Below are 54,739 nucleotides of genomic sequence, written 5' to 3' on the forward strand. Positions count from 1 at the left end.
CGCGCAGCACCGTTGCCGCCTCGCCGTCGAGCATGTCGAGCCCGACGATGGCGATGGGGCGCTCGGACTCCGACAGCCACGCCCGCGCCCATGCGAGGTCGGCCCCGGCGGGGGCCACCGGGCTGGCGGCGGCGCGGCGGCGCGGGGCGCGCGCGTGCGGAATGGCGTCGGCGACGCCGATGGGCACGTCGATATGCACGGGCCCCGGGCGCGGATCGGTGGCGGTGGTCACGGCGCGGTCGGCGATGATGTCGGCCGAGGCGGCGGTGAGGCGATAGCTGGCCTTGGTGATCGGTGCGAAGACCGCCTGATGGTCCATCACCTGATGGGTGTAGGTCTGCGCCTCGTCCGCATCGACGCAGCCGGTCAGCACGATCATCGGCACCCTGTCCTGCAGCGCGTTGGCAACCACGTTCACCCCGTTCATCGCCCCCGGCCCCAGCGTGGCGACGAGGATGGCCGGCGCGCCGTCGCGGTGATGCACCCCCTCGGCCATGAAGCCCGCCGCGTTCTCGTGCTTGGCGAGGATGAAGCGAATGCCGGCCCGTTCGAGCGCATCCACGAGGGTCAGGACCTCTCCCCCCGGCATGCCGAAGGCGAAACGGCAGCCAGCCTCGTAGAGGCGTCGAGCCAGAAGATCGGCGGCGCGCATCGGTTCCTGCATGGGAGGTGTCCTTCGTTCAGGTGCGAAAAAGCCAACTCCCTCGCGCCCTTCCGCGCAAGCCCGAACACGGGCTTGTGACCTTTCGGCTCCCGGCAGCCCGCGCGGGGCGAAGCCTTACTTCACCGCCTCGGAAGCGATGGTGGCAAAGGCGCTGTCGAGTTCGGCGGCGAGTTCCACCAGTTCGATCCCGCCTTCCTTGCGGTAGGGGAAGAACACGGTGGTGGGGGTCTTGTAGGCGAGCGTCGCGGAGCCATCGGTGTTCTCGGTCACGTAGAACCGGATCGGCGCCTCGATCATGGCGGCGGTGGACAGCTCGAGCATCTTCACCGCGTAGTCGTTGTTGAAGACGCCGACCACGCGGTTGCCCGGGATGGTGACGCCGCGCGCGGCGGCGGTTTCGGTCGGACCGGCCTCGGTCACCACGCCCATGCCGTTATCGGTCACGGCCTGCTTCAGGTCGGCGAGCAGCGTGTCATAGCTCTTGTCGGTCGGGAAAACCTCCCAGCCCTCGCGGGGTTTCAGGTCTTCGGCCTGCGCGAGGCCGACAAAAAAGGTCGATAGAACAAGGATGAAATAGAAAGGGGCACGTTTCATGGCGTTGCTCCGGTAGATGAAAAGTGTCCTGACTCAACCCTGTCACCCGCCCCCGGTTCCACTCACCTCTGCGTGAGCGGCCCCAGGTCGAGCCCCTTGACGATCCAGCCGCGCGTTTCTGCCGGGTCGATCACCGCGTCGATTTCCTGAAGGGCGGCGACGTTCAGCGCGCCGCCCTCCTCGTAGGACTGGGCGACGAGCCGGTCGAAGAGCTGCTTGCGCGACGCCTCGTCCGGGGCGGCGTCGAGTTCGCGCTTGAAGCCGAGAGTCACCGCGCCTTCGAGCCCCATCGGCCCGAACTCGCCCGTTGGCCATGAGACGTTGAAGTCGGGGGTGACAAAGCTCCCGCCCGCCATCGCCTGCGCCCCGATGCCATAGCCCTTGCGCAGGCAGAGGAAGAACAGCGGCGCGGTCATCTCTGCCCCGGCGGACAGGAAATCGGCCGCGGCTTGCACCCCGCCCTGCCGCTCGCTTTCGGGGCCGACCATGAAGCCGGGCGTGTCGCAGAGCGACAGCACCGGCAGGCGGAAGCGCGAGAACAGGCGCAGCATCCGCGCCGCCTTGGCCGAGGCAGGCGCGTCGAGCGCGCCGCCGAGGTGGTGCGGATTGTTGGCGATCAGCCCCATCGGGCGGCCCTCGATCCGGATCAGCCCGGCGACGAGCCCGGGCGCATGGGCGGCCCCGAGCTCGAGGAAGCTGCCGGTATCGACCAGCGCGGCGATCACCACGCGGATGTCATAGGCGCGCAGCCGGTTCTCCGGGATCACGTGACGCAGCAGGCGCGGATCCCCGGCCTGCCAGTCGGCAAGGTCGCCCTGGAAATAGCTCATCGCGCGCCGGGCGGCCTCGGCGGCCCCGGCTTCGTCATCGGCAAGGATGTCGACCAGCCCGATCTCTGCTTGCATCGGCGCCGGTCCGATCTCTCTCGGGTCGAAGCTGCCCAGTCCGCCCGCCTCGATCATCGCGGGCCCGCCTAGGCCGATCCACGAGGCCCGTGTGGCGATGCGGATATCCCCCGCCCCGAAGACCGCCGCGTTGCCGGCAAAGCAATAGCCTGAGTTCACCGTGATCTTGGGGCCGCGCCCGCGGTGCCGGGCGAAGACGTGAAAGGTGGTGACGTCAAGCGCCGAGCGCTTGATGTCGTTGAAGTCGACATCGCCCGGACGCCCCCCGCCGCCCTCGGTGAAGAAGATCATCGGCAGGGCATGACGCTCGGCTACCTCGAACAGGCGGTCCGTCTTGAGGTGGCCGAAATAGCCCTGCGTCCCGGCCATGACCGACCCATCGTAGGCGAGGATGGCGACCTGCGCCCTCTCCTTGGCCACGAGCCCAGCGTTGACCTCGCCGAAGCCGGTGATGATACCATCCGCCGGGGTGTCGCGCATCAGGTCCTCGCGCTCGCGCCGCCGCCGCTGGGCGGCGTAGACCAGTTGCCCGAATTCGTGGAAGGTGCCGCCCCGGGTCAGGTCCGCGACGTTTTCGCGCGCGGTGCGCTGGCCCCGTCCGCGCCGCCGTTCCACCGCCGCGGGCCGGTTCTCGTCCAGCGTCATCGCCAGCCGGTCCTGCAGGGCCTGCAGGTCGGGACGCACGTGATCGGGATCGGGCGCGGCCTCGACCGCCAGCAGGGCCTCGGCCGCGTCGGCCGGTCGGTAGGTGACCAGCGGCGCGCCCAGGTTGACCACCTCGCCGGGCGTGCAGAGCACCGAGACCACGGTGCCGGGCCCGGTTGCCGCCACCACGTGCTGCATCTTCATCGCCTCGAGCACGACGATCTCCTGCCCGGCGGCAAAGGCCTCGCCCGGGGCCAGCGTCACGCTGTGCACCAGCCCCTGCATCGGCGCGCGCAGTGCCTCGCCGTCCAGCGGGGTCGCGGCGGCCAGCATGGGCGCGGGCTCGGGCACCACCGCGGGACCTGTTAGCGGGGGTGGCGTGTCGTGGATCAGCTGGTCGACCAGCCCGCGATCGACCGCGCCCACGTCGATGTCCCAGTCGCGCAGTTCCCCCCGCGCCAGAAGGGCGCGCAGGAAGGGAATGTTGGTTCCGGCCCCGGTGACCTGAAACTCGGAGAGGGCGCGCCCGGCGCGGCCCAGCAGCCGGTCGAGCTCGCCCGAGGGTTCGTGGACCACGACCTTGGCCAGCAGGCTGTCGAAGTTGGGGTTGGTCTCGTACCCGGCATAGCCGTGGGTATCGACCCGCACTCCCGGCCCCAGCGGCGGCTGGAAGGTCTCGAGCCGCCCGCCCGCCGGAGTCACCATGCCATCGGGCCTGATCACCTCGGTATTGACGCGCGCCTGCATCGCGATGCCGACCGGCCAGCGCGGCCCGTCAGACAGCCCGAGGTCGGAAAGCCGTGCCCCGTCGGCCAGTTCGAGCTGGAGCGCGACGAGGTCGAGGCCGGTCACCTCTTCGGTCACCGTGTGCTCGACCTGAAGGCGCGGGTTGGCCTCGATGAAGTGGTACTCGCCCTCGCCGCCGGTCTCGACAAGGAACTCGACGGTGCCGAGGCCCCGGTAGTGGGCGGCCCGGCCCATCGCCACGGCCGCGTCCAACAGGGCCGCGCGCAGGTCATCGTCCAGCAGCGGCGCGGGGCTGATCTCGACGATCTTCTGGTGACGTCGCTGGAGGGTGCAGTCGCGTTCCCAGAGGTGGGTCACCTCGCGCCCGTCGCCGATGATCTGGACCTCGATATGCCGCACCGGGCGCAGGTAGCGTTCGGCGTAGAGGTCGCTGACGCCGAAGGCCGCGCCCGCCTCGGCAGCCGCCCGGGCGAACGCCGCCTCCACCTCCTCGGGCCGCTCGATCACGCGCATCCCGCGCCCGCCGCCGCCGCCCACCGCCTTCAGCAGGACCGGCGCACCGCCCTGCGCGGCAAGGAACGCGCGCGCCTCGGCGGCGGTGGCAAGGGGTCCGGACCCCGCCGCCACCGGCACACCCGCCCGCACGGCCAGCGCGCGGGCCGAGACCTTGTCGCCCAGCAGGGCCAGCGTCTCGGGGTCGGGCCCGACAAAGATCAGCCCGGCCTCGCGGCAGGCTTCGGCAAAGGCCGCGCTCTCGCTTAGAAAGCCGTAGCCGGGATGCACCGCATCGCAGCCCTCGTCGCGCGCCACCGCGATCAGCGCCTCGATGTCGAGATAGGCCGCCGCCCCCTGCCCCGGCAGCGCGATCGCCTGATCGGCGTGGCGCAGGTGGAGGGATCCGGCATCGTCCGCCGAGTGGACCGCGACCGTTCGGACACCCATCGCCGCTGCGGTTCGCGCGACCCGGATGGCAATTTCACCTCGGTTGGCGATCAGCAGTGTCGGAATCATGGTCGTCCCTTGAATTGCAGCCCCGGTATCCGCTCCGGGTTGGGGCCGAGTAAACAGCATGACCCGGCATCGGACCAAACTGTTTCTGTGCGGCGCGGAGTCCGGCGATATGCTTGAACCCCCGCGCATTTTACCCCAGCATCCGGCGGGCGGGGCGCGCGGGACGCCCGGCGTGACATCGACCTTCCGGAAAGCGCGCTCGGACATCATGAACGGCCCTGCCCTGCCCCTGACCGACGATGTCGTCCTGATCGGCGGCGGGCACAGCCACGCCCTGGTCCTGCGCATGTGGGGCATGCGGCCCTTGCCCGGTGCGAGGCTGACGCTGATCAACCCCGGCCCCTCGGCGGCTTACTCTGGAATGCTGCCGGGCCATGTCGCCGGGCACTACCCGCGCGAGGCGCTGGACATCGACCTCGTGCGTCTGGCTCGCTTTGCCGGAGCGCGGCTGATCCTTGGCGCGGCCGAGGGCATCGACCTTGCCGCGCGTGAGGTGCATGTCGCCGGGCGGCCTCCGGTCGGGTTCGACCTCTGCTCGGTGAACGTGGGCGTAACCTCGGAGATGCCGATGCTGCCCGGCTTTGCCGAGCATGGGGTGCCCGCCAAGCCGCTCGGCCCCTTTGCCGCGCGGTGGGAGCGTTTCCTTGCCGCCGGTGGACCGGCGCGCGTTGTGGTCATCGGCGCAGGGATCGCCGGTGTGGAACTGGCGCTGGCCATGGCCCATGCGCTGCGCGACCGCGATGGGGGTGTGACGCTGGTCGACAGCGCCCGCGCGCTCGCCGCGACGGCGCCGCGCGGGCGGCAGCGCCTGCTGGAGGAACTGGAGCGCGCGGGTGTCGACCTGATCGAACAAACCGATGTTGCCGAGGTGACGGCGAATGGGCTGCGGCTTGCCGATGGCGCAGTGCTGGGTGCCGATTTCGTCACCGGGGCCGCAGGCGCCCGGGCGCCCGCGTGGCTGAAGGGAACGGGGCTCACGACCGAGGCGGGCTACCTGACGGTCGACGCCGCGTTGCGCACCAGCGATCCCGCGATCTTCGCGGCCGGGGATTGCGCCAATTTCGCGCCCGACCCGCGCCCCAAGGCCGGGGTCTTTGCTGTGCGCGAGGCGCCGGTCCTGTTCCACAACCTCCGCGCCGCCCTCACCGGCGGGCGGGCCCGGCGCTACAAACCCCAGCAGGATTACCTCAAGCTGGTCTCGCTGGGGCGCAAATCCGCCCTTGCCGACCGATCCGGGCTGGCGCTGGCCGGACCCGCGATGTGGCGCTGGAAGGATCATATCGACCGTACCTTCATGCGCCGGTTTCAGGACCTCGCGCCGATGGCGCCGCCGCCGCTGCCACGGGACCACACGCTCGGCATGGCCGAAGCGCTGGGTGAGAAGCCGATGTGCGGGGGCTGCGGGGCCAAGGTGGGGCGCGAGACGCTGCGGGCCGCCCTCGGCGCCCCTGCGCTGCGCCGTGACGACATCACCCCGCTGCCGGGCGACGATGCCGCACTGATGACGACCGGCGGCGTGCAGCAGGTGATGACCTCGGACCACCTGCGCGCGCTGGTGGACGACCCGGTGACGATGACCCGCATCGCGGCGCATCACGCGCTGGGGGACATCTGGGCCATGGCCGCGCTGCCGCAGGCGGCCACCGCCACGCTGATCCTGCCCCGCCAGTCCGAGGCGTTGCAGGCGCGCCTGCTGCGCGAGATCATGACGACCGCCCGGCAGGTGATGGGCGAGGCCGGGGCCGAGATCGTTGGCGGGCATACTTCCATCGGCGACGAGCTGACCATCGGCTTCACGCTCACCGGGCTCTGCCCGCACCCGCCGGTGACGCTGGCCGGAGCGCGGCCCGGGGACGTTCTGGTGCTGACCAAGCCGGTCGGCAGCGGAACCGTGATGGCCGCCGAGATGCAGCTGAAGGCAAGGGGCGCGTGGGTCGCGGAGGCCCTGCGCCAGATGGATGTCTCGCAGAAGGCGGCCTCGGCCATCCTAGGCGGTGCGCGGGCGATGACAGATGTCACCGGCTTCGGGCTGGCGGGGCACCTGCTGAACATCTGCGAGATGTCGGGTTGCGGCGCGGCGCTGGACCTGTCGGCGGTGCCGCTGATGGAAGGCGCGCTCGCCCTCGCGGCGGAGGGGGTCAGATCGACGCTCTACCCGCAGAACCGCGCGCAGGCGCCCTACCTGCCGGGGCTGGCCGCCCCGGACGACGCCGCGCGGGTCGACCTGATGTTCGATCCTCAGACGGCTGGGGGCCTTCTGGCGGCGGTCGCCCCGGAGGACGCTGGGGCAGTGCTGGCCGCCCTGGTCGACGCGGGCTACCCCGCCGCGCGGATCGGCAGCCTCGTGGACGGACCGGTTGCGATCCGGCTGGCCTGAGCGGCGGCTACCCCGCCGCGCCCTGCATCCCCTCGCCCGGCAGTGCCGCGAACCGGCCCTCGAGCAGCGCCGCGACCTTTCCCGCCGCCGCGTCCAGTTGCGCGGGCATCAGGTCGGGCAGCACGATCCGCTCGGCCGGGTCCCCGCCATGCAGGCGGCGCGACTTGTCGTAGGAGGGGTCGTAATGCTGCTCCATCAGCGCCCGGGTCAGGCCGGGCTTGTCGCCCGCTGCGATCAGGGCGTTCCAGCCGTCGACCACCGCGTGCCCGCGATGGGCGCGCAGGAAGGACAGCTTGTGCTCCATCTGCGCCCCGTCTGACAGGATATCGTCGTAGGCCCGCACGAGGTAGGCCGTGCGCGCCGCGACCGGCGCCTCCACCGCGATGCGCGGCGCGGCCTTCAGCGCCTCCCACACGGCGGGGGGCAGGATGCGTTCGCCGATCTTGCTGCTCTCTGCCTCCACCAGCACCGGCCGGGACGGATCGAGCCCGCAGAGCACCCCGGCGACCCGGGATTCAAAGGCCTTCTGGCTGGGCTGCTGCTCTCCCATCGCGCCCAGCAGAGAGCCTCGGTGCTCGGCGCAGCCTTCGAGGTCGAGCACCTGGACACCGCGCGTTGCCGCCAGTTTGAGGATCTCGGTCTTGGCGGTGCCGGTGTAGCCGTCGAGCGCCACGAAGCGATGCGGCAGCGTCCCGTCGTAGAGCATCGCGTTCACCAGCCTGCGGTAAGTGCGATAGCCACCCTCGATGGCCTCCGAGCGCCAGCCGATCTGCCCCAGCATCCACGCGAAGGACCCGGACCGCTGGCCGCCGCGCCAGCAGTAGACCAGCGGGCGCCAGCCGCCTTCGTGGTGGCTGAGCGACTTTTCGACGTGGTTCGCGGCGTTGCGGAATACCAGCGCCGCACCCAGCTTGCGGGCGAGGAACGGGCTCTGCTGCTTGTAGATGGTACCGACCCGCGCGCGCTCTTCGTTGTCGAGCACGGGGAGGTTGATGGCGCCGGGAATGCGATCCTCGGCGAACTCGGCCGGGCTGCGGACGTCGATGACGGTATCGAAGCCGTGGTCGAGAAGTTGGGACAGGGAGGTGAAAGACAATGCCATACCCTTGTGTAGACGGGGACCGCGCCCGGGAAAAGCGGGTTTGGAGCCGGAGGGCCGCGCGCCGATATCATAAGCATACTTGTCAATTTCCAGCTGCTCGCTCAGGATAAGCGGCATGGAAATCTACACCATGCCCGGCCACCTGATCCGCCGGCTGAACCAGATCTCGACCGGCCTGTTCATGGAACGGATGGCCGACGCCGGGCTTGCCCTGACGCCGGTGCAATTCGCCGCGCTGAACGCGCTGGTGGAGCACAGCGAGATCGACCAGGCGACGCTGGCCGGGCTTGTCGCCTATGACCGCGCGACGCTGGGCAAGGTGGTGGACAAGCTCGAGGCCCGTGGACTGGTGCGCCGCGCCCCCGCGCCCAACGACCGCAGGGCCAAGCAGCTGACCCTGACCGAGGCCGGGCGCGCGCTGTTCGACACCGCCCTGCCCCACGTCCGCGCGATCCAGCCCGAGATGCTGGCGGGCCTCAGCGAGGCGGAGCGCAGGACCTTCCTCGACCTGCTGGACAAGGCGACCCTTGCCGCCAACGACCGCAGCCGCGCCCCGCTCAAGCCAAGAACGGGCTGAGCTATTCCATCTCTCCCAGCGCCTGCAGCAGTGCCGCCCCGGTGCGGATGCCGCCGTGGAAGCAGTCGAGCGTCATGTTCTCGTCCGGCGCGTGGTTCGCGGAATCCGCGTTGGCGTAGGGGGTGACGAAGTTCGGGATGCCGAGGACATCGGTAAAGACGTAACCGGGCAGCGAGCCGAAGCTGATGGGATAGAGCAGCGGCGCCTCGCCAAAACCCCTGGTCAGCGCCTCGCGGATCGGCGCGGCGAAGGGCGAACTCATCGGCGTCCGCGACGGCTTCATCCCCATCTTCTCGCCGACCAGCTCCACCTCGGGGGCGTGACGCGCGACATGGGCGGCGACCTTGGCCATCACGTCATCGGGCTCCTGCCCGGGCACGAGGCGGATGTCGCACTTGGCAAAGGCCTCGCAGGGCAGCACCGTCTTGCTGCCGGGGCCGCCATAGCCGCCGTGCAGCCCGTTGATCGTGAGGGTCGGGCGGAAGCTCAGGCGGTCGAAGAAGGGAATGTCCTGCGGCGCGTCGAGACGGGTCAGCCCGAGGTCGCGCATGTAGGCGTCACGGTCCAGCGGCAGCGCGGCGACCGCGGCCCGTTCTTCCGCAGTTGGCGGAACGATCCCGTCATGCAGCCCCTCGATGGTGATCTCGCCCGCGGCGTTCTTCATGGTGCCGAGCAGATGCACCAGCGTCCAGAGCGGGTTCGGCACCACCCCACCGTAGTTGCCCGAGTGCACGTCGCGCCGCGCATGGCGCACGCGCAGTTCGAACGAGACCACCCCGCGCGAGCCGAAGACCAGCGTCGGCTTGCCCGAGGGATGCAGCGGACCATCGGCGGTGACGGCAAGATCGGCCCGCAGGAGGTCGCGGTTCTCGGCCACGAAGCCTGCGAGGTTGGGGCTGCCGATCTCCTCCTCGCCCTCCAGCAGGAACACGAGGTTGCAGGGCAGTTCGCCGCGCACCTTTAGATGCGCCTCCACCGCGAGGATCTGGGCAATGTGCTGGCCCTTGTTGTCGGCGACGCCCCGCGCGTAGAGGCGCCCGTCGCGGACCTCCGGCGTGAAGGGAGGCGAGGTCCAGAGGTCGACCGGATCGGCGGGCTGGACGTCGTAATGCCCGTAGAGCAGCACCGTCGGCTTGCCCGGCGCGGCGTCGTGGCGGGCGACGATCATCGGATGCCCCGCGGTGGGGAGGACCGAGGTCTCGAGGCCCAGGTCCCGCAGCATGTCGGCCAGCAGCCCGGCCACCTCGGCGATCCCGACATTCTCGGCGCTGATGCTCGGATGGCTCAGGTAATCGGAGAGGCGGGCGACGTAATCGTCGCGCTGTGCGTCGATATGGGCGAGAACGGCGGAGAGATCGGAAGGCATGGGCAGGTGTCCGGGACAGCGGGGGGTTCGGCGCACCCTAACCTCTCGCGATCCGGGGGAAAACCGGCGATCGGTGGCGCGGTCAGGCCTCGAAGGGCTCGATCAGCTCCTCGCCCTCGGCCCGGTTGGAGTTGACCTTCGGATCGACGCGGTACCAGTCCAGCACCCCTTCGGCGCCGGGCTCCATCAGCCGCGCCGCGCCCTTGCCCTCCTCACCGAGCCAGAGCGCCCAGTCGTCGGGTTCGAGGATCAGCGGCATCCGGTGGTGGATAGCCGACATGGCCGTATTGGCCGCGGTGGTGACGATGGCGCAGGTTTCCTGCGGATCGTCCTTGCCCCAGCTCTGCCAGATACCGGCGAATGCGATGGGCGCGCTGTCCTCGCGAAAGATGTACCACGGCAGCCGGTTGCCCGCGGTGTCCTTGGTCCATTCGTAAAAGCCCGTCGCCGGGATCAGGCAGCGCCGTTCGCGGCAGGCCGCGCGAAAGGCGGGTTTCTCGGCCAGCGTCTCGGCGCGGGCATTGATCAGCAGCGGCCCCGAGGTCTCTTCCTTGTACCAATGCGGCAGGAACCCCCAGCGCATCGAGACGAGGTTGCGCCCGCTCTCGCCGCTCCGGATGACATGCACCTGCGTGGTCGGGCAGACGTTGAAGTTGGGAACCGCCGGCAGCGCGTTCGCGGGGCGCGCGGCAAAGAGCTGCGCCATCGCATCGGGTGGCAGGGTGATGGCATAGCGTCCGCACATGGCGGCGATGCTAGCGCAACGTCGCCGCGTTGCAAGCGCGCGTCAGATTGCCGGACGCACGGCCTCCTGCGCCACGAGGGCCGAGATGCTCGCCACCAGCTGCTCGCTGACGAAAGGCTTTGGCAGGCAGATGGTGCGCGAGGTGACGCCGAGGCCCGGCGCACGATTGAGATCGTCCGCCAGCACCACCGAGGGCACCCCGAAGCGGCAGAGCTCGCCCACCAGCGCGGTCACCAGCCCCTCCCCGAGATCGGGGTCGAGCACGGCAAGCGTGATCTGGGAGGGATCGAGGAACAGGCCCTCGGGCGCAATGCCCTCTTCATACACGCTTACGACGTATCCAAGCTCGCTCAGGGCCGCTTCCACGTCCAGAGCGACGACCGCATCACTGATCGCTGATATGGCCACCGGCGCACCGGTAGGTCTGTGTATCATCATGGTAATCTGCGATGTCCCTGAAACCGCCGAAGCCCTGGGAACGGCCGGCGGCCGTCGTGCTTCTGAACCGCTCAAGTATCATCAGGCTTCAACATCTTAGGCAAGCCGTAATCGTCGGGCCACCGCAAATAAGTCGTTGAAACGCCGAAATGTCGGGAATGCGGGCGGAGAACCGCCCGCATCCTGCCAAACGCACCGGAACCCGGTGAAATGGGGGCCTCACTTCTTGGTGATGCGCCCGTCGGTATAGGGTTTGTAGGGCGCGTTCGCGGCCAGGTACTCGGCGGTGACATCGGCGAGATCGGGCCCGAAATCATAGGCTTTCTCGGCGCCCGAGAACATCTTGTAGCCGTCGCCGCCGGTGCGGACGTAGTTGTTGGTGACCACGAGATAGGTCTTGGCCGGGTCGATCGGCACCCAGCTGTCGCCTTCCATCACCATCACGTCCGACACCCGCTTGCCGGGCTCGGCGGCGCCGTCGAAGGTGTACTTGAGGCCCGCGACCTGGGCAAAGCGCCCGGCGGTGTCCTCGAGCTGGCTCACTCCGTTTTCCAGCGCCTCGACGATGGTCGAGCCCGGGGTTTCGAAGGTCGAGAGCGTGTTCTGGAACGGCAGCACCGTCAGCACCTCGCCCATCGTCACCTCGCCCGCGTCGATCGAGGCGCGCAGCCCGCCGCCGTTGGCGATGGCGATGGTCACGCCCTGGTCCTTGACGCGGTCGAGCATGGCGTCGGCGACGAGGTTGCCCATGGCGCATTCGCCGGTCCGGCAGGCGTTCTTGTCGCCGTCGATGGCTTCGGCGGACTCGGCCACCACCTTGTTGCGGATTTCCTCCAGCGGCTTGGCCGCCTCGGCGATGCGCGCCTTGACCGCCTCGTCCTCGGACACCGCCGCATCCATGATGATCGGCTCGCCCTCGGCCTTGGTGACGTTGCCGTCATCGTCGAAGGTCACGTTCAGCTCGCCCAGGAACTTGCCGTAGGCATAGGCCGAGACGATGGCGGTGCTGCCCACCATGGTCGGATAGGGGCCTTCGGCCTTGTCCGAGGTGTTGGAGAGGAAGGTGTTGGTGTGCCCGCCCACGATCACGTCGACACCAGTGGTGTTCTCGGCGACGCGCTGGTCGACCTTGTAGCCCGAGTGGGACAGCACGATGATCTTGTTCACGCCCTCGGCGGTCAGCTTGTCGACCTCGCCCTGCACGGCATCCACCGGGTCGGTGAAGATGATGTTGGGCCCGGGGCTCGCCAGTTCGTCGGTGTCCTGCGGGGTCAGGCCGATCAGGCCGATCTTCTCGCCGTTCTTCTCGATCACGGTGGACTTCATCAGCGCGTCCGACAGCAGCTTCTCGCCGCTGACGTCGGCGTTCGACATCAGGACCGGGAAATCGACCGCATCCATGAAGCCGCGCAGAACCTCGGGGCCGTCGTCGAATTCGTGGTTGCCCACGGTCATCGCGTCGTAGCCCATCTTGTTCATCATCTCGGCGGCGAGCTTGCCCTTGTAGTAGGTGTAGAACAGCGTGCCCTGGAACTGGTCACCCCCGTCCACCAGCAGCGAATTCCCGGACCGCGCCCGCGCGTCCTCGATGGCGGTCATCAGGCGGGCGGAGCCGCCGAAACACTTGCCCTCGGCATTGTCCTCTGCCCCGCAGCCGCTGTCGTACTTGCTGATCGGCTCGAAGCGCGCGTGGAAGTCGTTGGTGTGCAGGATGGTCAGCGAGTAGTCGGCGGCGGCAGTCCCGGCGGTGAGGCCCAACGCGGCAACGGTGGACAGGAATCGGTAAATCATGGCAACTCTCCCGGTTGTGTTATCCGGCTCATGGGAGCCGTTTTTCCCTCACGAGTCAAAGCATACCGCGGGGAAGCGCCGGGCGCGCGCACCCTACCCGCTTCTTTGGGTTGCAAGTATCCCGGGGAGTGTGAGGGGCTGGCCGCTCACTCCGACTGTGCCGCCTCCAGCGCGGGCAGGATGGTCTCCCGCAGCACCCGCTCGGTGATCGGTCCGGCAAAGCGCAGCCGCACGGTGCCGTCGCCGTCGATCACGTAGGTCTCGGGCACGCCGTAGACCCCCCAGTCGAGCGCGGTGCGCCCGCTGCTGTCTGCGCCGAGCGCGGTGAAGGGGTCGCCCAGTTCCTCGAGGAACCCGAGCGCCTTCTCCGGATCGTCCTTGTAGTTGATCCCGTAGATCTTCACCCCGTCCTCCGACAGGGCCTCGAGGTTCGGATGCTCGGCCCGGCAGGGCGCGCACCAACTGGCCCAGTAGTTCACCAGCTTCACCTCGCCGTCGCGCAGGGTGCTGTCGTCGAAGGGTACCTTGCCTTGCATCTCGGTGATCTGCAGCGGCGGCGCCGTGCGCCCGACCAGCGTGGAGGGCAGCGCCTCGGGGTCGTCGCGGAACATGCCGACCGCCACCACCGCCACGAAGCCGAGGAAGATCAGCGGCGGCGCGATCATCAGGGGCGAAATCCTAGCCATTGCGCTGCATCCTTCGTTCGACCTGTTCCATCTCGGCCCGCACCCGGCGGCCGCGCCAGACGGTCAGGGCCACCAGCACCGCCAGCAGCCCCAGCGAGGCGCCGTAGGCCGAGATCACCGTGACCGCGTATTTCCCGAGATCGGGCATCATGCCCCTGCCCTTTCCCGCGCCATCAGCGCCCGGATCCGCCGCGACCGGATCTCGGTGCCGGTCCGGTACAGCACGAGGGCGATGAACAGCAGCACGAAGCCGACGATGCAGACCATCAGGGGCACGAAAAAGACGTTGCTGACCTTCTCCTCGGTATCGCTGCCCGTGATCGCGGCGGCGCGCATCACCGAGGCGCCCTGGTGCAGCCCCTGGTTCCAGAAGTTCACCGCGTAGCGCGACAGGATCGCGAAGACCGAGCCGACGAGGCAGAGGACAGACGTGAGGTCCGCCGCCGTGTCCGGGTTGTCGATGGCCTCCCACAGGGCCATATAGCCGAGGTAGAAGAGGAACAGGATGAGGAACGAGGTCAGCCGCGGATCCCAGGCCCACCAGGTGCCCCACATCGGCTGGCCCCAGATCGCGCCGGTGACAAGGGCGATCACCGTCATCGTCGCGCCCACCGGAGCGGCGGCCCGCGCGGCCAGCGCGCTTACGTGATGGCGCCGCACCACCCAGATCAGCGAGGCGACCAGCATCATCAGCCAGCCGTTGATCGCCATCAGCGCGGCGGGCACGTGCAGGTAGATGATCTTGACGGTCGAACCCTGCCGGTAGTCGTCCGGCGTAAAGAAGAATCCCCAGACCAGTCCGACCGCGATGCAGGCAAGGGATACCGCCCAGACATAGGGCAGCACCCGCTCTGACGTGGTCAGGAACTTCTTAGGATTGGCGTATTCCCACAGCGACATGACAGCTATCTATCCGCTCCACCCGGCCACGACAATTCACATCCCCTAGCGCAGATTGACGCGCAGGACGGCAGCGCTGGCAAAGGGCAGCAGCGCGGCGGTTCCAAGGGTGATCCCGGCCAGCATCAGCAGCGGCGTCGCCAGCTCCATCCCCGCCGCGCCCCGTCGCGCCACCTCGGCGCCGAAGATCAGGGTCGGCACGTAGAGCGGCAGAACCAGCAGCGACAGCAGCAGCCCGCCCCGCTTGAGCCCGACGGTCAGTGCGGCGCCGAAGGTCCCCACCACCGAGAGCGCGGGCGTGCCGAGCGCGAGGGACACCACCAGCCAGAGATAGCCCGGCCCCGGCAGGCTCAGCAGCACGCCCAGCACCGGCGCGGCCAGCACCAGAGGCAGGCCCGTGGTGAGCCAGTGGGCCAGCGCCTTGACGCTCACCGCCGCCTCCAGCGGCAGCGGCGCGGTGGCCAGCAGGTCGAGCGTGCCATCCTCCCAGTCGAGCGCCAGCAGGCGGTCGAGCGACAGGAGGCAGGCCAGCAGCGCCCCGAGCCACAGCACCCCCGGCGCGATGGTCGAGAGCAGGTCGGACTGCGGTCCGACGCTGAAGGGCACCAGGACGGTGACGATCAGGAAGAAGGCAAGGCCCAGCCCGAAGCCGCCCCCGGCGCGGAAGGCGAGCTTGAGGTCGCGGACCAGCAGCGCCCTCACGTGAAGGCCCCGTCGAAATCGTCGAGCGCCGGGAGGGTGGCGCGGAACGGGGCGAGGTCCAGCACTTCGGCGTCGAGCCCGAGGTCGATATGCGTCGCGATCAGCGCGCTGCCGCCGCGTTTCAGGTGATCGCGCACCGCCCCGGCGAACATGGCGACGGCGGACGTGTCGAGCGAGACGGTCGGCTCGTCGAGAATCCAGATCGGCCGCCCGGTCACCAGCAGCCGCGCCAGCCCGAGCCGACGCTTCTGACCGGCCGAGAGCGATCCGGCGGGCCGCTCTGCGAGGCCGTGGAGATCGTAGGCCTCCAGCGCCGCATCGATGGTCCCGGCGCCGAAGATGCGGGCCCAGAACTGCAGGTTCTCGGTGACCGTCAGCGTCGGTTTGAGCCCGTCGGAATGCGCCGCGTAGGCCACCCGCTCGTCCGCGCCTTCGATCAGCCCGTGCAGGGGCGGTTGCAGGCCCGCCAGCGTGCGCAGCAGGGTCGTCTTGCCGATCCCGTTCGGCCCCCGCAGGATCAGCGCCTGTCCCGGTTCCAGCGCAAAGGACAGGTTGTCCAGCACCGGAAGACCGCCGCGGGCAATGGCAAGATCCTGGACACGCAACATCATGTCTGCCGGATAACCGATTGGCCCCGGGTGAAAAAGAAAAAACGCGCGGGGGGGAGGCTCGGGGGCCTGTGCTGCGACGATATCGAACCGGAACAAACTGGCATACCCGACCTTGCCCCTCGTCGAGGCGCCTGATGTCGGTGATGGCGCCCCTAGGCGGAGCCTGTAAATCTTGATGAAGAATCGGCAGCAAGATGTTGGCGGAAAAGGGCGCTCAACGCCCGACGACATTGAGAATACCGCCTGAAAGTCGACTAACCGCCCAAGCTGCGTATTAGGCTCCCCCCGCCCTCAGACCGGCAGCAGGGCCAATGCCACGCGGCGTCCTTCGGACAGCAGAACGTTGTAGGTCCGGCAGGCGGCGGGGGAGGTCATGGCCTCGACGCCGACTCCGGCGTCCTCGACCGCCTGACGCAGGGGGGCGGGCACATGCGCCACCTCGGCCCCGGTGCCGACGAAGAGCACGTCGATCTGCCCCGCCAGAGCCACCAGCGAGGCCACGTCGTCGTAACCGGCCCAGGCGCGTGTGCCGGAGGGGCCGGAGATCACCGCGCCCTCGAACACGGCCCCGCCGATGCGGAAGAAGCCGGGGCCATAGCCCTCGACGGGCCGGGCATCGTTGAAGGTCACTTCGTTGAGGCGCATGGGGTCTCTCCCGGTGTCAGGATCTCAGTGCCAGACCGGCAGGCCCAGAATGGCAGAGGTGGCGATGATGCCGTAGGCGACGGCGCGGAACTGCCGCTCGGACCCGAGGCCGAAGAGTCGGCCGCCGAGCAGGTTCGCGACCATGTATGGCACGGAGAACACCAGACCCGCAACGACCGGACCCGTTTCCATCAGCCCGTAGGCGGCCAGCGTGGCGATCAGCAGCAGGTCGATGAAGGTCAGGAACAGCAGGAGGTTGGCGCGGATCGCCGCGATGGAGAGGCTGGAGGCCATGTAGAACATGATCACCGGCGGACCGGCGATGCCCACCGCCCCGCCCAGCACGCCCGAGAGGGCCCCTGCCCCGGCGACCAGCGGCGGCGTCAGCGTTCCGTGGTACCGCCAGCCCCGCATCAGCGCGGCCAGCACGCCGAGCACCACGAGCGAGACCAGCCAGTTGAAGAAGATCGGCGACATGTGCGAGAGCGCCAGCACCCCAAGCGGCATGGCGATGGCGGCACCAAGGCTCAGGCGCACGAGGTCGCCGCGGTTCGCGTTGTGGAGCGCGCCGGGGATGTTGGGCAGCGGCCCAAGCAGTTCGGCCATTGTGAGGAAGGTGAGTGCCCCGACCGGCCCGAGGACGGTTCCGGCGACCGGCATGATTATCATTGCCGCCCCGAAACCGGAAAAGCCGCGGACGATGCCCGCGACCACGACGGCCAGGAGGAGCCAGCCCAGGCCCTGAATTTCCAGGACCTGGGAAAGGATGTCAGGCATCAATGTTGGCGAACTGGTTGCCGGCGTTGTTGTCCGGCTTGCTCCAGTCGCGCTTGACCCCCAGGAACAGCAGCACCGGCGAGGCGATGAAGATCGAGGAGTAGGTCCCGACCACGATGCCCCAGATCATCGCGAAGACGAAGCCGCGGATCACGTCGCCGCCCAGCACGATCAGCGCGATCAGCGCCAGCAGCGTGGTGAGCGAGGTCATAGTGGTCCGGCTCAGCGTCTCGTTTATCGAGAGGTTCAGGACCTCTTTCAGCGGTGTCTTCTTGAACTTGCGCAGGTTCTCCCGCACGCGGTCGAACACCACCACGGTATCGTTCAGCGAGTAGCCCACGATGGTCAGCAGCGCCGCGATGATGGCGAGGTCGAACTTGATCTGCAGTTCGGAGAAGATGCCGATGGTTAGAACCACGTCGTGGATCAGCGCCACCACGGCGCCCACGGCGAACTGCCATTCAAAGCGCAGCCAGACGTAGATCAGCACCGCGCCGATGGCGAGGGCGACGGCCTGCACGGCGGTCCAGATCAGCTCGCCCGAGACCTTCGGGCCGACGGATTCGACCGACACGAACTTGATGTCGGGAGCGACCGTCTTGAGCGCCTCTTCCACCTGCTGGATCAGCTCGCTGGTGACCGCTTCCTCGTCGTCCTGCGCCTGGATGCGGATCATCGCGACGTGCTGGTCGGCGCGGAAGCTCGGGTCGAAGACCTCCGAGATCAGCACGTCCCCGAGGCCGAGGCCGGAGAGCGCGTCGCGGTAGGCGCCCACGTCCATCTCCTGCGTGCTCTCGGTGCGGATGGTGGTGCCGCCCCGGAAGTCGATGCCGTAGTTCAGGCCACGGACCCCGAAGGAGATGAAGCTGAGAACGATGAGGACCAGCGAGATCCCGAACCACAGCTTCCAGCGGCCGAAGAAATCGATCTTGGTATCGTCGGGTACAAGTCTCAGACGCATGTCAGACCTCGATTGTCTTGGGACGGCGGCGTTCGAACCAGATCACGATCATCAGCCGGGTCACGAAGATCGCGGTGAAGACCGAGGTCAGGATGCCGAGGCCGAGGGTGATGGCAAAGCCGCGCACCGGCCCGGACCCCATGACAAAGAGGATCACAGCGGTGATGAAGGTGGTGATGTTGGCGTCGATGATCGCCGACAGGGCGCGCTCGTAGCCGAGGGTGATGGCGCGGGCCGGGCCCTTGGCCGTCTTCAGTTCCTCGCGAATACGTTCGAAGATCAGCACGTTGGCGTCCACCGCCATACCCACGGTCAGCACGATCCCCGCGATACCGGGCAGAGTGAGCGTGGCCCCGAGGACCGACAGCGCCGCGAACATCAGCACGATGTTCAGGATCAGCGCGATGTTGGCGAAGAGACCGAACAGGCCGTAGCTGAGGAACATAAAGAGCAGCACGGCGGCAAAGGCCACGGCGGTTGCCACCTTGCCGGCCTCGATGCTGTCCTGCCCCAGTTCCGGCCCGATGGTCCGTTCCTCGAGGAAGTTCAGCTCGGCCGGAAGCGCACCGGCGCGCAGCAGCACGGCGAGGTTGGTGCTCTCCTCGACGGTGAAGTTGCCGGTGATGATGCCGGACCCGCCGGGGATATGGCTCTGGATCACCGGGGCCGAGATGACCTCGTTGTCGAGCACGATGGCGAAGGGCTGGCCGATGTTGTCGCGGGTGTAGTCGCCGAACTTGCGCGCGCCCGTGGTGTCGAACCGGAAGCTGACCGCCGGGCGGCCGTTCTGGTCGAAGGAGGGCTGCGCATCGACCAGCTCGTCGCCGCTGACGACCGGGCTGGTCTCGATGGTATAGTAGAGCCCCTGCTCGTCCATTGACGGGATGACGGCGTTGCCGACACCGGCGCGGGCGTCCGGATCGGAGCCGCGCGAAACCACGGGGTTGAACGTCAGCCGTGCGGTGGTGCCGATGATGCTCTTGAGTTCGGTGGCGCTGCCGACGCCCGGCACCTGGATCAGGATGCGGTTGTCGCCCTGGCGCTGGATCGTGGGCTCGCGCGTGCCGACCGCGTCGATCCGGCGGCGGATGATCTCCAGCGCCTGGCGCACGGTGCGGTCGTCGGAGGCCAGCTTCTCGGCCTCGGTCAGCCTGATCGAGATGACGTCGCCGTTGGCCGAGGCTTCGATGTCCTTGGCACCCGGGGTCGAAAGCGACTGGATCGGCTCGGCGAGGCCGCGCACGGTGGCGAGCGCCTGCTCGATGCCTTCGGGCTTGCCGATGCGAACCTGCAACTCGCCCTCGGGCGCGTTCACACGCTGGACGCCGCCGATCGTGTCACGGTCGCCCTTGAGCGCGTCGCGCACCACCGGCCAGAGCGCGTCCATGCGGGTCTGATAGACCTCCTGGACCTGCACTTCTGCCAGCAGATGCGCACCGCCGCGCAGGTCGAGACCCAGATTGACGAGATTGGAGGGCAGCCATTCGGGCCACTGCCCGGCCTTCTCGCGAAGATCCGGGGTTTCCCCCGTCTTCTCGATGGCAGCCAGGGCGTCGTTGTGTCCCTCGACCTTCGTGTAGAAGACGTTGGGCATGGCGAAGACCAGACCGGCAAGGCATACCAGCCAGATCAGCGCCCGCTTCCAAGTGTCGATATGCAGCATTGCCCTGCCTTCTCGTTCTGGGACAGGACAGGCTTACTTTGCCGGCTCGGTCTTGCTCATCACCGTGGCGATGGTGGACTTGACGACGCGGACCTTCACGCCCTCGGCGATCTCCAGTTCGACTTCGCCGTCTTCCTTGACCTTGGACACCTTGCCGATGATGCCACCCTGGGTCACCACCAGGTCGCCACGTCGCAGCGCTTCGACCATGGCCTGATGTTCCTTGACCTTTTTCTGCTGGGGACGGATCAGCAGGAAGTACATGATCGCGAAGATCAGGATGAGAGGGAGAAACTGGCCAAGAGCGCCAACATCCATGTGGTGTTCCTTTTCGTCGATTGTGCGCCCGTGCGGGCGTGGTCAGGGGGCTGGTTACCGAGGTCCGTCTGACAGGCCCCTCGAGATTTTGGCGGAACCTATGCTTTGAGGGGGGGCTTTGCAAGGCGGATAGGGGCAGAGTTCTTGCCCCGACCGGCCCCGGGCGCCCGGCCGCGCCGGGTGCGGGGATCAGGCCCCTACCACATCCGACCCACTTCGGGCATAAGGCGGCCCGAACGACTCGTGTAAACAAGGACCAACTCCAATGCATGACATCCGCGCCATCCGGGAAAACCCCGCCGCCTTCGACGCCGCACTTGCGCGCCGTGGGGACGCGCCGGTGTCGTCGGAGATCCTTGAGCTCGACAGCCAGCGCCGCGCGCGCATCCAGGCGTCTGAAGAGGCGCAGGCCGAGCAGAACCGCGCCTCCAAGGACGTCGGTGCCGCCAAGGCCAAGGGCGACGATGCCGAGTTCGAGCGCCTGCGCGCGCTCGTGGCCGAGAAGAAATCCGAAGTCGCGGCCATGCAGGCCGAGGCCAAGGAACTGGACGCCAAGCTGATCGACATGCTGGCCCGCATCGCCAACGCCCCCGCCGCCGACGTGCCGGACGGGGCCGACGAGAATGACAACGTCGAAGTGCGCAAGTGGGGCGAGCCGAAGAGCTTCGCCTTCGCGCCCAAGGAGCACTACGAGATCGCGGGTGTCGCCGCCTCGATGGATTTCGAGCTGGCCGCCAAGATCTCCGGCGCGCGCTTTGTCATGCTGAAGGGCGCGGTTGCCCGCATCCACCGGGCGCTGGCGCAGTTCATGATCGACACCCATGTCGACCAGAACGGCCTGACCGAGATGAACTCGCCCGTGCTGGTGCGCGACGAGGCGATGTACGGCACCGACAAGCTGCCGAAGTTCGGCGACGACAGCTACCAGACCACCAACGGCTGGTGGCTGGTGCCGACCTCCGAGGTGCCGCTGACCTACACGGTCGCCGACGAGATCCTCGAGGCTGCCGCCCTGCCGATCCGGATGACCGCGCACACCCTCTGCTTCCGCTCGGAAGCGGGCAGCGCGGGCAAGGACACGGCCGGCATGCTGCGCCAGCACCAGTTCGAGAAGGTCGAGATGGTCTCGGTCACCCATCCCGACGAGAGCGACGCCGAGCAGCAGCGGATGCTGAAATGCGCGGAAGGAATCCTCGAGGCGCTGGGGATTCCCTATCGCACCGTGATCCTCTGCACCGGCGACATGGGCTTTGGCGCGCGCCGCACCTTCGACATCGAGGCGTGGATCCCCGGCCAGAACACCTATCGCGAGATCTCCTCGGTCTCGACCACGGGCGATTTCCAGGCCCGCCGGATGAACGCGCGCTTCCGTCCCGAGGGCGGCGGCAAGCCGGAGTTCGTGCACACCCTCAATGGCTCGGGCCTCGCCGTGGGCCGCTGCCTGATCGCCGTGCTGGAGAATGGCCAGCGCGAGGATGGCTCGGTGGAACTGCCGGAGGCTCTGGGGCGTTACCTTGGCGGTAACACGATCCTGACCTCCGAAGGCAAACTCGAGTGACAGACGAAAGACGGCCATCCCTGATGGCAATTCTGGTCCTTCTGGCCGCGCTGGCTTTCGCCAGCGCGCCTTTTTTCGTGACCAGTTTTGCCGGTTTCCGCCCCGACCAGTTCCCGGTTCCGCAGATTGACCCGCCGGTACAGCCTGCGGGCTATGCCTTTGCCATCTGGGGCGTGATCTATCTCTGGCTGATCGTCAGCGCCGGTTTCGGCGTCTGGGCGCGCGGGTCGATGCCCGACTGGGAGCCGATGCGCCCTGCCCTAGCTCTGTCGGTTGGCGTCGGCGTCGCATGGCTGCCGGTCGCGGTGCTGAGCCCCATCGCGGCGACGGTGTTGATCTGGCTGATGCTGGTCACGGCGCTGCGCGCGCTCGAAAAGGCCCCGGCGCTGGATCACTGGCTGGCGCGCGCGCCGGTCGGGCTCTACGCCGGTTGGCTCACGGCCGCAGCCAGCGTGTCGGTCGGGTTGCTGCTGGCGGGCTATGGCATCACCGACGAGATCCCGGCTGCCGTCATCGGGCTGTTGCTGGCGCTGGTGATCGCGCTGCGCACGCTGCGCCGTGTGCCTGCCAGTGGCGTCTATGGGCTGGGAGTTACGTGGGCGCTGGTCGGTGTGGTCGTCGCGGACATCTCGGGCGCCTTCGGCATCGCCGTTCTGGCGGGCATCGCGGCGATCTTGACGCTGGTCATGTCGCTGCCGCGCCTGAAAGCGACGGGCCGGTAATCCCGGCCCGCCGGTTTAGGTAGAAAGACCTACTTCTTCTTTTTCTTGGCTTTTTTGGACTTGGCTGGGCTCTTGTCGGCCTTGGCCTTCTTGGTGTCCTTGTCGGCCTTCTTCTTGGATTTGCCCGACGTCTTTTCGGACTTGGACTTTTCCGCCTTCACCTTCTTCTTCGGGGCCTTCTCCGCCTTCTTCTTGGACGGTTTCGCCTTCTTCTTCACGGCAGGCGCCTCGACGGGCGCGGCCTCGGGTGCGGCGGCTTCGACGGGCTCAGTCAGGGCAACGGACGCGGCGGGCTTGGCCGCCTTCAGCGTCGGTTTCGGGCGCGGCGTGGCGGCAGGTTTGGCCGGGGTGGCGGGAGCGCTGCCAATCAGCGCCTTGGCTGCCTCGATCAGAACGGGTGCGCGCAGGAGCGCGATGCGTGGAACATTGGTTAATTCCCCCGGCGTGGTCGCGGCGACCGCCTCTGCCGAGCCGTAGCCGTGCTGTTGCAGAACTTCGGCCAGTGCCGGCCCGATTCCGGGGACTTTCGTGAGTGGTGTCATGCTCCATCCTTTGCGTTCGGATCGTCTCGTTGCACCTGGCGCCTGAAACGCCGGGCGGTGTTCGACGGAGCCTACATCACGGGAATACGGATTGTATATACATTTGTTATACTTTTGTGTTGCCGCCTGCCCCATTGCCAAAAGCAACAGCGCCCCCGGTGTCGGAGGCGCTGTCAAATGGGCAGGACGCGGCTGTGCTGACGCTTGAGGCGCCGCTCAGGCCTCGACCGGGACGCGGTTCTGCGACTTCGGGAAGGGCACCAGGCGGTTCTGGTCCTCGTCCCAGAGCTTCAGGTTCAGCGCGGCCACGGCCTCGGGAAACTTGATGCGGCGCGGGGCGACATCGTCGGGCAGCGCATAGTGGCAGCGGCGCAGGCGATAGCTCGGGATGCGGGCGTTGAAGTGGTGGATGTCATGCAGCGTGATGTTCGCCACCATGAAATCGAAGAACCACCCGAAATCGAGGCAGGACGAGCCCTGGATCGCCGCGATCTGCGGGTCGAGGTCGGGGCGGCGATCCCAGTAGGTGTCTTCGAAGTTGTGCTGCAGGTAGACGAGGAAGACGCCGATCATGCCGCCGAGGAAGCTTGCGCCCAGCCAGACCAGTACGCCGGTCCAGTCGAACAGCCAGTAGAGCAGCGCGAGGTAGGCCACGATGACGACGTTGTGCAGGATGACCTTGCCCGCGCCGAAGCGGACCGCGTTCTTGGGCCAGCGGTAGCGGATGAAATAGGTGAAGGCCGACCCGACGGGCACCAGCACGAAGGGATTGCGGTAGAGGCGATAGACCAGCCGGTCCCAGAACCCCGCCTCGTTCCATTCGCGCAGCGTCATGGTGTGGATTTCGCCGGTCTCGCGGTGTTCGAGATTGCCGATGTTGGCGTGATGCAGGTTGTGATTCTGCTTCATCACCTCGAAGGGCGCGAAAGTGAAGGGCGACAGCACATGGCCCGCGATCTCGTTCTGGCGGCGGGTCTCGAACAGCGAATGGTGCCCGGTGTCATGCTGGAGCACATAGAGCCGCACGGCCGAGAACGCGTGCACCAGCACCATCGGGGCCAGGATCCACCATGTGCCGACATAGGTGATCGCAAAGTAGAGCGACGTGAAATAGACCGCGAAAGTCCCGAAATAGCTGAGCGAGGCCAATGCGTTGTTCTTCTCGACGTATTGGCGCGTATGTTCCCGAAGATTCATTTTCGATCCCGATGGCCCTGAGTTTCGATCATCCCGATCTAGCGGCGGCTGGATAGTTCATATTTGTAATGTTTTTTTAATATCTTTCAATCGTGCGAACGATCTACGGCGGAGTGTTTCCCATTTCCAGCGCATTTTCCGCCTGCGGTAAAGCACACGCGCAACGCGAGAGCAGCCCGCACAAATCGCCGGTCAGGACAGCAAAACGGCGGGAGTGGAATTCTCCCGCCGTCTATCGTGCCAACCCTTCGGGCCGGAAGTATTCTAGCCCCGACGCCCCTCGGTGTGCTTGCGCAACCGGCTTGGCGTGCTTTTCTTCTTGGCCTTGTAGGGGTTCTTGTCGCTCTGGGACCGCATGTGCAGCCGGATCGGCGTGCCGGGCATGTCGAAATCCTCGCGCAGCCCGTTGACCAGGTACCGCGAATAGCTGTCGGGAACCTTGTCAGGGTGCGAGCACATCACCACGAACCCCGGCGGCCGGGTCTTGGCCTGGGTCATGTAGCGCAGCTTGATCCGCTTGCCCTGCGGCGCCGGGGGCGGGTGCTGTTCCAGCATGCCCGAGAGCCAGCGGTTCAGCTGGGCGGTGGTCACCCGGCGGTTCCATACCTCGTAGGCGCGCATGATCGCATCATGCAGCCGGTCGAGCCCCCTGCCCGTCCGGGCGGACACGGTGACCAGCGGCGCGCCGCGCAGCTGCGGCAGCAGCCGTTCGAAGGCTTCCTTGAGGTCGCGCAGTTTTTCCTGCTTTTCCTCTTCGAGGTCCCACTTGTTCACCGCGACCACCACGCAGCGGCCTTCGCGCTCGGCGAGGTCGGCGATGCGCAGGTCCTGCTGTTCAAAGGGAATCGCCGCGTCGAGCAGCACCACCACGACCTCGGCGAACTTCACTGCGCGCAGACCGTCGCTGACCGAGAGCTTTTCGAGCTTTTCCTGCACCTTGGCCTTGCGGCGCATACCGGCGGTGTCGAACAGGCGCATCGGCGTGCCGTCCCACTCGACCTGCAGCGAGATGGAATCACGGGTGATCCCTGCCTCGGGGCCGGTCAGCAGACGGTCGTCGCCGAGAATCTTGTTGATCAGCGTCGACTTGCCCGCGTTGGGGCGCCCGATAACCGCCACCTGCAGCGGCTTGGCCTTGGTCGGGACCGGCGCGCCCTCGGCGGCCTCGTCCTCGTCCACCTCGTCCGAGAGCTCCACGTCGATCTCGGGGGCGTCCTCTTCCGCCTTCTCCTCGAAGGCATCCGCGATCGGCATCAGTTGGGAGTAGAGTTCGTTCAGCCCCTCGCCGTGCTCGGCCGAGAGCCGGACCGGCTCGCCCAGACCAAGCGAATAGGCATCGAGCACACCGGCATCCGCCGCCCGGCCCTCTGCCTTGTTGGCGGCGAGAATCACGTGGGCCGAGCGTTTGCGCAGGATTTCGGCAAAGATTTGGTCGGTCGGGGTGATCCCGGTGCGAGCATCCACCATGAAGAGGCAGATGTCGGCCATGTCCACCGCGCGCTCTGTCAGGCGGCGCATACGTCCCTGCAGGCTGTCGTCGTTGGCATCCTCGAGGCCCGCGGTGTCAATCACCGTAAAGCGCAGGTCACCCAGCCGTGCCGCGCCTTCGCGCAGGTCACGGGTGACCCCGGGCTGGTCGTCGACCAGCGCCAGCCTCTTTCCGACGAGGCGGTTGAACAATGTGGATTTGCCCACGTTGGGGCGGCCCACGATGGCTAGGGTAAAGGACATGACCTTGACGCTTCCGCTAAACAGATGCGCCGTCTACCGCATTCGGCGCTCAACGGAAAGCGTACAAATCACCGGCCGTGCTGACAACGTAGAGCGTGCCATTCGCGACAACGGGGCCTGTCGTCGCTCCGTCGGGGATTTCGACGGAGGAGAGCAGCCGCCCGTCCTGCGGCGAGAAGAAGCGCAGGAAGCCGTCGTTCGAGGCCACGACAAGGCGTCCGCCAGCGAGGACAGGGCCGTAGTGGGCAAAGATCGCCGCCCGCTTGCGCGGCTTGGCCTTGACGAAGTCCGGCAGGTCATGCGCCCAGATGGTCTCACCCGTGCTGGCGCTGAGACGGAGAAGTTGGTTGTTGTCGGAGACGGCAAAGATGCTGTCCCCCGCGGGCCAGACCGGGCCCATCGTGCCCTGCCGCGCGCTCCAGATCATGGTGCCATCGCCGGCATCCAGCGCCGCGATGCGGCCCGAGTGGTTGCCCGCGTAGATGGTGTTGCCCACGACGACCGGGCTGCCGGTCACGTCGCTGATGCGGCTCGACACGCGGCCGGTGCGCTGACCGGCCACCATCGCCTGCCAGCGGACAAGGCCGCCCTGACGGAACACGCCGAGAATTTCGCCCGAGCCGAAGGCAAAGACCACGAACTTGTTGGCCAGCACCGGCGCGGGCGCGCCCAGCACGTTGGCGATGCTCGGGGCCACGTCGGCGCGCCATGCGATGGTGCCGTCCGAGGCCTTGATGGCCCAGCCGGTGTCATCGCCCGCCACGAGGTAGACGAAGCCGCCCGAGACCAGCGGCGTACCACTGCCCGTGGCGTCGAGTTTTTGGGTCCAGCGCACCTGCCCCGTCCGCGCGTCGATTGCGCTGAGGCGCCCGAAGCCGGTCGAGACGTAGAGCACGCCGTTGTCATAGGCCATGCCGCCGCCAGTGGCCTGATCCTTGGAATCGGTCGCCGGGGTCAGGTCGGTCTGCCAGGCCAGCTGACCCGCAGGGGTCACGGCCGAGACCTGGGCACTGCTGTCCAGTGTATAGATCAGCCCGCCTGCCACCACCGGATCGGCGGTGATGCGGCCGCGCCGGCCGTCACCGGCACCGATGTTCACTTTCCACAGGCGCTGCGTCGCAGCGCCGAGGCGCGCGTTGGCCACACGGTTCGCGGCGGTGCCGGGCGATTGCGCCCAGGTGGCGTTGCCGACCTGCGCGGGAAGCTGGATGGGCCGGCTCTGGTTGTTGTCCGCGTCGGGCGCACGTTCGAGCGGGGTGCCTGCCAGCGACGGGCGGATGTCCTCGCGCTGACCGATCAGGACGACTTCCTTCTCGGCACAGGCCGTCATCATCAGAAGAGCGCAGCCGCCCAGGGCGACCCCGAGGCGAGTGGAAAGAAACGATGCGATCATAACGTCTTGCCTGTCCTCAAACACCAATGGCTGGCTTCCGGCCGGGCCGCGCCTGCCCCTCGCGGGGCGGGTGGCGCTAGCCCTGCGATCCGGGCACAGCTTCCGGTTTGCCTCCAAGCGCAACAATTGCTTGCGTTGCGCGTTGTTTCAAGTCCGAGGTGGTCTCAGCGTCCTGCAGGATTTCCTGATACTTGGCGATTGCCGCCTCGGTGTCGTCCTGTTCCAGCGAGAGCAGCGCCAGCTGCTCCTCGGCCAGCATCCGCAGCGGGTTGCCCGGCTGAGCCAGCGCCTGCAGCCCGGTGCGACGCTCGTCGATGGTGCTCTCGTCGCCAGCCTGCAGGATCAGCGCCTTGAAGCTGGCGATCTGGCGGTAGATCTCGGGAATTTCGCCATTCACGGCGATGGCGTTCAGCGTGGCCACGGCAGAGCTGGTGTTCCCCGCCTCTGCCTGTGCGGCGGCCAGCGAGAACTCGACCACGGCGTTGCCGCCCGGGGACTCGGCGGTCACGGTCGAAAGCTCGGCGGCGCGGCCTGCTGCGTCGTTGGCCTGCAGCGCAGTGGTGATGCTGTCGCCCAGCGCCTCGGCGGCCTGGCGGTTCTGCGCGGCGCTGTATTCCTTGTAGGCGGCCCCGCCGACGATGGCGACAATCGCGACCGCGGCGATCCAGCCATAGCGCCGGAACATCGCGAACAGCCTGTCCCGGCGGACCTCCTCGGTCACCTCGTCGATGAAACTGTCACTATCGCTCATGATCCGCCCTTGACTGCAGCTCGAATTTTATTGGCGAAACCGCCGGTTACACCCGCGTCTGCAGGCATCTCCGCCCCCCAGTTCCGGGCAAAGCTGCCCCCTCTTAGCGCGCATGGCGGCGCAAGCCAAGTGGATGCGCAAATGCGACAGGCAGGATACTTGCGGCCCGGCGGGAAAGACCCTATTTTGAACCGAATAGTTTAGACGAATTCTCTGGCGGTTCCGTACTCCTTCACGTCAGTGCCCGCCGGAGGCCTTGACCAGCAAAGTCCAGAAAGGCCGCAAATGCGATTGATCCCGGTCCTCACCGCCCTGCTGGTGATGGTCGCGCTGTACCTCGGGGTGCTCAAGCGTGACGAACTCATGGCCATTGCCCACGCGGCCTCTCCAAGCGCTGCGGAGCCCGGAACCGAGGCTGCCGCACAGGACGGCGGAAACGAGGCGGACGCGGTGCGGGCCGTGGGTGTCGTCGCCGTGCACTCCGTCGCGCAATCCATTGATACTGCTGTGGTCTTGCGCGGTCAGACCCAGGCCGCGCGTCAGGTCGAAGTGCGCTCGGAGACCAGCGCCATCGTGATCTCAGAACCTCTGCGCAAGGGCACCTTCGTCAAGAAGGACGATGTGCTGTGCAAGCTTGATCCGGGCATCCGCGAGGCGACCCTGGGCGAGGCCCGCGCCGCGCTGGCCGAGGCCCGCAGCCAGGTGCCTGCCACCGCCGCCAAGGTGGAGGAAGCCAAGGCCATGCTGGAAGAGGCCGAGATCAACTACGTCGCCGCCGACAAGTTGAAAGCCTCGGGCTACTCCTCGGAAACCCAGCTGAAATCCGCCCGTGCGGCGGTGCGTTCGGCCGAGGCCGCGGTCGCCGCGGCCACCGCCGGGGGCGACGGCACGCAGGCCGCCATCGAATCCGCACTTGCCGCCGTCGCCGCCGCCGAGCGCGAGATCGCGCGCCTGACCATCACCTCGCCCTTCGACGGGCTGCTCGAATCCGACAGCGCCGAACTGGGCAGCCTGATGCAGGCCGGTTCGCTCTGCGCCACCGTGATTCAGCTCGATCCGATCAAGCTGGTCGGTTTCGTCCCCGAGACCGAGGTGGGCCGCGTCGAGGTTGGCACGCAGGCCGGGGCGCAACTGGTCAGCGGGCGCGAGGTCGCGGGGCTGGTAACCTTCCTGTCGCGATCCGCAGATACAACCACCCGGACCTTCCAGGTGGAGATTTCCGTGCCGAATCCCGACCTTTCGATCCGTGACGGCCAGACCGCCACCATCGCCATCTCGGCGGCGGGCGCCCTCGCCCACAAGCTGCCGCAGTCGGCGCTGACGCTCAACAACGACGGCCAGCTTGGCGTGCGCACGGTCGAGGACGGCAACGTTGTCGCCTTCATGCCCATCAAGCTGCTGCGCGACGAGGTCGGCGGCGTCTGGGTCGCGGGCCTGCCCGAGAAGACCGACGTCATCGTGGTCGGGCAGGAATACGTCACCGCCGGGGTCCGGGTGACCCCGACCTTCCGAGAGGCCGCGCAATGACCGGAGTCATCGACTGGGCTGCCGAACGGGCCCGGATGGTCCTGGCCTTCATCGCGCTGTCACTGCTGATCGGGGGCTTTGCCTACTGGAGCCTTCCCAAGGAGGGCGAGCCCGACATCGAAATCCCGATGCTGATCGTCACCGTGGAGTTCCCCGGGATCTCGGCCGCGGATTCGGAGAGCCTGCTGGTCAAGCCGATGGAGACCGAGCTGGCCGACCTCGACGGGCTCAAGAAGATGACCTCCACGGCGGCCGAGAATTACGCCAACGTCATCCTCGAGTTCGAATTCGGCTGGGACAAGACCGCGACCATGGCCGACGTGCGCGATGCCGTCAGCACGGCGCAGGCCAAGTTCCCCGACGGGGCCGAGCAGTACACGGTCCGCGAGCTCAACTTCTCGGAATTCCCGATCGTCATCGTCAACCTCACCGGGTCGGTGCCCGAACGGACAATGGCGCGCGTCGCCAAGGACTTGCAGGACGATCTTGAATCGCTCGACGCAGTGCTCGAGGCCGGTATCGCGGGCAACCGCGACGAGATGCTGGAGGTCGTGATCGACCCGCTGCGGCTGGAGGCCTACAACGTCACCGCCGCCGAACTGATCAACGTGGTCCAGAACAACAACCGCCTGATCGCCGCGGGCGAGGTCGAGACCGACCAGGGCACCTTCTCGGTCACCATCCCCTCCTCCTTCGACGAGCCGCGCGATGTCTATGATCTGCCGGTGAAAACCAACGGCGACCGGGTGGTGACCCTCGGCGACCTTGCCGAGATCAACTACACCTTCGAGGACCGGGCAGGCACCGCGCGCTTCAATGGCGTGAACACGGTCGCGCTGCAGGTGGTCAAGCGCAAGGGCTACAACCTGATCGACACCGTCGACCTGGTGAAACAGACGCTGGCCGAGTCTCAGGCCAAGTGGCCGCCCGAACTGCGGGCGGCACTGCAGGTCGGCACCTCCAACGACCAGAGCCGCGTGGTCGGCTCGATGGTGAGCCAGCTCGAAGGTTCGGTCCTGACCGCCGTCGCGCTGGTGATGATCGTGGTCCTCGCCTCGCTCGGCAGCCGCGCCGCCCTGCTGGTGGGTTTCGCGATTCCAACCTCGTTCCTGCTGTGTTTCGCCTTCCTCGCCCTGATGGGCGTGACAATTTCGAACATCGTGATGTTCGGCCTGATCCTCGCCGTGGGGATGCTGGTGGATGGCGCCATCGTGGTGGTGGAATACGCCGACAAACGCATCGCCGAGGGCGTCGGCCCGATGCACGCCTATGTCGAGGCCGCCCACCGGATGTTCTGGCCGGTGATCTCCTCGACCGCGACGACGCTCTGCGCCTTCCTGCCGATGCTGTTCTGGCCCGGGGTCGCGGGCGAGTTCATGGGCATGCTGCCCGTCACGCTGATCTTCGTGCTCTCGGCCTCGCTGGTCGTGGCGCTGATCTACCTGCCGGTGATGGGCGGTGTTTCGGGCCGGCTGTCGCGGATGTTCTCGCGGGTCTCGGACCTGCTGCGCGCCCGCCTGCCCTGGGTGGCGCGCGTCGCGCTGGTGCCGGTGGCCTGGTATCTCATGTTCATCGGCGCCATGCAGGTGCTCAACCCCTCCTACATCCTGCCTGCCGGAACCTCCCCCCTTGGCGGTTCGCTGATCGGCGCCGCGATCTTCCTCTTCGCCGCCTTCGCCGCCTCGGTCACGCTGGGCGCCTCGCGCCTCGAACGGCGCGCGCGCCCCGTGGTCGTCGGACACCGGCGCACCATGTTCGGTCGGGTCATCCACCTGATCGCCGGCAACCCGATCATGCCCGTGGTCGCCATCGCCGCGGTCTTCGCCGGGGTCTATTACGTCAGCTTCGTCCTGTTCCCCGAACGCGCCCTCGGGGTCGAGTTCTTCGTCGAATCCGAACCCGAGCAGGCCACCGTCTACGTCCGTGCACGCGGCAACCTCTCGCTGACGGAATCCGACGCCATGGTGCGCCAGGTCGAGGACGTGATCCGCGCCCACCCGGCAGTGATCAACGTCTTCTCCTTTGCGGGCGAAGGCGGCCTCTCCACCGGCGGTCCGGGTGGCGGCCAGCATCCGGCGGACACCGTCGGGCAGGTCCAGTTCGAGATCATCCCCTGGGAGGACCGCCCCAAGGTCAGCGAACCGATGTTCGGCGGCCACTTCGACAAGGAAGTCTCGGCGCCGGAATTCGACGGCGACCTGGTGATCGAGCAGCTGAACGCCAAGCTCGCGCAGATCCCCGGCTTCCAGGCCGAGATCCTGCCGCTGGAGGAAGGCCCGGGCTCGGGCAAGCCGGTGCACCTGCGCGTGCGCGGCGACGACTGGGCCGATCTTACCGCCGCTGCCGAGATGGCGCGTGCGCATTTCGAGGAGACCCCGGGGCTGGTCAAGATCGAGGACAGCCTGCCCCTGCCCGGCATCGACTGGCAGATCAACGTGGACGTCGAGAAGGCGGGCCGCTTCGGCGCCGACGTGGCAACCGTGGGCGCCATGGTGCAACTGGTCACCCGCGGCATCCTGCTGGGCACCATGCGCGTCGACAGTTCCGACGAGGAGATCGAGATCCGCGTGCGCCTGCCCGTGCAGGACCGGGTGCTGAGCACGCTCGACACGCTGAAGGTGCGCACCGCCGACGGGCTGGTCCCGCTGTCCAACTTCATCTCCCGCAAGCCGGTGAAGAAGCTCGCCAGCATCAGCCGGGTTGACCAGGAGCGCTATTTCGACATCAAGGCCGACATCGCCCCGAGGCTCAGCAAGGTCGTCTCCGCCACCGAGGACGGCGGCGAGTCCACCCTCGCGATCCTGCAGGCCCTCGACGAAGGCGCGGCTGCCGATGGCCCGGTGATCGAGCACGCCTCTGGCGCCCGCTTCACCATCGCCTCGCTGGGCACCGCGGGTAATGCCGACACCGTCCGGCAGGCCATCGCCGAGGGCGAGGCGCGCGCTGTCCCCATTAACGCCAACGAACGCATCGCCGCCCTGACGGAATGGCTGCAGACCGATCCCCTGCCCGGCGGCATCAACTGGGAATGGACCGGCGACCAGGAGGAACAGGCGGACAGCCAGGCCTTCCTGCAGAACGCCTTCCTAGGGGCGCTGGGGCTGATGTTCATCATCCTGCTGGCGCAGTTCAACAGCTTCTACAACTCGGTGCTGGTGCTGCTGGCCGTGGTTCTGTCGACCACCGGCGTGCTGATCGGGATGATGGTTATGAACCAGCCCTTCTCGATCATCATGACCGGCACCGGCATCGTGGCGCTGGCGGGGATCGTGGTGAACAACAACATCGTGCTGATCGACACCTACCAGGAATACGCCCGGTACATGCCCCGGATCGAGGCCATCGTGCGCACCGCCGAGGACCGCATCCGCCCGGTGCTGCTGACCACCATCACCACGATGGCGGGCCTTGCCCCCATGATGTTCGGCCTCAGCCTCGACTTCATCAACGGCGGCTACTCGATCAACAGCCCCACCTCGCTGTGGTGGAAGCAGCTGGCAACGGCGGTGGTCTTCGGCCTTGGCATCGCCACGGTGCTGACCCTGATCGTCACCCCCTCGTTCCTCGCCCTGCGCGTCTGGTTCTCGACCTACGCGCTCTGGGGCGGGCGCCTGCTGGCGCGGCTCGGCGCGGGCAGTTCCAGCCGCATCGCACAGGACATGCGCCTGACCCGCAACGCGCGCAGGCTGCCCACCAACGAGATCATCTGGGATGTCGAGGAAGCAGCCCCGCCGCAGGACGCCAAGGCGCCCGAGGCCGGCGAGGCCCCCCAAAAGCCAGTGCGGGCGGCGGAGTGATCGGAGGGGGCGCCTCCCCCTCTCGGCCTTCCGGCCAATTCACCCCCGGGATATTTCGAACCCAAAGAAGCGCGCGCCCGTCACTCCACCTTCTTTGGGTTGCAAATATCCCGGGGAGCGCGAGGGGCTGGCCCCTCGCTCCTGCCTTGCCGCTCAGGCGGCCTCTTCGGCCTGCTGGCGGTTCCAGAGCTGGGCGTAGCGGCCGCCGCGTGCCAGCAGCATTTCGTGCGAACCGGTCTCGACGATCTCGCCCTGTTCCAGCACCACGATCCGGTCGGCCTCGGCTATCGTCGACAGGCGGTGGGCGATGGTGATCACCGTGCGCCCCTCGCCCGCGCGTTCCAGCGCCGCCTTGATCTCCTGCTCGGTGTCGGTGTCGAGCGCGCTGGTGGCCTCGTCCAGCAGCAGGATCGGCGGGTTCTTGAGCAGGGTGCGCGCGATGCCGACGCGTTGCTTTTCGCCGCCCGAGAGCTTGAGGCCGCGTTCGCCGACCGGGGTGTCGTAGCCCTGGGGCAGCGAGACGATGAAGTCGTGGATCTGCGCGGCGCGGGCCGCGGTCTCGACCTCGTCCTGGGTGGCGCCGTCGCGGCCGTAGGCGATGTTATAGCGGATGGTGTCGTTGAACAGCACCGTGTCCTGCGGCACCACGCCGATGGCGCGGTGCAGGCTTTCCTGCGTCACCTCGCGGATGTCCTGCCCGTCGATCCGGAGCGCGCCGCCGGTCACGTCGTAGAAGCGGAACAGCAGGCGCCCGATGGTCGACTTGCCCGAGCCGGTGGCGCCGACGATGGCAACGCTCTGCCCCGCGCCCACCTCGATGCTGATGCCCTTCAGGATCTCGCGCTCGGGCTCATAGCCGAAGTGGACCTTGTCGAGGCTGATCGCCCCGCCCGTCACCTTCAGCTCCGGCGCCCCGGGCCGGTCGGCGATCTCGGCGGGCTGTTCCAGCAGGTCGAACATCTCGTCCATGTCGATCAGGGCCTGCCGGATCTCGCGGTAGACGGTGCCGAGGAAGTTCAGCGGCACGGTGATCTGGATCATGTAGGCGTTGACCATGACGAAGTCGCCGACGGTCAGCTGCCCCGACTGCACCCCGAGCGCGGCGAGGACCATGACCCCGACGAGGCCGATGGTGATCAGCACCGACTGGCCGAAGTTCAGGAAGGCGAGCGAATAGGCAGTGAGCTTGGCCGCCTTCTCGTAGCCCGCCATCGCGTGGTCGTAGCGCTGTTCCTCGCGCGCTTCGGCGCCGAAGTACTTCACCGTCTCGTAGTTCAGCAGGCTGTCGATGGCCTTCTGGTTGGCGTCGGTGTCCTGGTCGTTCATCACCCGGCGCAGCTTGACCCGCCATTCGGTCACCGCGAAGGTGAAGGCCACGTAGAGTCCGATGGTGACCGCCACGATGGCGAGGTAGCGGATGTCGAAGACCACCGCGAGGATCACGGCGACCAGCAGCAGTTCGAGGATCAGCGGTCCGATGCTGAGCAAGAGGAAGCGCAGCAGGAACTCGACGCCCTTCACCCCGCGCTCGATCACCCGCGACATGGCCCCGGTGCGCCGCGTGAGGTGATAGCGCAGCGACAGCTGGTGGATATGGCGGAAGGTGACCAGCGCGATGCGGCGCAGCGCCCGCTGGGCGACGGGCGCGAAGAAGACGTCGCGCAGCTGCTGCAGGCCCACGTTCATCGCCCGCGCCACGCCGTAGGCCACCGTCAGGCCCACCGCCCCGAGGGCCAGTTCGGGCACGCCCTCCTTGGCCAGCGCATCGACCGCGCCCTTGTAGAGGAACGGCGTGTAGACCGCGATCAGCTTGGAGACGAGCAGCATGACCAGCGCCAGCACGACCCGCAGGCGCAGGCCGCGATCATCCCTCGGCCAGAGGTAGGGGGCAACCCGGGCAATTGTCCGGCGGCCCGATTTCCGCGCCGCGCGGGCGTCGTCCGGGGTGGCTGGTGGCATCTGGCTTCCTCGACTGTCGGCCACTGATATGCGCATGGCACGGTAAAGATCCAGCCCCGACCCTGTGCGATGATGCAGGGCGCGCCGGGCCGCGACGCGCGCGGAGCCCTGTTGCGGTGCCCGCAGTATGTTCCGCCGGCGGTCTGCTCAAAGCGCCCGCACTCCCGCATCTTTTGCCGACCCGGCGGACGGTTTTCCGGGGCGCGGCCTTTACATGCCCCGGCGGCGGACGCATGCAGAAGGCGCCTCCACGCCCGCCAGGAAAGACCATGACCAACGCTCCCCAACCGGCCCAGGCCGCTCCCGCCTCCCGTGCACCGTCGCGCGCGCGCCTCTTCTTCTTCGCCTTCCTCGGCGTCTATCCCCTGGTGACCGTGCTGTTCTACCTGGTCGCCCCGCTCACGCTGGAATGGGCCATCTGGCAACGCAACCTGCTGCTGGTGCCCGTGGTGGTCGCCGCCATGGTCTGGGTCATAATCCCCCGCATTCACCGCCACCTCGGCCGCTGGCTCTGAGCGGCGTCGCCCCGCCCGTGCCGCGCCCTTGACCGAAAGGCCAAAGCGCGGCATCTGGTCCGCATGCTGATCTACAAGATTTTCCGTGCGCCCGAATGGGCCGAGTTGCAGGACCGGGGCGAGACGCTCGGCGCCCCCGTCGACCTTGCCGACGGATTCGTCCATTTCTCCACCGCCGAACAGGCCGCCGAGACGGCCGCCAAGCATTTCGCCGGGGTCGAGGGGCTGGTGCTGCTGGCGCTCGACGCCGACCGGATGGGCGAGGCGCTGCGCTGGGAACCCTCGCGCGGCGGTGCCCTCTTCCCCCACCTCTACCGCGCCCTGCGCCTCGAAGAGGTGCTCTGGGCGCGGCCCCTGCCGCTGGTGAACGGCGCCCATCGTTTCCCGGAGGACATGGCATGAGCGGATACATCGACCCTGACCGCGCACAGTTCGAGGCCTTCAAGGCGCTGGACCGCGACCGGCCCATCGAGATGCTGAACCTCGTGCAGTTCCGCGACAGGGCCAGCTACCCGGCGGATCACCCGCTCGCCGGTGCCGGGCTCTCGGGCGCCGAGGCCTATGCCAACTACGGGCGCGACAGCGGTCCGGTCTTTGCCCGCGTCGGCGGAGAGGTCATCTGGCGCGGCGGCTTCGAGGCCATGCTGATCGGCCCGGCCGACGAGCGCTGGGACGCGGCCTTCATCGCCCGCTATCCAACCGCGCACGCCTTTCTCGAGATGGTGACCGACCCGGTCTACCGGCAGGCCGTGGTGCACCGGCAGTCGGCGGTCGTGACCTCGCGGCTGATCCGCTGCGGCGCCGCCCCGGCGGGGGATGGCTTCGCATGAACCTGATCGAGCGCGCCAGCCTCTTCGCGCTGAACCGGATCGACCCGGAAACCGCACATGGACTGGCGTTGAAGGGCCTGTCGAGCGGCCTTGCGCCATTGCCCGGCCCGGTCACCTCGCCGCGCCTTGCCACCACGCTTGCGGGGATCGCCCTGCCCAACCCGGTCGGGCTTGCCGCCGGGTTCGACAAGAACGCCACCGCGCTGGACCCGCTCTCGCGCGCGGGTTTCGGTTTCATCGAGGTCGGGGCGGCCACCCCGCGCCCGCAGCCCGGCAACCCCAGGCCGCGCCTGTTCCGGCTGACCGAGGACCAGGCGGCGATCAACCGCTTCGGCTTCAACAACGAGGGGATGGAGGCGATTGCCGCCCGTCTCGCCCGCCGTCCGAAGGATGCGGTGATCGGGCTGAACCTTGGCGCCAACAAGGACAGCACCGACCGCGCCGGAGATTTCGCCCGGGTTCTGACCACCTGCGGCGCCCATCTCGATTTCGCCACCGTCAATGTCTCCTCCCCCAACACCGAGAAGCTGCGCGACCTTCAGGGCAAGGCCGCCCTCACCGCCCTGATGACCGGCGTGATCGAGGCGCGCGACGCGCTGAGCCGCCGGGTGCCGGTCTTCCTCAAGATCGCGCCGGACCTGAGCGAGGCGGAGCTTGCCGATATCGCCGCTGTGGCCCTCGAGACCGGGATCGACGCCATAATCGCCACCAACACCACCCTCTCGCGCGACGGGCTGAAGAGCGCCCACAGGGGCGAGACCGGCGGCCTCTCCGGCGCGCCGCTCTTTGACAAGTCCACGCGGGTGCTGGCGCGGCTCGGCAAGCTGACCGAGGGCGCCGTCCCGCTGGTCGGCGTCGGCGGCATTTCCAGCGCCGCCCACGCCTATACCAAGATCCTCGCCGGGGCTTCGGCGGTGCAGCTCTATACCGCGATGGTCTACAAGGGCCTGTCGCTGGGCGCCGAGATCGCGCGGGGGCTGGACGCGCTGCTGGCAAAGGACGGGTTCAGCAACGTGGCCGAGGCCGTCGGCACCGGTCGGGAGGACTGGCTGTGATCGAATACTGGCACAATCCGCGCTGTTCCAAGTCGCGCGAGGGGCTTGCGCTGCTGGAGAGCAAGGGCGCCGAGGTGACGGTACGGCGCTATCTCGAGGACGCGCCAACGCTGGCCGAACTGAAAGCCGCGTGGCAAGCGCTTGGCAAGCCGCCCGTGATCGAGATGATGCGCCCGAAGGAGGCCGCCTTCAGGGAGGCCGGACTGTCGAAGGACGTTTCCGACGCCACCCTGTTGCAGGCGATGGCCGACCACCCGGTCCTGATCGAGCGGCCCCTCGGCATCCGCGACGGCAGGGCCGTGATCGGCCGCCCGCCGGAACGGCTCGCCTCGCTGCTCTGACCCCTGCCCCGGCAGCGGCACAACACCGCCCGACTTTTCGCGCGCGCCCGTCTTGGAACGGGCGTGGACGCGGCCTATAAGCCCTCGAACTGCAAGGATATGGCCCGATGCGTACCGCCGAGATCACCCGCAAGACCGCCGAGACCGACATCACCGTCAAGGTGAACATCGACGGCACCGGCAGCTACGACAACCGGACCGGTGTGGGTTTCTTCGACCACATGCTGGACCAGCTGGCGCGCCACTCGCTCATCGACATGGAAATCCGCGCCACCGGCGACCTGCACATCGACGACCACCACACCGTCGAGGACACCGGCATCGCCCTCGGGCAGGCCCTGACCCGCGCGCTCGGCGACAAGCGGGGCATCCGCCGCTATGGCGAATGCCACCTGCCGATGGACGACGCCCAGGTGCGCTGCGCACTGGACCTCTCGGGCCGCCCCTTCCTGGTGTGGAACGTGACGTTGCCGACGCCCAAGATCGGCACTTTCGATACCGAGCTGGTGCGCGAGTTCTTCCAGGCCTTCGCCACCCACGGCGGCATCACCCTGCACGTCGACCAGCTGCACGGCTTCAACAGCCACCACATCGCCGAGGCCGCCTTCAAGGCCGTGGCCCGCGCGCTGCGGGACGCGGTGGAAACCGATCCGCGCAAGGCCGACGCCGTTCCCTCGACCAAGGGCACGCTCTGATCGCGCTGACGCGCGAGCCTCCGGCGGGGATATTTGGAAACCCAAAGAACGGGCGCGCGGCTTCTTTGGGTCAAAAGTATCCCAGGGGAGTCGCGCCCGGCGCGACGGGGGCAGCGCCCCCTTGGCAAGGCGGGCCCGCTCGCCTATCCCCTGAGCGCAGAACGACCCACAGGAGCCGCACATGCTGACCGCCATCATCGACTACGAAAGCGGCAACCTCCATTCCGCCGAGAAGTCCTTTCAGCGCATGGCGCGCGAGGGGGACGCGGGCGAGGTCGTGGTGACCGACAAGGCCGAGGTGGTGGCGCGCGCCGACCGCATCGTCCTGCCCGGCGACGGCGCCTTTCCGGCCTGCGCGGCGGCCCTGCGCGGCCAGTCGGGCCTGTTTGACGCGCTGGTCGAAGCCGTCGAGGTGAAGGGCCGCCCGTTCCTCGGCATCTGCGTCGGCATGCAACTGATGGCCGAGTGGGGCCGCGAGTACGAGGATACCGAGGGGCTTGGCTGGATCGGTGGCGAGGTGGTCCGGATCGATCCGGCCGACACTGCGCTGAAGGTGCCGCACATGGGCTGGAACGATCTGGTGATCGACACCCCCCACCCGGTGCTCGAGGGGATCGCCACCGGCGATCACGCCTATTTCGTGCACTCCTACCACATGCGGGTCAGCGACCCTGCCCAGCGGCTTGCCCATGTGGACTATGGCGGTGACGTCACCGCCATCGTCGGGCGCGACACCATGGTCGGCACCCAGTTCCACCCCGAGAAAAGCCAGGCCGCCGGGCTGCGGCTGATCGCCAACTTCCTCGCCTGGGCGCCCTGAGAGTTACTTGACGCGGGTCCAGGTCTGCCCCCGGCAGATCAGCCCGCCCGCGACACATCCCTTGACCTCGAGCGAGTCACCGGCCAGCGCCATCTTGGACTTGTAGGTCTTGTCGGTGTCCGGTGCCCAGATGGTGCCACCGCTGTAGCTGCCGCCGCCGTCTGCGCCCATGTCGCGGATGATCGGCTTGCCCAGGTGTTCGTAGTCCAGCTGCACCGTCCCGGAATCGTCGAAGGCCTGCTTGATGGTGCCGCAGAGATTGGCGCCGCAGGTCGACATGGCGACGTAGAGATAGCCGCCCGACTCGCCGGGTTCCGTCTTCCACATGCCCTCTGCCGGATCGGCCTGCGCCATGGTCGCGAAGGATGCCGCGGCGAGCGCGGCCATTGCCAGTTTCTTCATCTCGAAAACCTCCCGTTTCGCCGGAGCTTCGCCGAAAGCCCTCCCCGGGGCAAGCGCCCCGTCGGCCCGGTTCCGCGCCCTGCGTTGCCACCGACGCGCCCCTGTGCGATATCGCCCCGACCCCACGATCTACTGCGACAAGGTGACAGGCCCATGATCCTCTACCCCGCCATCGACCTCAAGGACGGCCAGGCCGTGCGCCTGCTGCGCGGCGAGATGGAAAAGGCCACCGTGTTCAACGACGACCCGGCCGCGCAGGCGCGGGCCTTTGTCGAGGCGGGTTGCGAATGGCTGCACCTCGTCGACCTGAACGGCGCCTTCGCGGGCGAGCCGGTGAATGCAGCGCCGGTCGAGGCGATTCTCGCCGCCTGCCCGGTCCCCGCGCAGCTTGGCGGCGGCATCCGCGACATGGCCACGATCGCGCGCTGGATCGACAAGGGCTTGGCCCGGGTGATCCTCGGCACCGTCGCGGTGGAGAACCCCGAGCTGGTGCGCGAGGCCGCGCGGGAGTTTCCCGGCAAGGTCGCGGTCGGCATCGATGCCCGCAACGGCATGGTCGCCACCAAGGGCTGGGCCGAGGAAACCAACGTGCAGGTGACCGACCTCGCGCGCTCCTTCGAGGACGCGGGCGTCGCCGCGATCATCTACACCGACATCAACCGCGATGGCGCGATGCAGGGCCCCAATGTCGAGGCCACGGCCGACCTGGCGCGCGCCGTCTCGATCCCGGTGATCGCCTCGGGCGGGGTCAGCTCGCTTGACGACCTGATCGCCCTGCGGGATTGCGGCGTTGCGCTGAACGGCGCCATCTCGGGCCGCGCGCTCTACGATGGCGCGCTCGATCTGGCCGAGGCTCTGGCCGCGCTCAGGGCCTAAGCCGCGAGGTCGGTCTCCGCGCCCTCGCCGTGTGAGACCGGTGCGAAGGTGATCCAGACCCGGTCCTCGTACTGCTCGACAGTGGCGCAGAGCGCGGGGACGAGAAGGAAATGGTCGCGGCGGCGGGCAAAGCCGCTCTCTGGCCGGGCGCGGAACACGAGGTGTTCGCGAACCGGCGGGAGGAAGGCGGCGGCGGCCGGCGCATCGGTGTAGCGCTTGACGACGCAGCCGCCCGCGCGCCGCACGGCCCGGTCCACGGCGTTGGCGGTGCCAACGACGCCAAGGTCCGAGGTCAGCACCTCCAGCTCACAGGCGGCAGGGTTGGCAAGAACCGCCGCGATGGCATCTTCAATGATGTCCTGCATGACTTTTCTCCTGCTTTCTTGTGGATAAAACCGCGATCCCTCGGTGCCGGTTCCGGCAAGGGGCGCTCATATCGGCGTGATTCCGCGACGCCGGGCCGCATCGCCAGCCGGGCGGAACCGCCGCATCCTGCGGGGCAGAGCACCCTTTCGGAGGTTTTCCATGCCCGCCGTCCGCCTCGCCCCCCTGCCCCCCGATGCCACCCTGCGCGCCCGCGTCGGGGCCCGCGACTTCCTCGATGGTTACGCGGTCGAGACCCCGCTCTCGGCGCGCGAGGGCGCCCGGCTCGCGCTTGGCATGCCCGGCTGGGCCCGGGCGCTGCTGCGCCTCCGGAATGCGCTCGTGCGCCCCTTCGGCCTGAGGACCGAGGCGCCTGCGGGGCAGGACGCCTGGGGGCTCTTCACCGTCGAGAAGGATAGCGCGGACGAGATGATCTTCGGATTCGACGACCGCCATCTCGATTTCCGCATCACCTTCGTCAAGCGCGGCGAGCGGCTGCACATGGGCACCTGGGTCCATCCGCACAACATCTTCGGCCGCCTCTACCTCGCCCTCGTGATGCCCTTCCACGTGCTGATCGTGCGCAACGGGATGGCCGGCATCGCGCGCGCGGCGCGCTGAGGCGCGCGCCCCCGCCGTTGCATCCGGGCGCGGCGCTGCGTAAGACGCTGCGTAAGACACCGGCGAGGCCCGCCGGGCGCCCAGCCAGGACTGCCGCCATGCTCAAGACCCGCATCATTCCCTGCCTCGACGTCGCCGACGGCCGCGTGGTCAAGGGCGTGAACTTCGTCGACCTGCGCGATGCCGGCGATCCGGTGGATGCCGCCCGCGCCTATGACGCCGCCGGGGCGGACGAGCTTTGCTTCCTCGACATCCACGCCACCCACGAGAACCGCGGCACCATGTTCGACGTGGTTACCCGCACCGCCGAACAGTGCTACATCCCGCTGACCGTGGGCGGCGGCGTGCGCACGAAGGACGACGTGCGCGACCTGCTGCTGGCCGGGGCCGACAAGGTCAGCTTCAACTCCGCCGCCGTCGCCAACCCCGACGTGGTCGCCGAGGCCGCCGACCACTTCGGCAGCCAGTGCATCGTGGTGGCCATCGACGCCAAGACCGTCGCGCCCGGCAAGTGGGAGATCTTCACCCACGGGGGCCGCAAGCCCACCGGGATCGACGCCGTGGAGTTCGCCCGCACCGTCACCGCCAAGGGCGCCGGGGAGATCCTGCTGACCTCGATGGACCGGGACGGCACCCGCGCCGGCTTCAACCTGCCGCTGACCCGCGCGATTTCGGACGCGGTCGAGGTGCCCGTGATCGCCTCGGGCGGTGTCGGCACCCTGCAGCACCTCGTCGAGGGCGTGACCGAGGGCGGCGCCTCTGCCGTGCTGGCCGCCTCGATCTTCCATTTCGGCGACTACACCATCCGCGAGGCCAAGGACTACATGGCCGCCGCCGGCATCCCCATGAGGCTGACATGAGCACGCTCGACGATCTCGCCGCCACCATCGCCGCCCGCAAGGGCGCCGACCCCGAGTCGAGCTGGACCGCCAAGCTCCTCGCCAAGGGGCCCGAGAAATGCGCCGAGAAGTTCGGCGAGGAGGCCATCGAGGCGATCATCGAGGCGGTGAAGGGCGACAAGGCACGCCTGACCTCCGAGGCCGCGGACGTGCTCTACCACCTGCTCGTCATGCTCACCGCCCGCGATGTCACGCTCGCTGAGGTCTGTGCCGAGCTGCAACGCCGCGAAGGCACCAGCGGCATCGCAGAAAAGGCCGCACGGAACAGCTGATCCCGGCTTCTTTGGGTCTGAAATATCCCGGGGGAGTCGCGCGACGCGCGACGGGGGCAGCGCCCCCCCTACAGCTTGGACGAGATCACGCCGGTCGCGAATCCGCCCATGCGCAATTCGCCGAACAGGCGCTGGTACTCGATCTTGGGACAGCGGTTCTGGATCACGTCGATCCCCTGCGCCTCGGCTCTGGCCGCCGCCTCCGCGTGCTCCACCCCGATTTGCATCCAGATGGTCCTGAGCGTCTCGGGAAAGGCCGACAGCGCCTCCTCCACGATCCCGGGCACGGCCTCGGACCGGCGGAAGATATCGACCATGTCGACCGGCGCGTCGATCTGCGAGAGCGATTCGACGACCTTCGTTCCCAGCAGCGGCTCGCCCGCGTAGGCGGGATTGACCGGGATCACCGTGAACCCCTTGAGCGAGAGGTAACGGGCCACGAAGTAGCTCGGACGGACCGGATTGGTCGAAACGCCGACCACCGCAACCACCTTGGTGCGGGAGAGGACCGATCGGAGGAAACTGTCGGAGTAGCTGGTCATGAGAGGCAGGTTAGCCCCCTTCCCCGAAAGAAAAAAGCGCCCAAAGCCGGGCTTTGGGCGCTAGGTGCGGAACGAGGGACAGTAAAATGACTCATGGGTGTTCCTACCCAGGGTCGAGTTACATTTAGGTAACGCTTGCGGATAAAAAAGTGCCGCTCGCGATTATGTGATGAGGAGGTCAGTCGTGCAGCGCCTTGGGCCAATGCGCGTTGGCCCGCGCCACGTAGGTCCCGATGTCCTGCCGCCAGCGGTCGCGAATCTCGGCGGTATGGACGAGGAACAGGCGACCTTCGTGGATCGACCACGCCGTCGGATCGCCCGAGACGGTGCGGCCAAGCGACATGCCATAGGCGCAGTAGCCGCCGTAGCGCGGCGCATAGGCGCGGGGATTCGCCTCGAAGGCCTCGCGGTTCTTCTGGGAGGCGAAGTACCAGGTCGCGCCGTGCCACATGACCTTGTGCTGGGGCAGACCCTTCTCGGCCTTGCCCTCGGTGAAGTAGGCCACCGCGTCGTAGCCTCCGATGGCCTGCCCGTTCACCGCGTAGATGACCGGCTGGTCCGGCCAGGCAGGCGCGGCCAGGGACAACAGGAGAAGACAGGCCACGATCAGGCGGCGGATCGGCATTGCTTTGGCTCCGGTGCGGGTCGGAGCAAGAATGGTGGCGGTCCCCGGGTCTGAGAAGCCCCTAAACGCGCTTGTGAAGCGCTGCGCTCTGCCATGTGATCATTGTTACACAGTTCCCGCCCATCCCTGCGGGCGCGCCTCGCCCGGCGGCTGTGCGGGACACCGGGCCGTGCAACCGCCGCGTCCCCCGGCATGCGGGGGCGCAGCGGCGAGTCGCGGTCAGCGACGGACGGCGTAGAGCGCCACGGCAGCCGCGTTCGACACGTTGAGCGAGCCGAAGCTGCCGGCGAAATCGATTCTCACCAGCCGGTCGACGGTTTCCTTGGTCTTCTCGCGCAGGCCCGGCCCCTCGGCGCCCAGCACCAGCGCGACGGGACGATCCCGCTGCCCGTCGACCGCGGCTTCGATGGTGCCCTCCGCCTCGCCGTCGAGCCCCAGCACGAGATAGCCCATGCCCTGCAGTTCCTCGATGGCCTCGGACAGGTTGCGCACGCGCAGGTAGGGCTGCCGTTCCAGCGCGCCACTGGCGGTCTTGGCCAGCGCCCCGGTCTCGGGTGCCGAATGGTGGCGGGTGCCGATCACGGCACTGGCCCCGAAGACCTCGGCCGAGCGCAGGATGGCGCCCACGTTGTGCGGGTCGGTGACCCGGTCGAGCAGGACCACGCGGGGCGTCTCCGCCCCGATGCAGACATCCGCCAGCGAGCCCCAGTTCAGCGGCTTGACCTCGAGTGCCGCGCCCTGGTGCACCGAGCCGGGATCGAGCGGCGCGCTGAATCGGCGCGGATCGGCTTCCTCAGGGGTCATGCCCGAGGTCGCGATGGCATCGGCCAGCTTGTCGGCGGCATTGCGGGTGACGATCAGGCGCAGCCGTTCGCGGCGGGGATTCATCAGCGCATCACGCACCGCATGCAGCCCGAAAAGCCACACGGTTTCCGCTGCAGCGGCCTTCTTGGCCAGCTCTTTCTCGACCACCCATCTGGGTTTCTTCATCGCCTTCGCCTCCTTGCGGACCACGCCGCAGAAAAGGGAGTCAAAACGCCGGATTTTCCTGTTGACGCCCCTTGGGAGCGCTTGTAATCACGCCCCCACGTCGGACGCAATGCGGTTCCGACAGTGGGCGACAGGCCGCAAGGTGTGGCAGGGGACTGTAACTCCCTCGCGGAGACGCACGCCTGGTTCGATTCCAGGGTCGCCCACCACTATCTTAAGAAACTCAATAAAATCAATGTACGAGTGTCCCGCAGGCATTTGACAACGACTCATTAAGAACAATGGGTTACATGGAAGGTGTCCCGCCGTTTCGGGCTGCCGCAAATCATTTCCTTCAAAGAAGGAGATTCTCCGAATCTGCCTAGAGGTTTGCAGCTGTTACCCCGCTTCAATGACTTGGGGCGGCTCTTGCGTTGGTTTGTTTTCAATCGGACGCAATCTCGCCCCCCTATCTGTGGCCCAAAATGCGCCCCTCGGTGCGCACAGTTGGCTTTCCCACTGAATCGCGAAGCGGAAGTCCAACTCCCGATGGTCAAGGTCGCCTCAAACCGCACACCTGTCGTCGTCGTCGTGCGACGCGGCGAGGCTCCGCATTTGGCCCGAAGCTGCGCCCGCATCGCTTCATGCGGCCGGCCCAGGGTCGGTTGAACAGGACGCATCTGCATCGAACCGCATGCTGAAGTTCGGTCCCGAAGAGCAGGACCGAACCGTATTGACGTCAGGCGGCTTCAGCTGACGCAACACCCTCGTCGCCCAGATGTCGCTGCAGGAACGGGATCATCTTCTCCAAAGCCAGACCGACCGGCTCATCCCGGTCGTAGATGTCGTAGTGCGACCAGTCTGACAGTTCGACAAGCTGGCGGTCCTTCGATGCCATTGCGCGACCGTAGATTTCCATGCCGTCCCGATAGGCGCCGAAGGCACCAACCTTCTGGCCGATGACCACCATCATCGGTTGGGTCATGAACGTCTCGGCAAAGGCGAAGGCGTCCCAGGACAGTGTCTTCTGGGCATGGCTGAAGACCATGCGGGTCGCGCCCCCGGGTTGCTGGCCACGAGGGGTCTTGTAGTAGTCCGTCGCCTCGAACACGTCTCGCTCTGTCAGCCCGTTCTCGCGTGCCACGTCGGGGCTGGCGGGCAACAGTTCGTTGACCTGCACCTCTTGCCCGCGTGCCTCGGCCGTGCGCTGTGCGGCCATTGCGGTCAGGGTTCCGACCGGGTCGAACCCGCTGAACCCTTCGCGGAAAAGGCGGCCGAGGTTCACCGGAGTGATCCCGACCACCGCCTTGATGCGTTTTTCGGTCAGGGCCGCGCTCAGGGCATAGCCGCCGCCACCGCAGACGCCAATAACCCCGATCCGGTCCGCATCGACGTACGGAAGTGTGACTGCATAGTCGATGACGTGGCTGACGTCCTCGACGCGCTGGCTTGGGCTCTCGATCCACCGGGGGCTGCCACCGGATGCGCCCTGATAGCTCGCGTCAAAGGCGATGACCACGTAACCCTGCGTGGCGAGCGCCTTGCCGTAGACGTTGCCTGAGGCCCGCTCCTTGCAGCTCCCGAAGGGATGAATGCTGACGATTGTTGGGTATTGCTTAGTGGCGTCGAACTCGGGCGGCAGGTGAATGTCCGCGGCGATGTGCCATGCCATGTCGGGGTTCTGAAATGTGACATTTTCCATGATGTGAACTCCTTGATTGCAAACTTGGGTGAGGGTGTCCCGCCCGCATTCCGGGCAGGACGATTGACGGCATCAGATCAGGCGCTGAGCTTGTCCTGGAAGAACGGCGCCAGCACGCTGACCGCCTCGTCGACGAACTTGGCGCCGTCATAGAGGTCCATGTGGTTCGCGCCCTCGACGACATGGAACTGTTTGTCGCCGCTGGCGGCCCGGTTGTAGAGGTCGTCGCTCATCCACTTGCTGCCCGCGGCGCTGCCCGCCACGATCTGCAGCGGCTGGGTCAGGAAGGCCTCGGCGAAGTTGTAGGCATCGTAGCTGATGAGCTGCGTCAGGCTGCGTGCGAGGCCATAGCCCGGGGCTGTCGCGCATTGCGCGCGCTGGGTGTGGTAGTATTCCCACGCCTGACGCAGCTCCTCGTTGGGGGCGTCTTCCTCTCTCAGCGGTGCCATCGGGATCTGCGCCAGATCGCCACCCGCAGCGAGCGCCTGCGCATCTGCCGTCCGTGCGGCAGAACCGGCCTCCAGGAAGGGCAGCGCATCGGCATCGGCCACGTCATTGTCCCAGCCATTGCGGAACATGGCGCCGATGTTCACCGCGCTGACCGTCCCAACAGCCTTGATCCGGTGATCGTTGATCGCCGCGTTGGCAGTGTAACCCGCACCCGCGCAGATCCCCATAGCTCCGATCCGGTCCGTGTCGACGTAACCCAGCGAGGTCAGGTGGTCGATCACCGCGCTGACATCCTCGGTGCGGATGTAGGGGTTTTCGAGCTGACGCAGGCTGCCGCCGGACTCACCCTGGTAAGAGGCGTCGTAGGCGATGGTCACAAACCCCTGCTTGGCCAATTCCGCGGCATAGGTGCCGGCAGTCTGTTCCTTCACGCCACCACCGGGGTGAGAGACGACGATGGCCGGATACTTGGCGCCTTCGTCGAAACCCTCGGGCAGGTTGAGGATGGCCGACATCTCCACGTTCGGATTGTTGGTATTGGCGAAGGTGATCTTGGTCATGGTCGTCTCCTTGGAGTTTGGGATCGAACCGATCCGTTGCTGTTGAAGCCAATATGACGCTTGAGCCGTTCAGTGATTAGTCGGTAAGTTCTTCATGAACCTATAAGTGAGGTGATAAATGCGGCGCGAGGATATCGCCGACCTGACGGCTTTCGTGACTGTCGCCGAAGAGGGAAGCTTCACCAGGGCTGCGATCCGGCTGGGCATTTCTCAGTCGGCTCTGAGCCAGATCGTGCGCCGGCTCGAGGATCGCCTCGGACTGCGTCTTCTGTCGCGGACCACGCGCAGCGTCGCCCCCACCCCCGCCGGGGAACGGCTGGTGAGACGCCTCGGCCCGTTGCTCCGCGAGATCGACAGCGATCTGGCCGAACTCAGCGAGTTTCGGGACACGCCGACAGGCAACATCCGGATCACCTCGGTCGAGCATGCGGCGAAGACTGTGCTCATGCCAGCCCTGGCAGACGTACTGCCCGGCTACCCGGACGTGAGTGTCGAGATCATCGTAGACTACGGGCTCGTCGATGTGGTGGCCGAGCGGTTCGATGCAGGGGTGAGGCTGGGCGAGCAGGTCGCGAAGGACATGATCTCGGTGCGTATCAGTCCCGAGATCCCGATGGCGATTGTCGCGGCTCCGTCCTATCTGGCTGAGCATGGTGTCCCGCTCACGCCGCAAGACCTTGTCGATCACCGGGCCATCAACCTGAGACTGCCCTCGTCGGAAACCATCAATGCCTGGAGACTGTCAAAGGGCGGGGACGTGAAACAGGTGCGGATCGAAGGCGCGCTCAGCTTCAACACCATCGACCTGATCCGGCAGAGCGCTCTTCTGCGGCAAGGGCTGGCATATCTTCCCCGCGACCAGGTCGAGGACGATATGGCAAGCGGTGCGCTCGCGCAGGTCCTTGCGGATTGGACGCCACCCTTGCCGGGATACCACCTCTACTATCCGAACCGACGGCACAGCTCACCGGCGTTCCGACTGGTCGTCGACGCTCTCAAGGCCCGGCTACGGCAGCTCGGCTGACGGTGTTGGGATGACGCGACGAACGGCCCGTGTGGCGAGGGAAGCAGCCTGTTCCGCCGACCTCACTCCCTCATGGCCCTACGTCGGGGACGGTGCCCGCAAGTCCCGAACGGCGCGGTAGAGCGGCACCCCGATCTGCGAGAACAGCGCGATGCCCCAGCCGAGGTTGCCGATAATCGCGGGCACATAGGCGTGGATGAAAAACATGAAGACCGCCATGGCGACCCCGAAGAGCCTCAACCCGCCGCTGTGGTAGCGCCGGGTTTCGTCCCTCCCCTCGACCAGCAGCTGCAGCACCCAGAGCGCTGCGAGGAACGCGGCGAGCCCGATGGTGCCGAGCGCCCCGTAACCCGGCGGGTAGGGCTCGAGGAAGCCGACGTAGACCTCGCCCGCCAGCGCCACGCCGATGGTCACGGCAGCCCAGAGAATGACGATATGGGCGAACCAGTAGCACAGCATCAGCGGCACCGCGCGCGTCTTCAATTTGGCCATGCCAGCACTATCAAAGTAGATCCATGCCAACGCGAAGAGTGACAGCCCACCCATGACGAGATTGAAGAAGGTTCCAGGATAGGCCTCGTCTATGCCCTTGTCGGCCAGCGTGACACAGAGCTTGAAGAACCCCTCACCGAGCAAGATCAGCATCAACAGTCCGAACCGCTCCGACAGGTGGCCCAGTCGCGGCAAGAAACGCTCAAAGCGCAGCGTACCGATGCCCGGCAGCAGGTACTGCAATTGAATCATTACGACCCCTGCACCGAAGACCCAGTAGGCAAGCGGTCGCGGCAGGAAGCCCGAGACGGCAAACACCGCGGCCAGGACAAAGAAGTTCCGTCCCATCTCGGACGCCAGAGAGGTCGTCTCGGCGCCGATGTGCCGCGCCCGCCAATAGAGCCATGCGGTCAGGGCCCGATTGAGGGCGTAGCCAAGCGCAAAGAAGGGCCACCCGCCCTGTGCGACCTCGGGGATCGCCGCGGCGATGAACATCATGGTGACGATCTGCACCGCCATCGCGACGCGGTGGGGAATGTCGGTCGAGATGTAAAGGGAGTTGTAGATCGAGTTGTCGGCCCAAGCGAAGAAGATCGCAATGAAGACGAAGGTGTAGGTCCAGAACCCGCTCCAGTCGAGGTGGTGGGACAGGTAGTTGCCGAGCAGGAAGATCGTAACCACGTGGACGAGGTCGTAGAAGAGCTCGACCCAATGCACGTGATTGCTTGCGCCCCCCTCGACATCCAGGTGGTGCCTGGGGCGGGTCCAGATCGGAAAGTCCTTGAGCGGCATGTCTTCTCCCTCGCGAGGCGATGTCACCCCTTTAGGGGTAGAGAAGGATCAGCAGGTCACAAAACTCTTTTTGGTTCGTGGAAGGTCCTGATCCTGAGCAATAGGACCGATCCGTTTGGCATCCGCGCATACGCGGATGGGTTATGGCGGCCTTGTCCGCTCTTTCGACCTTGGCGTGCCAGCACATGCCGCACGACGCCATCGGTGACCGGTTCAGGGAAGCTGCGCCGCGGCGAGACCGAGCCTGGCGATTGTCCGGAGAGGGCCGGAAGCCCCATGTGCGAGAACATTCGCTGGGTGTGAACAGGCGTGAAAAACAGACCCGTAGCGGGGTGATCGGCGTTGTGTTGATAACCAAGCTTCCTCAGGTACTGCAGATCATAATACATTTCGACAGCATGAAGGAAATTAGTAGATTTTCGTTTCCCAACGACAGCCCACCCTTCACTTAGCGAGGAACGCTAAACACGGCGGATTCGACATAAACAAAGTTACGCGCATGCATCGCTACGAGCTGATTCTTGAAGTGGCAATCATAGAATGCCTCAGTCATCTTAACAGAAAGCTTTTCCTTTGTTCCACCAGAATAGAGTTCCGGCTTCGTGCCATCCTCACCACTAAAAACCCCCTCTCTGGGAAATGGCCCATAGCCGACCAGCGTCTTGGTTTCTCCAGCCGGTATTTCGAACTGCCTTGCTCTTTCCATGGCGGGATCATCGCCTAAAAAGAATTCATATACCGTCACTGGCCACAAACGAGCATTATCCGAAACGCGATTCACCGACACCCTCCACTCAGGGTCAGTCGTGCTAGGTTCATCCACGCATACGGATGACGTTCCGCTGTTAGAGATTCTGTAATCAACTTTTATTAATTCACCGGATGGTCGCGCATCAATCACTGAAACCGAAACCTTCAATGCCTCCGAGAACGCAGTTGCTGAGACAGCGCCGTTGCATGACAATAGCGTGAGCAATGTCAACAGAGACACTCCAGCCTGAAGAACTGACTTCATTACTAACATCGTCCTGCTCCGCATACTGCTTAATCAACGATAGACAAAGTGCCCGGTACATAATCCGCCTGGGATGTGATCCCATCGATTCCTTCAGATTTGCAGCCATTTCTATCGCATTACTTCTGGGTAATGAATTTCTTATCAGGTGACGACCGGTTCAAGGAAGCCCCGCCGCGGCGAGACCGAGCCTGGCGATTGTCCGGATAGGGCCGGAAGCAATGCGGACCGAGAAGCACGAAGGCGGTCTTGGTTCGTGCCCCCTCCTCTTCTGCCCGCACATCAATGACCGGCGGAATACTCCGCTGTTGCGGAGGCGGAGGCCATCGCATGTCGCATGTATCGGCCCGGCGGCATGCCCACATGGCGGCTGAACGCGGTGCTGAAGGTGCTGGCTGAGCCATAGCCGACTCGCTGCGCCACCTCATCGAGAGGGACGGTGCCAGAGGAGAGAAGATCCTTGGCGACGGCCATCCGCCAAGTCTGGAGATACTCCATCGGTCGCAGTCCGACGATGCGCGCGAAGCGTTCGAAAAAGGTGGAGCGGGACATGCCCGCCGCCAAGGCGAGCCCCTCGACAGTCCAGGAACGTTCCGTGTCTCCATGCATATGCCGCAGCGCGACCGCAATCCGGGCATCGGCCAGTCCGCGCAGCAGCCCCGGTTGCGCGGAGTCTTTGGGCACGGAGCGCAGGGCTTCGATCAACAGGATTTCCACCAACCGGGCCAGGATGAGGCTCCGACCAGCTTTCTCCTGCGCCGCCTCCTCGCCGACCATGCGTACCAGCTCCGTGAGCCTCGGCACGCCGCGGATGTGGATCATGCGTGGGAGCAGCGACACGAGCAGCGCGGCATCGGGAGAGGCGAAAGCGAAGTAGCCGCCGAACTGACGGACATCGGCGGGACCCTCGCGACGACCATAGCGCAGTTCACCCTCCTGGCCCGCGGCTTGTTCGGAATCGATCAGAACCGGCGGTGCCGGTTCGAAACCGGACATGGTGAAGGCTGGGGTGGCCGGCAGCAGCACGAAGTCCCCGGCCTCCAACACCACTGGCGTCTCGCCTTCGACGGCGAGGCGACAGTTTCCCTCGGTTACTGCGCAAAACCCCGGCTGGCCGAAGGCGGTATAGCGCACCGCCCAACGCCCGGCGCCGCTGATGCTTTTCGAGAAGATGGCACGAGGGCGCAGAAGCGCGATCACCTGAGCAAGCGGATCGGCAGAGGCAGTGGACTTGGGGAGGCCCATTCGGACTATCTCAAACTAAACATGGATCATTGATCGGAGATAGTTCGATCTACGCTTGCTAATCCTCGGTCGTCAACAGATTTGGCAGGAGACCGACATGAAGACCATTCTCATCAGCGGCAGCTCGTCCGGTTACGGGCTTGAGACCGCGCGTCACTTCCACGACCGGGGCTGGAATGTGATCGCCACCATGCGCAACCCGCAGGCCAGCCCCTTGCCGGCGTCCGAGCGCATCCGGGTTTTGCAGCTCGACATCACCGATCCCGACAGCATCGCCAGCATCGTCGAGGCCGCCGGTCCGATCGACGTTCTGGTCAATAATGCAGGGATCGGCCTCGTGGGCGCCGTCGAGGCAACGCCGATGCCCCTGATCCGAAAGATTTTCGAGACCAACACCTTCGGCACGATTGCGATGACGCAGGCTGTGATCCCGCAGATGCGCGCGCGCCGCTCGGGGGTGATCGTCAATGTCACCTCGAGCGCTACGCTCGCATCGATGCCGCTCGCAGCGCTCTATACCGCGAGCAAACAGGCGATCCAGGGCTTCACCGGCTCACTGGCACTCGAACTCGGTCATTTCGGGGTGAAGGCGCGTCTGGTTGAGCCGGGCTATGGTCCAACCACGCGCTTCGCCGCGAACAGCCTGTTCCGCCTCGAAGATCTGATCCCGGAAAGTTATGCGGACTATGCCGGGCCGATTTTCGAAGCCTTCGCCGCGCCAGAGGTGGTGACGCGCGAAATCGATGTCGCCGAGGCGGTCTGGCGCGCTGCTACTGATCCCACCGGCGGGTTGCATTATCCTGCCGGCCCCGATGCCGTGGCCCTGGCAGAAGCGGGCTGACGGCAAGCGCGGGTCACGCTATCAACTGCGTGGCCCGCGCGCCTCGCCGACACGTCGACTACTGGCCGGCCGAGACAACAGACCCGGCGGCTCGCCGCCGTCCAAACACGCCGCAGCGGACGGCCGCTTTTGTCTGCGCTCTGCCGCCCTTCCTTCGGTCCGGAGCGAAGGTACGCTTCCAACCCAGATTGGCGGATGCAGTCAAAGGCGCAACTGTCCACCTTGGAACGAAACGCTCGAACGCATGGCAGCCTATTCAAGTTGCCTTCGGGCTGGAAGTGTCCCACGCTATCCAGATTTGAGTAAACGATGGGACACAAAGGCTTCCGTGTATGAAGAGAATGCTTGGTACTGGTTTGCTTCTGGTCATTTCCGCAACGATTTTGCTCTTCTCTTTATGGCCCGCCTCCAATGGCATCAGGCATTACACTGATGCCGAACTCGCGGGATTAACCTGTGCCGAGCTTTCTGAGAAGCACGAGGAGGTCATCACTGCCTATCATGACGCATCAATTGCGTACTTCCGCAGAACAGGCGCATTTGAGGATGGGCTCGGGCTGCCAGAAGAAGCAGATCTGCCGATGATCAAAGTGATGACGCGCATCATCCGCGAAAATGGTCTCGCAGGGGTGGATCTGACCAAACCATTTTTTCATTCGTCATCTGCGGCAGCATCAAAGCAGCTATCCGCAGTATTTTCCGAATTCTCAGCGCTTTGCGCATCATATCCTGATATGGATGCCGCTGCAGCAGGGTTACGGGCCGCCGAGACGCTAGGCTTGACGCAGCCGCTCGCTATACCAGACTGACCCACCTCTGCGTGCAACACCTGGTCTTGGCCGCGATTAGGGATTTGATTTCAAAACCTGCATCGGCACTGTGATTGCGTTTGGTGTGGAACCTGTTCATCAGCGTCGGGATATAGAACTGCATTTCAAAAGGGTTGTGCGATTGAGATACGATGTGAAGGGCAGCGTGTTGTGCATGATGGGCATACTGGCGACGGGAGCGGAGGCAGGTTGCCCGCAAGGACAGGAAACATTCACTTCCTGCCAGATTGCAGGCCATGACACCGAAGTCTTCGTGTGTTTCGATAACCAGACTGTCACCTACAGCTACGGCCCGATTGGCGGGCCAGCGGATCTCACCCTGTCTGAGCCCATTGAACGCGTGAATTTCGAGCCGTGGTCGGGGCTCGGCACGGCGATCAGCGAGTCAGTCACCTTCTTCAATCAGGATTACGGCTATAGTGTTGGGGGCGGTTTTGAACGTCCGTTCTCTGAGGAGGAGATGCAGCGCACGCAAACGCGCTTTGGGTGGGTTGAAGTGACCGAGAACGGCGAACGGGTCGCCAGCCTTGAATGCATCCCCGAAACCGTCACCTACGGCTT

55 protein-coding genes and 1 tRNA gene (2 of these 56 only partly in view) are annotated in these 54,739 nt (G+C 66.7%); 22 read left to right on the top strand and 34 right to left on the bottom strand.

What is annotated here, in order from left to right; genetic code table 11:
- The 3 genes from DDT93_RS22860 to DDT93_RS22870 form a co-directional block, all read right to left on the bottom strand.
- Positions 1-664: the 5' portion of a thiamine pyrophosphate-binding protein gene (locus DDT93_RS22860; RefSeq protein ID WP_109468223.1), read on the bottom strand. It extends 953 nt beyond the left edge of the window; only the first 664 of its 1,617 coding nucleotides appear in the window; the start codon lies at positions 662-664; its stop codon lies beyond the left edge, outside the window.
- 114 nt (positions 665-778) lie between these two features.
- A complete protein-coding gene (locus DDT93_RS22865) occupies positions 779-1,258 on the bottom strand; it encodes a DUF302 domain-containing protein (RefSeq protein WP_109468224.1) in 480 nt (159 codons plus the stop codon).
- A 62-nt stretch (positions 1,259-1,320) separates the two neighbouring features.
- Positions 1,321-4,566 (bottom strand): acetyl-CoA carboxylase family protein, encoded by a 3,246-nt coding sequence (locus tag DDT93_RS22870; protein WP_109468225.1) that lies wholly within the window; start codon positions 4,564-4,566, stop codon positions 1,321-1,323.
- 208 nt (positions 4,567-4,774) lie between these two features.
- Between DDT93_RS22870 and selD the strand changes: the two genes are divergently transcribed.
- Positions 4,775-6,943: a selenide, water dikinase SelD gene (gene selD / locus DDT93_RS22875; RefSeq protein ID WP_109468282.1), complete on the top strand. Its 2,169-nt coding sequence runs from the start codon at positions 4,775-4,777 to the stop codon at positions 6,941-6,943.
- Positions 6,944-6,950: 7 nt separating this feature from the next.
- Here selD and mnmH read toward each other — a convergent pair whose 3' ends face one another.
- Positions 6,951-8,045: a tRNA 2-selenouridine(34) synthase MnmH gene (gene mnmH, locus DDT93_RS22880; protein WP_109468283.1), complete on the bottom strand. Its 1,095-nt coding sequence runs from the start codon at positions 8,043-8,045 to the stop codon at positions 6,951-6,953.
- Between the two features lie 115 nt (positions 8,046-8,160).
- On the opposite strand from mnmH, the gene DDT93_RS22885 reads away from it, so the two are divergent.
- A complete protein-coding gene (locus DDT93_RS22885; protein ID WP_109468226.1) occupies positions 8,161-8,622 on the top strand; it encodes a MarR family winged helix-turn-helix transcriptional regulator in 462 nt (153 codons plus the stop codon).
- Position 8,623: 1 nt separating this feature from the next.
- On the opposite strand, the gene DDT93_RS22890 is transcribed toward DDT93_RS22885, so the two are convergent.
- From DDT93_RS22890 to yajC, 14 genes are all read right to left on the bottom strand, one after another.
- Positions 8,624-9,988, bottom strand: a complete 1,365-nt coding sequence (locus DDT93_RS22890) for a M20/M25/M40 family metallo-hydrolase (RefSeq protein ID WP_109468227.1) — start codon at positions 9,986-9,988, stop codon at positions 8,624-8,626.
- An 82-nt stretch (positions 9,989-10,070) separates the two neighbouring features.
- On the bottom strand, positions 10,071-10,733 hold the full coding sequence (locus DDT93_RS22895; protein ID WP_109468228.1) for an SOS response-associated peptidase: 663 nt from the start codon (positions 10,731-10,733) through the stop codon (positions 10,071-10,073).
- Between the two features lie 42 nt (positions 10,734-10,775).
- Positions 10,776-11,168: a hypothetical protein gene (locus DDT93_RS22900; protein ID WP_157960263.1), complete on the bottom strand. Its 393-nt coding sequence runs from the start codon at positions 11,166-11,168 to the stop codon at positions 10,776-10,778.
- A gap of 222 nt (positions 11,169-11,390) precedes the next feature.
- Entirely contained in the window at positions 11,391-12,962 is a 1,572-nt protein-coding gene (locus DDT93_RS22905; protein WP_109468230.1) for a bifunctional metallophosphatase/5'-nucleotidase, read from the bottom strand.
- Positions 12,963-13,108: 146 nt separating this feature from the next.
- The gene (locus tag DDT93_RS22910; protein WP_109468231.1) at positions 13,109-13,648 is read right to left on the bottom strand and encodes a DsbE family thiol:disulfide interchange protein; all 540 of its coding nucleotides are present in this window, start codon (positions 13,646-13,648) and stop codon (positions 13,109-13,111) included.
- On the bottom strand, positions 13,641-13,799 hold the full coding sequence (gene ccmD, locus DDT93_RS22915; RefSeq protein ID WP_198654945.1) for a heme exporter protein CcmD: 159 nt from the start codon (positions 13,797-13,799) through the stop codon (positions 13,641-13,643). The genes DDT93_RS22910 and ccmD overlap by 8 nt, the downstream gene beginning before the upstream one ends.
- A complete protein-coding gene (locus DDT93_RS22920; RefSeq protein ID WP_109468232.1) occupies positions 13,796-14,548 on the bottom strand; it encodes a heme ABC transporter permease in 753 nt (250 codons plus the stop codon). Before DDT93_RS22920 ends, ccmD begins: the two co-directional genes overlap by 4 nt.
- Before the next feature lie 45 nt (positions 14,549-14,593).
- A complete protein-coding gene (ccmB, locus tag DDT93_RS22925) occupies positions 14,594-15,250 on the bottom strand; it encodes a heme exporter protein CcmB (protein ID WP_109468233.1) in 657 nt (218 codons plus the stop codon).
- On the bottom strand, positions 15,247-15,861 hold the full coding sequence (gene ccmA / locus DDT93_RS22930) for a heme ABC exporter ATP-binding protein CcmA (protein WP_109468234.1): 615 nt from the start codon (positions 15,859-15,861) through the stop codon (positions 15,247-15,249). Before ccmA ends, ccmB begins: the two co-directional genes overlap by 4 nt.
- A 291-nt stretch (positions 15,862-16,152) precedes the next feature.
- Positions 16,153-16,506, bottom strand: coding sequence for an Mth938-like domain-containing protein (locus DDT93_RS22935; RefSeq protein ID WP_109468235.1), 354 nt, complete (start codon positions 16,504-16,506; stop codon positions 16,153-16,155).
- Positions 16,507-16,530: 24 nt separating this feature from the next.
- A complete protein-coding gene (locus DDT93_RS22940; RefSeq protein WP_109468236.1) occupies positions 16,531-17,283 on the bottom strand; it encodes a TSUP family transporter in 753 nt (250 codons plus the stop codon).
- Positions 17,276-18,244: a protein translocase subunit SecF gene (gene secF, locus DDT93_RS22945; protein WP_109468237.1), complete on the bottom strand. Its 969-nt coding sequence runs from the start codon at positions 18,242-18,244 to the stop codon at positions 17,276-17,278. The genes DDT93_RS22940 and secF overlap by 8 nt, the downstream gene beginning before the upstream one ends.
- A 1-nt stretch (position 18,245) precedes the next feature.
- Positions 18,246-19,907, bottom strand: coding sequence for a protein translocase subunit SecD (secD, locus tag DDT93_RS22950; protein ID WP_109468238.1), 1,662 nt, complete (start codon positions 19,905-19,907; stop codon positions 18,246-18,248).
- Between the two features lie 33 nt (positions 19,908-19,940).
- Positions 19,941-20,225: a preprotein translocase subunit YajC gene (gene yajC / locus DDT93_RS22955; RefSeq protein WP_109468239.1), complete on the bottom strand. Its 285-nt coding sequence runs from the start codon at positions 20,223-20,225 to the stop codon at positions 19,941-19,943.
- 265 nt (positions 20,226-20,490) lie between these two features.
- Between yajC and serS the strand changes: the two genes are divergently transcribed.
- Together serS and DDT93_RS22965 are read left to right on the top strand one after the other, a co-directional pair.
- On the top strand, positions 20,491-21,783 hold the full coding sequence (gene serS / locus DDT93_RS22960) for a serine--tRNA ligase (protein ID WP_109468240.1): 1,293 nt from the start codon (positions 20,491-20,493) through the stop codon (positions 21,781-21,783).
- Positions 21,784-21,806: 23 nt separating this feature from the next.
- Positions 21,807-22,505, top strand: a complete 699-nt coding sequence (locus DDT93_RS22965) for a hypothetical protein (RefSeq protein ID WP_109468241.1) — start codon at positions 21,807-21,809, stop codon at positions 22,503-22,505.
- A 29-nt stretch (positions 22,506-22,534) separates the two neighbouring features.
- Here the strand turns inward: DDT93_RS22965 and DDT93_RS22970 are convergent, their stop codons facing one another.
- The 5 genes from DDT93_RS22970 to DDT93_RS22990 form a co-directional block, all read right to left on the bottom strand.
- Positions 22,535-23,047, bottom strand: coding sequence for a helix-hairpin-helix domain-containing protein (locus tag DDT93_RS22970; RefSeq protein WP_109468242.1), 513 nt, complete (start codon positions 23,045-23,047; stop codon positions 22,535-22,537).
- A gap of 216 nt (positions 23,048-23,263) precedes the next feature.
- On the bottom strand, positions 23,264-24,244 hold the full coding sequence (locus tag DDT93_RS22975; RefSeq protein WP_109468243.1) for a fatty acid desaturase: 981 nt from the start codon (positions 24,242-24,244) through the stop codon (positions 23,264-23,266).
- Positions 24,245-24,508: 264 nt separating this feature from the next.
- Complete coding sequence (der, locus tag DDT93_RS22980) at positions 24,509-25,975, bottom strand: ribosome biogenesis GTPase Der (protein ID WP_109468244.1); 1,467 nt, start codon at positions 25,973-25,975, stop codon at positions 24,509-24,511.
- A gap of 49 nt (positions 25,976-26,024) precedes the next feature.
- Entirely contained in the window at positions 26,025-27,368 is a 1,344-nt protein-coding gene (locus tag DDT93_RS22985) for a PQQ-like beta-propeller repeat protein (RefSeq protein ID WP_109468245.1), read from the bottom strand.
- A gap of 76 nt (positions 27,369-27,444) precedes the next feature.
- Positions 27,445-28,119: a tetratricopeptide repeat protein gene (locus DDT93_RS22990; RefSeq protein WP_109468246.1), complete on the bottom strand. Its 675-nt coding sequence runs from the start codon at positions 28,117-28,119 to the stop codon at positions 27,445-27,447.
- A gap of 285 nt (positions 28,120-28,404) precedes the next feature.
- On the opposite strand from DDT93_RS22990, the gene DDT93_RS22995 reads away from it, so the two are divergent.
- Both DDT93_RS22995 and DDT93_RS23000 read left to right on the top strand, forming a co-directional pair.
- Positions 28,405-29,646: an efflux RND transporter periplasmic adaptor subunit gene (locus DDT93_RS22995; protein ID WP_109468247.1), complete on the top strand. Its 1,242-nt coding sequence runs from the start codon at positions 28,405-28,407 to the stop codon at positions 29,644-29,646.
- Positions 29,643-33,443, top strand: a complete 3,801-nt coding sequence (locus DDT93_RS23000; protein ID WP_109468248.1) for an efflux RND transporter permease subunit — start codon at positions 29,643-29,645, stop codon at positions 33,441-33,443. The genes DDT93_RS22995 and DDT93_RS23000 overlap by 4 nt, the downstream gene beginning before the upstream one ends.
- 153 nt (positions 33,444-33,596) lie before the next feature.
- Here DDT93_RS23000 and DDT93_RS23005 read toward each other — a convergent pair whose 3' ends face one another.
- Positions 33,597-35,402 carry an ABCB family ABC transporter ATP-binding protein/permease gene (locus DDT93_RS23005; protein ID WP_109468249.1) on the bottom strand — a complete coding sequence of 602 codons (1,806 nt, stop codon included), beginning with the start codon at positions 35,400-35,402 and terminating at the stop codon, positions 33,597-33,599.
- A 269-nt stretch (positions 35,403-35,671) separates the two neighbouring features.
- On the opposite strand from DDT93_RS23005, the gene DDT93_RS23010 reads away from it, so the two are divergent.
- The 7 genes from DDT93_RS23010 (at position 35,672) to hisH (ending at position 39,658) form a co-directional block, all read left to right on the top strand.
- Positions 35,672-35,917, top strand: coding sequence for a hypothetical protein (locus tag DDT93_RS23010; RefSeq protein ID WP_109468250.1), 246 nt, complete (start codon positions 35,672-35,674; stop codon positions 35,915-35,917).
- A gap of 63 nt (positions 35,918-35,980) precedes the next feature.
- A complete protein-coding gene (locus DDT93_RS23015) occupies positions 35,981-36,319 on the top strand; it encodes a DUF952 domain-containing protein (protein ID WP_109468251.1) in 339 nt (112 codons plus the stop codon).
- Complete coding sequence (locus DDT93_RS23020; protein ID WP_109468252.1) at positions 36,316-36,747, top strand: DUF1330 domain-containing protein; 432 nt, start codon at positions 36,316-36,318, stop codon at positions 36,745-36,747. The genes DDT93_RS23015 and DDT93_RS23020 overlap by 4 nt, the downstream gene beginning before the upstream one ends.
- Complete coding sequence (locus DDT93_RS23025; RefSeq protein ID WP_109468253.1) at positions 36,744-37,802, top strand: quinone-dependent dihydroorotate dehydrogenase; 1,059 nt, start codon at positions 36,744-36,746, stop codon at positions 37,800-37,802. Before DDT93_RS23020 ends, DDT93_RS23025 begins: the two co-directional genes overlap by 4 nt.
- A complete protein-coding gene (arsC, locus tag DDT93_RS23030) occupies positions 37,799-38,143 on the top strand; it encodes an arsenate reductase (glutaredoxin) (RefSeq protein ID WP_109468254.1) in 345 nt (114 codons plus the stop codon). Before DDT93_RS23025 ends, arsC begins: the two co-directional genes overlap by 4 nt.
- 107 nt (positions 38,144-38,250) lie before the next feature.
- On the top strand, positions 38,251-38,838 hold the full coding sequence (hisB, locus tag DDT93_RS23035) for an imidazoleglycerol-phosphate dehydratase HisB (RefSeq protein WP_109468255.1): 588 nt from the start codon (positions 38,251-38,253) through the stop codon (positions 38,836-38,838).
- Positions 38,839-39,019: 181 nt separating this feature from the next.
- On the top strand, positions 39,020-39,658 hold the full coding sequence (gene hisH / locus DDT93_RS23040; RefSeq protein ID WP_109468256.1) for an imidazole glycerol phosphate synthase subunit HisH: 639 nt from the start codon (positions 39,020-39,022) through the stop codon (positions 39,656-39,658).
- A gap of 3 nt (positions 39,659-39,661) precedes the next feature.
- On the opposite strand, the gene DDT93_RS23045 is transcribed toward hisH, so the two are convergent.
- Positions 39,662-40,060, bottom strand: coding sequence for a DUF2147 domain-containing protein (locus tag DDT93_RS23045; protein ID WP_109468257.1), 399 nt, complete (start codon positions 40,058-40,060; stop codon positions 39,662-39,664).
- A gap of 153 nt (positions 40,061-40,213) precedes the next feature.
- On the opposite strand from DDT93_RS23045, the gene hisA reads away from it, so the two are divergent.
- Positions 40,214-40,936 carry a 1-(5-phosphoribosyl)-5-[(5-phosphoribosylamino)methylideneamino]imidazole-4-carboxamide isomerase gene (gene hisA, locus DDT93_RS23050; RefSeq protein WP_109468258.1) on the top strand — a complete coding sequence of 241 codons (723 nt, stop codon included), beginning with the start codon at positions 40,214-40,216 and terminating at the stop codon, positions 40,934-40,936.
- Here the strand turns inward: hisA and DDT93_RS23055 are convergent.
- Positions 40,933-41,301, bottom strand: coding sequence for a hypothetical protein (locus DDT93_RS23055; protein ID WP_109468259.1), 369 nt, complete (start codon positions 41,299-41,301; stop codon positions 40,933-40,935). The two genes, hisA and DDT93_RS23055, sit on opposite strands and share 4 nt — an antisense overlap.
- A 160-nt stretch (positions 41,302-41,461) precedes the next feature.
- Here DDT93_RS23055 and DDT93_RS23060 point away from each other — a divergent pair, with 160 nt between their 5' ends.
- The 3 genes from DDT93_RS23060 to DDT93_RS23070 all read left to right on the top strand — a co-directional run bounded on the left by DDT93_RS23060 (position 41,462) and on the right by DDT93_RS23070 (position 43,091).
- Positions 41,462-41,920 (top strand): DUF2867 domain-containing protein, encoded by a 459-nt coding sequence (locus tag DDT93_RS23060; protein WP_109468260.1) that lies wholly within the window; start codon positions 41,462-41,464, stop codon positions 41,918-41,920.
- Positions 41,921-42,018: 98 nt separating this feature from the next.
- The gene (hisF, locus tag DDT93_RS23065) at positions 42,019-42,780 is read left to right on the top strand and encodes an imidazole glycerol phosphate synthase subunit HisF (RefSeq protein ID WP_109468261.1); all 762 of its coding nucleotides are present in this window, start codon (positions 42,019-42,021) and stop codon (positions 42,778-42,780) included.
- Positions 42,777-43,091 carry a phosphoribosyl-ATP diphosphatase gene (locus DDT93_RS23070; RefSeq protein WP_109468262.1) on the top strand — a complete coding sequence of 105 codons (315 nt, stop codon included), beginning with the start codon at positions 42,777-42,779 and terminating at the stop codon, positions 43,089-43,091. The genes hisF and DDT93_RS23070 overlap by 4 nt, the downstream gene beginning before the upstream one ends.
- A gap of 68 nt (positions 43,092-43,159) precedes the next feature.
- Here the strand turns inward: DDT93_RS23070 and DDT93_RS23075 are convergent, their stop codons facing one another.
- The 3 genes from DDT93_RS23075 to rlmB form a co-directional block, all read right to left on the bottom strand.
- Positions 43,160-43,633: a CoA-binding protein gene (locus DDT93_RS23075; RefSeq protein ID WP_109468263.1), complete on the bottom strand. Its 474-nt coding sequence runs from the start codon at positions 43,631-43,633 to the stop codon at positions 43,160-43,162.
- A 178-nt stretch (positions 43,634-43,811) separates the two neighbouring features.
- Positions 43,812-44,258 (bottom strand): YHS domain-containing (seleno)protein, encoded by a 447-nt coding sequence (locus DDT93_RS23080; protein WP_109468264.1) that lies wholly within the window; start codon positions 44,256-44,258, stop codon positions 43,812-43,814.
- A 219-nt stretch (positions 44,259-44,477) separates the two neighbouring features.
- Positions 44,478-45,248: a 23S rRNA (guanosine(2251)-2'-O)-methyltransferase RlmB gene (rlmB, locus tag DDT93_RS23085; RefSeq protein WP_109468285.1), complete on the bottom strand. Its 771-nt coding sequence runs from the start codon at positions 45,246-45,248 to the stop codon at positions 44,478-44,480.
- 125 nt (positions 45,249-45,373) lie between these two features.
- Between rlmB and DDT93_RS26580 the strand changes: the two genes are divergently transcribed.
- Positions 45,374-45,457: transfer RNA gene (locus DDT93_RS26580), tRNA-Tyr, on the top strand.
- Between the two features lie 509 nt (positions 45,458-45,966).
- On the opposite strand, the gene DDT93_RS23090 is transcribed toward DDT93_RS26580, so the two are convergent.
- Both DDT93_RS23090 and DDT93_RS23095 read right to left on the bottom strand, forming a co-directional pair.
- A complete protein-coding gene (locus DDT93_RS23090) occupies positions 45,967-46,929 on the bottom strand; it encodes an alpha/beta hydrolase (RefSeq protein WP_109468265.1) in 963 nt (320 codons plus the stop codon).
- 77 nt (positions 46,930-47,006) lie between these two features.
- Positions 47,007-47,939, bottom strand: coding sequence for an alpha/beta hydrolase (locus DDT93_RS23095; RefSeq protein WP_109468266.1), 933 nt, complete (start codon positions 47,937-47,939; stop codon positions 47,007-47,009).
- A 118-nt stretch (positions 47,940-48,057) separates the two neighbouring features.
- Here DDT93_RS23095 and DDT93_RS23100 point away from each other — a divergent pair, with 118 nt between their 5' ends.
- A complete protein-coding gene (locus DDT93_RS23100) occupies positions 48,058-48,963 on the top strand; it encodes a LysR family transcriptional regulator (protein WP_109468267.1) in 906 nt (301 codons plus the stop codon).
- A 78-nt stretch (positions 48,964-49,041) separates the two neighbouring features.
- On the opposite strand, the gene DDT93_RS23105 is transcribed toward DDT93_RS23100, so the two are convergent.
- The 3 genes from DDT93_RS23105 to DDT93_RS23115 all read right to left on the bottom strand — a co-directional run bounded on the left by DDT93_RS23105 (position 49,042) and on the right by DDT93_RS23115 (position 52,507).
- The gene (locus DDT93_RS23105; RefSeq protein WP_109468268.1) at positions 49,042-50,247 is read right to left on the bottom strand and encodes a low temperature requirement protein A; all 1,206 of its coding nucleotides are present in this window, start codon (positions 50,245-50,247) and stop codon (positions 49,042-49,044) included.
- A gap of 448 nt (positions 50,248-50,695) precedes the next feature.
- Positions 50,696-51,229: a hypothetical protein gene (locus tag DDT93_RS26585; RefSeq protein ID WP_157960264.1), complete on the bottom strand. Its 534-nt coding sequence runs from the start codon at positions 51,227-51,229 to the stop codon at positions 50,696-50,698.
- Positions 51,230-51,544: 315 nt separating this feature from the next.
- Positions 51,545-52,507 (bottom strand): AraC family transcriptional regulator, encoded by a 963-nt coding sequence (locus DDT93_RS23115; RefSeq protein WP_109468270.1) that lies wholly within the window; start codon positions 52,505-52,507, stop codon positions 51,545-51,547.
- A 97-nt stretch (positions 52,508-52,604) separates the two neighbouring features.
- Here DDT93_RS23115 and DDT93_RS23120 point away from each other — a divergent pair, with 97 nt between their 5' ends.
- From DDT93_RS23120 to DDT93_RS23125, 3 genes are all read left to right on the top strand, one after another.
- Positions 52,605-53,348, top strand: coding sequence for an SDR family oxidoreductase (locus DDT93_RS23120; RefSeq protein WP_109468271.1), 744 nt, complete (start codon positions 52,605-52,607; stop codon positions 53,346-53,348).
- A 332-nt stretch (positions 53,349-53,680) separates the two neighbouring features.
- A complete protein-coding gene (locus DDT93_RS26590) occupies positions 53,681-54,157 on the top strand; it encodes a hypothetical protein (RefSeq protein ID WP_157960265.1) in 477 nt (158 codons plus the stop codon).
- A gap of 142 nt (positions 54,158-54,299) precedes the next feature.
- Positions 54,300-54,739: the beginning of a hypothetical protein gene (locus DDT93_RS23125; RefSeq protein WP_109468272.1), read on the top strand. It continues 568 nt past the right edge of the window; 440 of the gene's 1,008 nt are visible here — the first part of the coding sequence; its start codon is at positions 54,300-54,302; the stop codon falls past the right edge of the window.

The sequence above is a fragment of the Albibacillus kandeliae genome (assembly GCF_003116585.1).
Taxonomy (GTDB): domain Bacteria; phylum Pseudomonadota; class Alphaproteobacteria; order Rhodobacterales; family Rhodobacteraceae; genus Albibacillus; species Albibacillus kandeliae.

What these genes read in the sequence shown, in the direction of transcription:
- hisB (WP_109468255.1), top strand. Translation starts at nt 38,251, where the DNA reads ATGCGTACCGCCGAGATCACCCGCAAGACCGCCGAGACCGACATCACC.
- DDT93_RS22965 (WP_109468241.1), top strand. Translation starts at nt 21,807, where the DNA reads ATGGCAATTCTGGTCCTTCTGGCCGCGCTGGCTTTCGCCAGCGCGCCT.
- serS (WP_109468240.1), top strand. Translation starts at nt 20,491, where the DNA reads ATGCATGACATCCGCGCCATCCGGGAAAACCCCGCCGCCTTCGACGCC.
- DDT93_RS22885 (WP_109468226.1), top strand. Translation starts at nt 8,161, where the DNA reads ATGGAAATCTACACCATGCCCGGCCACCTGATCCGCCGGCTGAACCAG.
- DDT93_RS23090 (WP_109468265.1), bottom strand. Translation starts at nt 46,929, where the DNA reads ATGGAAAATGTCACATTTCAGAACCCCGACATGGCATGGCACATCGCC.
- DDT93_RS22900 (WP_157960263.1), bottom strand. Translation starts at nt 11,168, where the DNA reads ATGATACACAGACCTACCGGTGCGCCGGTGGCCATATCAGCGATCAGT.
- DDT93_RS22940 (WP_109468236.1), bottom strand. Translation starts at nt 17,283, where the DNA reads ATGCCTGACATCCTTTCCCAGGTCCTGGAAATTCAGGGCCTGGGCTGG.
- DDT93_RS22995 (WP_109468247.1), top strand. Translation starts at nt 28,405, where the DNA reads ATGCGATTGATCCCGGTCCTCACCGCCCTGCTGGTGATGGTCGCGCTG.
- DDT93_RS23060 (WP_109468260.1), top strand. Translation starts at nt 41,462, where the DNA reads ATGCCCGCCGTCCGCCTCGCCCCCCTGCCCCCCGATGCCACCCTGCGC.
- DDT93_RS22890 (WP_109468227.1), bottom strand. Translation starts at nt 9,988, where the DNA reads ATGCCTTCCGATCTCTCCGCCGTTCTCGCCCATATCGACGCACAGCGC.
- ccmA (WP_109468234.1), bottom strand. Translation starts at nt 15,861, where the DNA reads ATGATGTTGCGTGTCCAGGATCTTGCCATTGCCCGCGGCGGTCTTCCG.
- der (WP_109468244.1), bottom strand. Translation starts at nt 25,975, where the DNA reads ATGTCCTTTACCCTAGCCATCGTGGGCCGCCCCAACGTGGGCAAATCC.
- DDT93_RS22865 (WP_109468224.1), bottom strand. Translation starts at nt 1,258, where the DNA reads ATGAAACGTGCCCCTTTCTATTTCATCCTTGTTCTATCGACCTTTTTT.
- DDT93_RS23070 (WP_109468262.1), top strand. Translation starts at nt 42,777, where the DNA reads ATGAGCACGCTCGACGATCTCGCCGCCACCATCGCCGCCCGCAAGGGC.
- DDT93_RS23095 (WP_109468266.1), bottom strand. Translation starts at nt 47,939, where the DNA reads ATGACCAAGATCACCTTCGCCAATACCAACAATCCGAACGTGGAGATG.
- hisF (WP_109468261.1), top strand. Translation starts at nt 42,019, where the DNA reads ATGCTCAAGACCCGCATCATTCCCTGCCTCGACGTCGCCGACGGCCGC.
- DDT93_RS23075 (WP_109468263.1), bottom strand. Translation starts at nt 43,633, where the DNA reads ATGACCAGCTACTCCGACAGTTTCCTCCGATCGGTCCTCTCCCGCACC.
- DDT93_RS23010 (WP_109468250.1), top strand. Translation starts at nt 35,672, where the DNA reads ATGACCAACGCTCCCCAACCGGCCCAGGCCGCTCCCGCCTCCCGTGCA.
- DDT93_RS23000 (WP_109468248.1), top strand. Translation starts at nt 29,643, where the DNA reads ATGACCGGAGTCATCGACTGGGCTGCCGAACGGGCCCGGATGGTCCTG.
- DDT93_RS22910 (WP_109468231.1), bottom strand. Translation starts at nt 13,648, where the DNA reads ATGGCTAGGATTTCGCCCCTGATGATCGCGCCGCCGCTGATCTTCCTC.
- DDT93_RS22985 (WP_109468245.1), bottom strand. Translation starts at nt 27,368, where the DNA reads ATGATCGCATCGTTTCTTTCCACTCGCCTCGGGGTCGCCCTGGGCGGC.
- yajC (WP_109468239.1), bottom strand. Translation starts at nt 20,225, where the DNA reads ATGGATGTTGGCGCTCTTGGCCAGTTTCTCCCTCTCATCCTGATCTTC.
- DDT93_RS23100 (WP_109468267.1), top strand. Translation starts at nt 48,058, where the DNA reads ATGCGGCGCGAGGATATCGCCGACCTGACGGCTTTCGTGACTGTCGCC.
- DDT93_RS26590 (WP_157960265.1), top strand. Translation starts at nt 53,681, where the DNA reads ATGAAGAGAATGCTTGGTACTGGTTTGCTTCTGGTCATTTCCGCAACG.
- secF (WP_109468237.1), bottom strand. Translation starts at nt 18,244, where the DNA reads ATGCGTCTGAGACTTGTACCCGACGATACCAAGATCGATTTCTTCGGC.
- DDT93_RS23005 (WP_109468249.1), bottom strand. Translation starts at nt 35,402, where the DNA reads ATGCCACCAGCCACCCCGGACGACGCCCGCGCGGCGCGGAAATCGGGC.
- DDT93_RS22975 (WP_109468243.1), bottom strand. Translation starts at nt 24,244, where the DNA reads ATGAATCTTCGGGAACATACGCGCCAATACGTCGAGAAGAACAACGCA.
- DDT93_RS22870 (WP_109468225.1), bottom strand. Translation starts at nt 4,566, where the DNA reads ATGATTCCGACACTGCTGATCGCCAACCGAGGTGAAATTGCCATCCGG.
- DDT93_RS22935 (WP_109468235.1), bottom strand. Translation starts at nt 16,506, where the DNA reads ATGCGCCTCAACGAAGTGACCTTCAACGATGCCCGGCCCGTCGAGGGC.
- DDT93_RS22895 (WP_109468228.1), bottom strand. Translation starts at nt 10,733, where the DNA reads ATGTGCGGACGCTATGCCATCACCCTGCCACCCGATGCGATGGCGCAG.
- DDT93_RS23045 (WP_109468257.1), bottom strand. Translation starts at nt 40,060, where the DNA reads ATGAAGAAACTGGCAATGGCCGCGCTCGCCGCGGCATCCTTCGCGACC.
- DDT93_RS22920 (WP_109468232.1), bottom strand. Translation starts at nt 14,548, where the DNA reads ATGTCGCTGTGGGAATACGCCAATCCTAAGAAGTTCCTGACCACGTCA.
- hisA (WP_109468258.1), top strand. Translation starts at nt 40,214, where the DNA reads ATGATCCTCTACCCCGCCATCGACCTCAAGGACGGCCAGGCCGTGCGC.
- DDT93_RS22905 (WP_109468230.1), bottom strand. Translation starts at nt 12,962, where the DNA reads ATGATTTACCGATTCCTGTCCACCGTTGCCGCGTTGGGCCTCACCGCC.
- DDT93_RS23015 (WP_109468251.1), top strand. Translation starts at nt 35,981, where the DNA reads ATGCTGATCTACAAGATTTTCCGTGCGCCCGAATGGGCCGAGTTGCAG.
- selD (WP_109468282.1), top strand. Translation starts at nt 4,775, where the DNA reads ATGAACGGCCCTGCCCTGCCCCTGACCGACGATGTCGTCCTGATCGGC.
- DDT93_RS23080 (WP_109468264.1), bottom strand. Translation starts at nt 44,258, where the DNA reads ATGCCGATCCGCCGCCTGATCGTGGCCTGTCTTCTCCTGTTGTCCCTG.
- DDT93_RS23115 (WP_109468270.1), bottom strand. Translation starts at nt 52,507, where the DNA reads ATGGGCCTCCCCAAGTCCACTGCCTCTGCCGATCCGCTTGCTCAGGTG.
- hisH (WP_109468256.1), top strand. Translation starts at nt 39,020, where the DNA reads ATGCTGACCGCCATCATCGACTACGAAAGCGGCAACCTCCATTCCGCC.
- DDT93_RS23055 (WP_109468259.1), bottom strand. Translation starts at nt 41,301, where the DNA reads ATGCAGGACATCATTGAAGATGCCATCGCGGCGGTTCTTGCCAACCCT.
- DDT93_RS23025 (WP_109468253.1), top strand. Translation starts at nt 36,744, where the DNA reads ATGAACCTGATCGAGCGCGCCAGCCTCTTCGCGCTGAACCGGATCGAC.
- rlmB (WP_109468285.1), bottom strand. Translation starts at nt 45,248, where the DNA reads ATGAAGAAACCCAGATGGGTGGTCGAGAAAGAGCTGGCCAAGAAGGCC.
- DDT93_RS23120 (WP_109468271.1), top strand. Translation starts at nt 52,605, where the DNA reads ATGAAGACCATTCTCATCAGCGGCAGCTCGTCCGGTTACGGGCTTGAG.
- DDT93_RS23020 (WP_109468252.1), top strand. Translation starts at nt 36,316, where the DNA reads ATGAGCGGATACATCGACCCTGACCGCGCACAGTTCGAGGCCTTCAAG.
- DDT93_RS22990 (WP_109468246.1), bottom strand. Translation starts at nt 28,119, where the DNA reads ATGAGCGATAGTGACAGTTTCATCGACGAGGTGACCGAGGAGGTCCGC.
- DDT93_RS22970 (WP_109468242.1), bottom strand. Translation starts at nt 23,047, where the DNA reads ATGACACCACTCACGAAAGTCCCCGGAATCGGGCCGGCACTGGCCGAA.
- secD (WP_109468238.1), bottom strand. Translation starts at nt 19,907, where the DNA reads ATGCTGCATATCGACACTTGGAAGCGGGCGCTGATCTGGCTGGTATGC.
- DDT93_RS23105 (WP_109468268.1), bottom strand. Translation starts at nt 50,247, where the DNA reads ATGCCGCTCAAGGACTTTCCGATCTGGACCCGCCCCAGGCACCACCTG.
- ccmD (WP_198654945.1), bottom strand. Translation starts at nt 13,799, where the DNA reads ATGATGCCCGATCTCGGGAAATACGCGGTCACGGTGATCTCGGCCTAC.
- mnmH (WP_109468283.1), bottom strand. Translation starts at nt 8,045, where the DNA reads ATGGCATTGTCTTTCACCTCCCTGTCCCAACTTCTCGACCACGGCTTC.